Source organism: Chryseomicrobium aureum (genome assembly GCF_016909155.1).
Lineage (GTDB): Bacteria > Bacillota > Bacilli > Bacillales_A > Planococcaceae > Chryseomicrobium > Chryseomicrobium aureum.
In genome coordinates, this window is record NZ_JAFBFG010000023.1 from 1 (window position 1) to 50,385 (window position 50,385).

Annotated in this window: 53 protein-coding genes, 1 pseudogene and 1 riboswitch; of the genes and pseudogenes, 4 read left to right on the forward strand and 50 right to left on the reverse strand. The window is 44.9% G+C overall.

Annotation, left to right across the window (positions count from 1 at the left end):
• Positions 1–126 precede the first annotated feature (126 nt).
• The gene (locus tag JOD03_RS12620; protein WP_204591662.1) at positions 127–855 is read right to left on the reverse strand and encodes an MBL fold metallo-hydrolase; all 729 of its coding nucleotides are present in this window, start codon (positions 853–855) and stop codon (positions 127–129) included.
• Between the two features lie 20 nt (positions 856–875).
• Positions 876–1,529: an ArsR/SmtB family transcription factor gene (locus JOD03_RS12625; protein ID WP_204591663.1), complete on the reverse strand. Its 654-nt coding sequence runs from the start codon at positions 1,527–1,529 to the stop codon at positions 876–878.
• A gap of 157 nt (positions 1,530–1,686) precedes the next feature.
• Here JOD03_RS12625 and JOD03_RS12630 point away from each other — a divergent pair, with 157 nt between their 5' ends.
• Positions 1,687–1,974: a hypothetical protein gene (locus JOD03_RS12630; protein WP_204591664.1), complete on the forward strand. Its 288-nt coding sequence runs from the start codon at positions 1,687–1,689 to the stop codon at positions 1,972–1,974.
• Positions 1,975–2,075: 101 nt separating this feature from the next.
• On the opposite strand, the gene JOD03_RS12635 is transcribed toward JOD03_RS12630, so the two are convergent.
• The 16 genes from JOD03_RS12635 to JOD03_RS12710 form a co-directional block, all read right to left on the reverse strand.
• A complete protein-coding gene (locus JOD03_RS12635) occupies positions 2,076–2,852 on the reverse strand; it encodes a sulfite exporter TauE/SafE family protein (protein WP_204591665.1) in 777 nt (258 codons plus the stop codon).
• 58 nt (positions 2,853–2,910) lie between these two features.
• The gene (locus tag JOD03_RS12640) at positions 2,911–3,138 is read right to left on the reverse strand and encodes a sulfurtransferase TusA family protein (RefSeq protein ID WP_204591666.1); all 228 of its coding nucleotides are present in this window, start codon (positions 3,136–3,138) and stop codon (positions 2,911–2,913) included.
• 56 nt (positions 3,139–3,194) lie between these two features.
• Positions 3,195–4,322 (reverse strand): MBL fold metallo-hydrolase, encoded by a 1,128-nt coding sequence (locus JOD03_RS12645; RefSeq protein ID WP_204591668.1) that lies wholly within the window; start codon positions 4,320–4,322, stop codon positions 3,195–3,197.
• 44 nt (positions 4,323–4,366) lie between these two features.
• Positions 4,367–4,762, reverse strand: a complete 396-nt coding sequence (locus JOD03_RS12650) for a DsrE/DsrF/DrsH-like family protein (protein ID WP_204591670.1) — start codon at positions 4,760–4,762, stop codon at positions 4,367–4,369.
• A gap of 37 nt (positions 4,763–4,799) precedes the next feature.
• Positions 4,800–5,369, reverse strand: coding sequence for a sulfurtransferase TusA family protein (locus tag JOD03_RS12655; RefSeq protein WP_204591672.1), 570 nt, complete (start codon positions 5,367–5,369; stop codon positions 4,800–4,802).
• A gap of 54 nt (positions 5,370–5,423) precedes the next feature.
• Positions 5,424–5,720, reverse strand: a complete 297-nt coding sequence (locus JOD03_RS12660) for a rhodanese-like domain-containing protein (RefSeq protein ID WP_204591674.1) — start codon at positions 5,718–5,720, stop codon at positions 5,424–5,426.
• Between the two features lie 19 nt (positions 5,721–5,739).
• The gene (locus JOD03_RS12665; RefSeq protein WP_204591675.1) at positions 5,740–6,105 is read right to left on the reverse strand and encodes a rhodanese-like domain-containing protein; all 366 of its coding nucleotides are present in this window, start codon (positions 6,103–6,105) and stop codon (positions 5,740–5,742) included.
• A gap of 12 nt (positions 6,106–6,117) precedes the next feature.
• Positions 6,118–6,597 carry a DsrE/DsrF/DrsH-like family protein gene (locus JOD03_RS12670; RefSeq protein ID WP_204591676.1) on the reverse strand — a complete coding sequence of 160 codons (480 nt, stop codon included), beginning with the start codon at positions 6,595–6,597 and terminating at the stop codon, positions 6,118–6,120.
• A gap of 151 nt (positions 6,598–6,748) precedes the next feature.
• Positions 6,749–7,009: a metal-sensitive transcriptional regulator gene (locus JOD03_RS12675; protein ID WP_204591677.1), complete on the reverse strand. Its 261-nt coding sequence runs from the start codon at positions 7,007–7,009 to the stop codon at positions 6,749–6,751.
• 169 nt (positions 7,010–7,178) lie between these two features.
• Positions 7,179–8,297: an MBL fold metallo-hydrolase gene (locus tag JOD03_RS12680; protein WP_204591678.1), complete on the reverse strand. Its 1,119-nt coding sequence runs from the start codon at positions 8,295–8,297 to the stop codon at positions 7,179–7,181.
• 70 nt (positions 8,298–8,367) lie between these two features.
• Positions 8,368–8,751 carry a DUF302 domain-containing protein gene (locus JOD03_RS12685; RefSeq protein WP_204591679.1) on the reverse strand — a complete coding sequence of 128 codons (384 nt, stop codon included), beginning with the start codon at positions 8,749–8,751 and terminating at the stop codon, positions 8,368–8,370.
• Positions 8,752–8,968: 217 nt separating this feature from the next.
• Positions 8,969–10,054, reverse strand: a complete 1,086-nt coding sequence (locus JOD03_RS12690) for a sensor histidine kinase (protein ID WP_204591680.1) — start codon at positions 10,052–10,054, stop codon at positions 8,969–8,971.
• Positions 10,047–10,730, reverse strand: a complete 684-nt coding sequence (locus JOD03_RS12695) for a response regulator transcription factor (protein WP_204591682.1) — start codon at positions 10,728–10,730, stop codon at positions 10,047–10,049. Before JOD03_RS12695 ends, JOD03_RS12690 begins: the two co-directional genes overlap by 8 nt.
• Before the next feature lie 31 nt (positions 10,731–10,761).
• Entirely contained in the window at positions 10,762–11,307 is a 546-nt protein-coding gene (locus JOD03_RS12700; protein WP_204591684.1) for a redoxin domain-containing protein, read from the reverse strand.
• Between the two features lie 18 nt (positions 11,308–11,325).
• Complete coding sequence (locus JOD03_RS12705) at positions 11,326–12,084, reverse strand: cytochrome c biogenesis CcdA family protein (RefSeq protein ID WP_204591686.1); 759 nt, start codon at positions 12,082–12,084, stop codon at positions 11,326–11,328.
• Positions 12,071–12,727 carry a hypothetical protein gene (locus tag JOD03_RS12710; protein ID WP_204591688.1) on the reverse strand — a complete coding sequence of 219 codons (657 nt, stop codon included), beginning with the start codon at positions 12,725–12,727 and terminating at the stop codon, positions 12,071–12,073. Before JOD03_RS12710 ends, JOD03_RS12705 begins: the two co-directional genes overlap by 14 nt.
• Before the next feature lie 169 nt (positions 12,728–12,896).
• Here JOD03_RS12710 and JOD03_RS12715 point away from each other — a divergent pair, with 169 nt between their 5' ends.
• The 3 genes and pseudogenes from JOD03_RS12715 to JOD03_RS12725 all read left to right on the forward strand — a co-directional run bounded on the left by JOD03_RS12715 (position 12,897) and on the right by JOD03_RS12725 (position 15,490).
• Complete coding sequence (locus JOD03_RS12715) at positions 12,897–14,324, forward strand: bifunctional metallophosphatase/5'-nucleotidase (RefSeq protein ID WP_204591690.1); 1,428 nt, start codon at positions 12,897–12,899, stop codon at positions 14,322–14,324.
• Positions 14,325–14,330: 6 nt separating this feature from the next.
• Positions 14,331–14,423: pseudogene (locus JOD03_RS13935) on the forward strand (KGG domain-containing protein); the annotation flags it as partial.
• Positions 14,424–14,623: 200 nt separating this feature from the next.
• Positions 14,624–15,490, forward strand: coding sequence for an STAS domain-containing protein (locus JOD03_RS12725; protein ID WP_239584983.1), 867 nt, complete (start codon positions 14,624–14,626; stop codon positions 15,488–15,490).
• Positions 15,491–16,187: 697 nt separating this feature from the next.
• On the opposite strand, the gene JOD03_RS12730 is transcribed toward JOD03_RS12725, so the two are convergent.
• The 32 genes from JOD03_RS12730 to JOD03_RS12880 form a co-directional block, all read right to left on the reverse strand.
• Positions 16,188–16,508: a hypothetical protein gene (locus JOD03_RS12730; protein WP_204591693.1), complete on the reverse strand. Its 321-nt coding sequence runs from the start codon at positions 16,506–16,508 to the stop codon at positions 16,188–16,190.
• 658 nt (positions 16,509–17,166) lie between these two features.
• Positions 17,167–18,129, reverse strand: coding sequence for a tRNA dihydrouridine synthase (locus tag JOD03_RS12735; RefSeq protein WP_204591750.1), 963 nt, complete (start codon positions 18,127–18,129; stop codon positions 17,167–17,169).
• A 37-nt stretch (positions 18,130–18,166) separates the two neighbouring features.
• Entirely contained in the window at positions 18,167–19,519 is a 1,353-nt protein-coding gene (rlmD, locus tag JOD03_RS12740) for a 23S rRNA (uracil(1939)-C(5))-methyltransferase RlmD (protein ID WP_204591694.1), read from the reverse strand.
• A 76-nt stretch (positions 19,520–19,595) separates the two neighbouring features.
• Positions 19,596–19,703, reverse strand: coding sequence for a cytochrome bd oxidase small subunit CydS family protein (gene cydS, locus JOD03_RS13940; protein WP_392455889.1), 108 nt, complete (start codon positions 19,701–19,703; stop codon positions 19,596–19,598).
• A gap of 12 nt (positions 19,704–19,715) precedes the next feature.
• The gene (locus tag JOD03_RS12745) at positions 19,716–20,744 is read right to left on the reverse strand and encodes a cytochrome d ubiquinol oxidase subunit II (protein WP_204591695.1); all 1,029 of its coding nucleotides are present in this window, start codon (positions 20,742–20,744) and stop codon (positions 19,716–19,718) included.
• Entirely contained in the window at positions 20,741–22,090 is a 1,350-nt protein-coding gene (locus tag JOD03_RS12750; protein WP_204591696.1) for a cytochrome ubiquinol oxidase subunit I, read from the reverse strand. Before JOD03_RS12750 ends, JOD03_RS12745 begins: the two co-directional genes overlap by 4 nt.
• Positions 22,091–22,314: 224 nt before the next feature.
• Entirely contained in the window at positions 22,315–23,235 is a 921-nt protein-coding gene (locus JOD03_RS12755) for a diacylglycerol kinase (protein ID WP_204591697.1), read from the reverse strand.
• Positions 23,236–23,299: 64 nt separating this feature from the next.
• Positions 23,300–23,863, reverse strand: a complete 564-nt coding sequence (locus JOD03_RS12760) for a thioredoxin family protein (protein ID WP_204591698.1) — start codon at positions 23,861–23,863, stop codon at positions 23,300–23,302.
• Between the two features lie 78 nt (positions 23,864–23,941).
• Positions 23,942–25,372, reverse strand: coding sequence for an Asp-tRNA(Asn)/Glu-tRNA(Gln) amidotransferase subunit GatB (gene gatB / locus JOD03_RS12765; protein WP_204591700.1), 1,431 nt, complete (start codon positions 25,370–25,372; stop codon positions 23,942–23,944).
• Positions 25,372–26,841 carry an Asp-tRNA(Asn)/Glu-tRNA(Gln) amidotransferase subunit GatA gene (gatA, locus tag JOD03_RS12770; RefSeq protein ID WP_204591702.1) on the reverse strand — a complete coding sequence of 490 codons (1,470 nt, stop codon included), beginning with the start codon at positions 26,839–26,841 and terminating at the stop codon, positions 25,372–25,374. Before gatA ends, gatB begins: the two co-directional genes overlap by 1 nt.
• Before the next feature lie 15 nt (positions 26,842–26,856).
• Entirely contained in the window at positions 26,857–27,147 is a 291-nt protein-coding gene (gene gatC / locus JOD03_RS12775; protein ID WP_204591704.1) for an Asp-tRNA(Asn)/Glu-tRNA(Gln) amidotransferase subunit GatC, read from the reverse strand.
• Between the two features lie 72 nt (positions 27,148–27,219).
• Positions 27,220–28,341: a CamS family sex pheromone protein gene (locus JOD03_RS12780; protein WP_204591706.1), complete on the reverse strand. Its 1,122-nt coding sequence runs from the start codon at positions 28,339–28,341 to the stop codon at positions 27,220–27,222.
• A gap of 16 nt (positions 28,342–28,357) precedes the next feature.
• Positions 28,358–30,358: an NAD-dependent DNA ligase LigA gene (gene ligA, locus JOD03_RS12785; RefSeq protein WP_204591708.1), complete on the reverse strand. Its 2,001-nt coding sequence runs from the start codon at positions 30,356–30,358 to the stop codon at positions 28,358–28,360.
• An 11-nt stretch (positions 30,359–30,369) separates the two neighbouring features.
• The gene (gene pcrA / locus JOD03_RS12790; RefSeq protein ID WP_204591709.1) at positions 30,370–32,601 is read right to left on the reverse strand and encodes a DNA helicase PcrA; all 2,232 of its coding nucleotides are present in this window, start codon (positions 32,599–32,601) and stop codon (positions 30,370–30,372) included.
• A complete protein-coding gene (pcrB, locus tag JOD03_RS12795) occupies positions 32,598–33,293 on the reverse strand; it encodes a heptaprenylglyceryl phosphate synthase (protein WP_204591711.1) in 696 nt (231 codons plus the stop codon). Before pcrB ends, pcrA begins: the two co-directional genes overlap by 4 nt.
• A 119-nt stretch (positions 33,294–33,412) precedes the next feature.
• The gene (locus tag JOD03_RS12800) at positions 33,413–33,742 is read right to left on the reverse strand and encodes a YerC/YecD family TrpR-related protein (RefSeq protein WP_204591713.1); all 330 of its coding nucleotides are present in this window, start codon (positions 33,740–33,742) and stop codon (positions 33,413–33,415) included.
• A 13-nt stretch (positions 33,743–33,755) separates the two neighbouring features.
• Positions 33,756–34,793 carry a DUF3048 domain-containing protein gene (locus tag JOD03_RS12805; RefSeq protein WP_204591715.1) on the reverse strand — a complete coding sequence of 346 codons (1,038 nt, stop codon included), beginning with the start codon at positions 34,791–34,793 and terminating at the stop codon, positions 33,756–33,758.
• Between the two features lie 12 nt (positions 34,794–34,805).
• Entirely contained in the window at positions 34,806–36,536 is a 1,731-nt protein-coding gene (locus JOD03_RS12810; RefSeq protein WP_204591717.1) for an adenine deaminase C-terminal domain-containing protein, read from the reverse strand.
• A gap of 384 nt (positions 36,537–36,920) precedes the next feature.
• Complete coding sequence (gene purD, locus JOD03_RS12815) at positions 36,921–38,174, reverse strand: phosphoribosylamine--glycine ligase (protein WP_204591719.1); 1,254 nt, start codon at positions 38,172–38,174, stop codon at positions 36,921–36,923.
• 11 nt (positions 38,175–38,185) lie between these two features.
• Entirely contained in the window at positions 38,186–39,718 is a 1,533-nt protein-coding gene (gene purH, locus JOD03_RS12820) for a bifunctional phosphoribosylaminoimidazolecarboxamide formyltransferase/IMP cyclohydrolase (RefSeq protein ID WP_204591721.1), read from the reverse strand.
• On the reverse strand, positions 39,715–40,290 hold the full coding sequence (gene purN / locus JOD03_RS12825) for a phosphoribosylglycinamide formyltransferase (RefSeq protein WP_204591723.1): 576 nt from the start codon (positions 40,288–40,290) through the stop codon (positions 39,715–39,717). The genes purH and purN overlap by 4 nt, the downstream gene beginning before the upstream one ends.
• 1 nt (position 40,291) lies before the next feature.
• Positions 40,292–41,338: a phosphoribosylformylglycinamidine cyclo-ligase gene (purM, locus tag JOD03_RS12830; protein ID WP_204591725.1), complete on the reverse strand. Its 1,047-nt coding sequence runs from the start codon at positions 41,336–41,338 to the stop codon at positions 40,292–40,294.
• Positions 41,339–41,349: 11 nt separating this feature from the next.
• Entirely contained in the window at positions 41,350–42,771 is a 1,422-nt protein-coding gene (gene purF / locus JOD03_RS12835) for an amidophosphoribosyltransferase (protein WP_204591727.1), read from the reverse strand.
• Positions 42,747–44,975 (reverse strand): phosphoribosylformylglycinamidine synthase subunit PurL, encoded by a 2,229-nt coding sequence (gene purL, locus JOD03_RS12840; protein WP_204591729.1) that lies wholly within the window; start codon positions 44,973–44,975, stop codon positions 42,747–42,749. The genes purF and purL overlap by 25 nt, the downstream gene beginning before the upstream one ends.
• The gene (gene purQ / locus JOD03_RS12845; protein ID WP_204591731.1) at positions 44,959–45,645 is read right to left on the reverse strand and encodes a phosphoribosylformylglycinamidine synthase subunit PurQ; all 687 of its coding nucleotides are present in this window, start codon (positions 45,643–45,645) and stop codon (positions 44,959–44,961) included. The genes purL and purQ overlap by 17 nt, the downstream gene beginning before the upstream one ends.
• Positions 45,642–45,896 carry a phosphoribosylformylglycinamidine synthase subunit PurS gene (gene purS, locus JOD03_RS12850; protein WP_204591733.1) on the reverse strand — a complete coding sequence of 85 codons (255 nt, stop codon included), beginning with the start codon at positions 45,894–45,896 and terminating at the stop codon, positions 45,642–45,644. The genes purQ and purS overlap by 4 nt, the downstream gene beginning before the upstream one ends.
• The gene (gene purC / locus JOD03_RS12855) at positions 45,893–46,609 is read right to left on the reverse strand and encodes a phosphoribosylaminoimidazolesuccinocarboxamide synthase (RefSeq protein ID WP_204591735.1); all 717 of its coding nucleotides are present in this window, start codon (positions 46,607–46,609) and stop codon (positions 45,893–45,895) included. The genes purS and purC overlap by 4 nt, the downstream gene beginning before the upstream one ends.
• Before the next feature lie 12 nt (positions 46,610–46,621).
• Positions 46,622–47,920, reverse strand: a complete 1,299-nt coding sequence (gene purB / locus JOD03_RS12860) for an adenylosuccinate lyase (protein ID WP_204591737.1) — start codon at positions 47,918–47,920, stop codon at positions 46,622–46,624.
• 12 nt (positions 47,921–47,932) lie between these two features.
• Positions 47,933–49,051, reverse strand: a complete 1,119-nt coding sequence (gene purK, locus JOD03_RS12865; protein ID WP_204591739.1) for a 5-(carboxyamino)imidazole ribonucleotide synthase — start codon at positions 49,049–49,051, stop codon at positions 47,933–47,935.
• Positions 49,048–49,536 (reverse strand): 5-(carboxyamino)imidazole ribonucleotide mutase, encoded by a 489-nt coding sequence (gene purE, locus JOD03_RS12870; RefSeq protein ID WP_204591741.1) that lies wholly within the window; start codon positions 49,534–49,536, stop codon positions 49,048–49,050. Before purE ends, purK begins: the two co-directional genes overlap by 4 nt.
• 145 nt (positions 49,537–49,681) lie before the next feature.
• Positions 49,682–49,782, reverse strand: a riboswitch (purine riboswitch).
• 68 nt (positions 49,783–49,850) lie between these two features.
• Positions 49,851–50,039 (reverse strand): NETI motif-containing protein, encoded by a 189-nt coding sequence (locus JOD03_RS12875; RefSeq protein WP_204591743.1) that lies wholly within the window; start codon positions 50,037–50,039, stop codon positions 49,851–49,853.
• The coding region (locus tag JOD03_RS12880) for a hypothetical protein (RefSeq protein WP_204591745.1) at positions 50,014–50,385 on the reverse strand (372 nt) is incomplete at its 5' end. The genes JOD03_RS12880 and JOD03_RS12875, both read right to left, overlap by 26 nt.

A 50,385-nucleotide genomic window follows, 5' to 3' on the forward strand; every position in this document is an offset into this window, starting at 1 on the left:
CCTGAAAATATCGTATGATGAGGGGATTTTTTTGTCCATAGCTGAAAGCTCTCAGGAACCCCCTGCATTGCAGGGGGTATTCAGATTACAAAAAAGGGAGAACCAAAAAAGAGGTTCTCCACATTATTATTTTCCTTGATTAGTTTTTCTCATCTCTTTAAAACCTTCTGGCTGTGGTGGTACGTTAGATGTCATAAAATCAACAAATTCCTTCTCGTTATCGAATTTCAATGCTTCATTGTGACGTTTTTCAAATCCAACGGTTGAAGAAGGCTTACCACTTAAACCACGTCCGCAAACTGAGCCTGAAAATGCTCCCGGAAACAATTCAATATGGTCTTCTAATTGAGTAATTTTTTGTATGCTTTGATACAAATCTTTTGCTCCTTCTTCAACAGACACAGCCAATTCAGTTCTACCTGCATCTCCAACCATTAATGTGTGTCCTGTTAAGACAAACCAAGGTTCATCTGCTCTACGTTTATCCGAAACAACGATAGAAATGTGTTCTGGCGTATGACCCGGCGTATGCAAGAATTTTAGTAGTGTATTTCCTGCTAATAGTTCATCCCCATCTTCAACAGGAGTAAATTCATAACTTGTATCCGCTGAAGAATGAAGGACATATTTTGCACCTGTTTTTTCAGCTAATTTTCTTGCACCTGATACATGGTCAGCATGAAGGTGTGTATCAATAACATAAACAATATTCATGCCTAAATCTTGAGCTTCCTTTACATAAAAATCAACTTCATCTTCTAGTGGGTCTACTACTACCCCTTGAGATTGGCTTCCACAACCAAAGAAATATGATGCTGCTACTGGATTAGTGTGTAAATATTGGCGAAATAACATTTTTAAATTCCTCCTTAAAATTAATGAATATATTCAGCTTGTTTCCACTCATGAACACCTTCTTCCATACGATAAGCTTCGTATCCAAGGGAGTTTAATGTTTCAACAGCTTGTGTGGCAAAAGCACAATATGGTCCGCGACAATAAGCAATGATTTTTTTATTTTTTGGAAGAGAAGAAATATGTTCTTCCAAGTCTAGAACAGGCATCGATAGTGCTCCCGTAATATGTTGGCTTTTATATTCATCTTCTGGTCTAACATCGATTAGAACAGCCTCACCATTTTGTATTTCTTCCAACATATCTTTAAGTTGCACTATTTTAATCTTTTCATTTCTTTCTATATAGTCTTTTCTTACGTGTGTAATATCGCTAAACTGCATTTCAGCTAAATTTTTAACTGAACGCAAAAGTTTGACTACGTTATCATCTGCTAAAGAGTAGTAGACAAAGTTTTTGTCCTTGCTAAATTTAACTAATTTAGCTTCTAGCAGTGACTGAAGATGTTTTGACGTATTGGCTACAGACATTTTTGCTTCTTTAGATAATCGCTCCACTGTTTTGGGTCCTTGAGATAAATAATCTAATAACTCAAAGCGCTTTGGACTAGAGAGAGCTTTACTAATTCGAGTGAATTGACTGTATACAAGGTCTTTAAATTCTCTAGACTCCAAATCATCACCTCTAATCTATTCAACTAATTGATTGAATAGTTGAATTGTACAATATATAATTTGATTTGTAAAGTGGTTCGCTAAATTGAAGAATACAGGTGATAAAAATTAGATATATTTTATTATTCACAAAGAGGAGAAAAAAATGAGGTATAGAGTGTCTGATTTACCTAATCAGGGAATGTGGAGTAATTTATTTGACCAAATTTTCATGTTGCAAACATTGGAATTAACGACCGACATTGAAAACTACTTCGATATTAGTTGTGGATATGGAACATTAACAAGCCAAATGAAAAAATCGGTTCCTAAACGTTGTAAGGAACCGATTTTTTCTATACTTTTGCTTAACGTTGTAAATCCGCATTTTCCTGACGGTACCCCTATTAAAAAGGTTAAAGAAACCATTTTTAAGTTCTATATTGCTAATACCCTGTTTGAATAAGCCCAATCTTATTTCTGACCTCTTCTTTCTGAGTATTGCAAGACAATAAAAAGGAAGCAGCGACTAGCTGCCTCCTTGCTGTGTCCAATTTATGATTTTTTTTACAAGATCTCTGTCCAGATTTTGATGGCTGTCCCTAAAATCAACAGCGCTAAAATCCATTGGAGATATTTCGTATTCATCTTTTGACCCAGCTTGGCACCAAGCGGGGCTGCCAAAATACTAGCGACGATCATGACCGCTGCGGGACCGTAAAGAATCTGATCAGTAACAATTTTTCCAACTGTCGAACCGATTGACGAAATGAACGTAATCGCCAGTGAAGTCGCAATGGTCATCCGCGTTGGAATCTTCAAGACGACCAGCATAATTGGCACAAGGATAAAGGCACCTGCTGCACCGACAATACCTGCCGCAATCCCGACGATGAACGCCAGTCCGGCAGCCAGCCATTTATTGAATGTCACTTGGTCGGTCGGAATATCGTCGACTCCTTTTTTTGGAAGGAACATCATAACTACAGCGATTGTTGCCAAAATAGCATAGACGATGTTGATCGCCTGTTCTGACATCAGCGTCGAACCGTAGCCCCCGATAAAACTGCCGACCAGGATGGCACCGCCCATATAAGCGATCAGTGTTTTATTCAGATAGCCGCTGCCGCGGTAGGCCCATACACCTGCGATGGTGGCGAAGAACACCTGAATGGCACTGATGCCGGATACTTCATGAGCGCTGAATGCCGTATAGCCGAGTATGACCGGAATATAAAGCAGCATCGGGTATTTGATGATCGAGCCACCGATTCCGACCATTCCGGAGATGAAGGAACCGATGAAGCCGATCAGGAATATGATGATAATAAAATCAAAACTCATCTTTTGTCACCTCTTCCAAAAGCGAAAAGGGTATCATGGCGATACCCTTTTACAACTCTTAGCCTTTCTTGATCCAGAATTTAAGGACGCCGTCTTCTTCTTGTGTATCCAACAATTCATGGCCGCCTGATTTTGCCCATGCAGTCATATCAGCTTTTGCACCTTTATCTGTCGCAAGAATTTCCAGGATCTGTCCGGATTCAAGCTCTTTCATTTCTTTTCTTGTTTTCACGATCGGCATTGGGCATGCCAGGCCTTTTGCATCTAATACTTTATCTGCGTTCAACAAAATCTCTCCTTTTGGGTTTGTATTGTTTTAATTTCAATAAAAATATCTTTTACTTACCGAACCGCACAACGGTTTGGTCCAATTTCCATTTCACGCTGAACTTCTTCGTCAGGCGTGATTTTGCCCATATTGGTCTTACGGATGTCCTCATAAGCATTCGGCTGCGGCGGCAGGTTTTTCGTTACCATGTCGCGGAACTCCTGCTCATCTTCGATATTCAATCCGTGGTTTTCTTTGAAAAGGTCGCTTAGTTTTTTTGCGACGCTTCCGTCCGTGTTCAGCTCCTCCATGATCATGAAGTGAGCCGGTAAAACAATCAGCTCATCCGCCAATTCTGCATAACGGCTGTAAAGCGATTCACGCAGGTCGCCGACCCAATCTTCTGCAAGGCCTGCAAGGTCAGGACGTCCGATGGAATCGATGAACAGGATATCGCCTGTCATCAAGTACTGATCATCTACGATAAATGATGTCGAACCGATTGTATGCCCCGGCGAGTATAATGCTTCAATTTCAATTTTTGATTCGCCTAATGCCACTTCAAGGCCATTGACCAATTCCGCATAATCGAATACCACTTCTTCAGCGTCAGCCGGCGGCAGGTAATACGTTGCGCCTGTTGCTTCAGCGATTTGGCGTCCTCCGGAAATGTGGTCTGCGTGCAAGTGTGTATCGAATACGTGCTTGATCTTAGCACCTTTTTCCTGCGCGAAATCCAAGAAGATATCAGTCATGCGTGTTGCATCGATAATAGCGGCTTCACCGTCTGAGATGGCCATGTAAGAAAGGCAGCCTTTTCCGATGCGAACAAATTGATACAATTCCCCGCCATTTTTCAAATCGCCGACTTTCACTGGTTCCAGGTGTTCACTCCACGCTTTCATGCCGCCTTCAAGGTACGCCGCGTCGACGCCTTCTTCATCCAGCATTTCAGCTACCATCACAGAAGATCCTTCTTTCGCGCAAACGACAAGAATGTCTCTGTCTTTCGGAAGTTCTGAAACCACTTCTTCGACACCGTCCAATAAATCAAAATAAGGTGTATTCAGATACTGAATGTTACCGCCTTCGATTTTCCAGTCGGCGAAAGCGTCGCCGTTGCGTACATCAAGGATAAATAAAGGCTGGTTATCGATTACTTTACGTGCTACTTCTTTTGCGGTCATTGCTTTTACAGTCAATTTAAATACCTCCATCCGTATATTCTCGTTGAGTTTTTACGAGATTAAAATGTTAATGTAACGTCTGCGTCTTTTGCGAATTCAAGGAATGTGACCGCTCCGCCAACATCAATGCCATCGACGAAAGCTTCTTTCTCAAGGCCGAATAAATCCATTGTCATTTGGCAGCCGATGAATTTCACGTTAAGTTCCTGCGCCATTTCAACCAGTTCCGGGATTGCCGGTACATTTCCTTTTGCGAATCCTTCAGCAATCTGTTCCTTGCCTTCAGGAAGCGGCAATTGGCCATATGCTTCTTTATTGATCAAGTTCAATCCTTCGAATGTAAAGAAGATGGCCACTTCGTGATCACTTGCCGCTGCTGCTGTTGCGATATTATATACTTTATAAGCATCGAATAATGTTCCGTTTGATGCGATAATTGCTGTTTTTCCTGCCACTTGGAATTCCTCCCGGTAATTTGTATTTTAAAATTGCTTACGCGTTGTTTTGTTCAGTTGCGCCGTCCCACTGCGTCATGCCTTCGACAGCATTTTTTACACGTGTGAATCCTTTGTCAGCCAATTGTTTCGCTGCGAAATCACTGCGGTTGCCGGTGCGGCAGATGACGATCACTTCTTTTTCTGCGTCAAGTTCTCCACTGCGTTTTTCCAGTTCGCCAAGCGGAATGGAAACTGCGCCTTCGATGTGGCCAAATGCATATTCCGCCGGTTCGCGGACATCGAGTACGATGACATCCTCACGATTTAACTCCTGTTTCAATTCAGCGTTCGTTACGGTATGCGGGAAACGGATTTCCTCTTTTTCTTCCGACTGGTCCGCTTTGCGCAAATAATGCTTCAGCACATCGCCTTCCTCGGATGAACCAAGATATTGGTTGCCGCTGCTTTTTGCCCAGGCTTTCAGATCAGCAAGCGATCCTTTATCTGTTGCCTGCACTTCGATGACCTGTCCGGGTTCCATCTCATTCATCGCTTTTTTCGTGCGCACGATCGGCATCGGGCAAGCAAGCCCTTTTGCATCCAGTAATTTATCTGTTTGTATCATCAAAATTCCTCCCAATTTACCCTATGGGGTATATTTTCATTTAAAAAAATTTACTTATTCAGTCGGTCCGTCCCAGTCCAGCATGCCGCCTTGCATATTGATAACGTTGTAGCCTTTAGCTGCAAGCAGTTCTGATGCCATTCCGCTACGGCTTCCTGAACGGCATACCATGATGTGTTCTTTCGATTTATCAATATCCTGCAAACGGAACTCGATAAGCCCTAAAGGAATATTTACTGCACCTGGAATTTTACCAGCTTTCACTTCTTCAGTTTCCCGTACATCAATGATTGAAACATCTTTATTGTTATTCATATATTCTTGTACTTCTTGCGCAGTCATTGTTTTCATTCGTTATTCCTCCTTAAAATTAGGCGCGGTAGCTTCCCATGCCGCCTTTTACATTGATTACATCGGTAAAACCATTTTTGTTAAGGATTGAAGCAGCTTTGCTGCTTCGCTTACCGCTTTGGCAAATAACATAGGTTTCTTTGTTTGCGTCGAGTTCACTTACTCGCCCAGGCAATTCATTCAATGGAATGTTCTTGAATTCCTTGATGCGGTTTGCCTTAAACTCTCCAGGCGTCCGTACATCAATGAATTGTTTATCTTTTTTCTTCAATTGAGATTTCAGCTCGTCAGTGGAAATGGATTTTGCACCTTTTGCCGTCGACATGGCGCGGTAACCGATAAATACGATTACTGCTCCGATTAAAACGATTAACCAAGTATCCATGTTTTCCCTCTATTAGATGAACAAGTTTACATTGCCGTCTTCAGCATCCGCCAGATAAGCAGCTACACCTGCGTACGTAACATCTTCTAGCAATTCTTCCTGTTTCAATCCAAGAAGATCCATGGTCATCGTACATGCGACCAGATTAATTTCCTGTTCCTGTGCCATCTCGATCAATTGTGGCATCGTCATAGCATTGTGCTTGTTGATGACTTGTTTGATCATTTTCGGGCCCATACCGCCCATATTCATATTGGATAAGCCCATTTTGTCTGCGCCGCGTGGCATCATTTTGGCAAATTGCCGTTCCAAGAACGTTTTCTTCACTGTCGGCGGATTGTCTTTTCTCAGTGCATTCAATCCCCAAAAGGTGTGGAAAATGGTTACTTTATGATCATAGGCAGCTGCCCCGTTTGCAATGATGTAAGCCGCCATCGCTTTGTCATAATCTCCGCTGAATAAGATGATGTTCGTTGTCTTTGTCTGTTCCATTTGTTTGTTTCCCCCTACAAATATACCCCAGCGGGTATATAAAAGTCAAAATAAAAAATTCACCGGCTTAAGCGACAAGAAAATAAATACCTACAGAGGTATGTTAACATCTGAGAAAAAATTCGTCAACCCTTCCGTTTGACGAATTTTCTTATCGGCTTTTCACAAGCAGACTGACTGCGTCTTTTACAAGATTATCTGTGCTTTCCCCTTTTTCAAGGCTTTCACGTACACATTGCTCCAGGTTTTCGCTGACGATTACGCCGATTGCGCGATCCACTGCACTTCTGACAGCGGACAATTGCGTAACGACATCACGGCAGTCATCGTTTTCATCTACCATACGGATCACACCTTTTAACTGGCCTTCAATTCGCTTTAAGCGATTCTGGACTTGTTTATCGTATTCCATCTTTGCTTGCCTCCTTGTTGAACTCTTTATTAATACTATAACCCTATTATATACCCCTTAGGGTATAATTTCAAGTGATTGAACTGAGGATTAAAAACGGATAATCCGTTGACCTGTGCCTAGTTTAGGACTAAACATTTCCGCGGTCAAGGATTATCCTTTTCTTCTATTATACAGCACAGTTATTCGGACCGGTTTCCATTTCTTTCGCTTCTTCAAGCGGCGGATGGATCTTGCCCATATTCGTCTGCCGAATTTCTTCGTAAGCATTAGGCTGATCTTTCAGACCTTCCGTCACCCGTTTGATGAACTTTTCTTCATCATTAATCTGCAGACCTTCATTGTTCTGATAAAGGATAGACAATTTCTCGGAAACACTGCCGTCTTCATTCAATTCACTGACGTCCGCATAATGGGCTGGAAGCACAAGCAGATCGTCCGCTAATTTCTTGTAGCGGCTGTACAGGGTTTCGTACAGATCACCCGCCCAATCTCCCACTTTTCCGGCAAGGTCCGGGCGTCCGATGGATTCAACAAACAGAATGTCACCCGTCAGCAGATATTTATTGTCGACAACGAATGTGGTGCTGCCGATCGTATGCCCCGGAGAGTATACAGCTTCTATTACCGCGCTGCCAACTTCCAGTTCCATGCCGTCGGTTACCGGTTCAAAAGCAAAAACGACTTCTTCTGCATCGTCCGGCGGCAAATAATAAGTGGCATTTGCCGAGTCCGCCAGTTTTTTACCCCCTGAAATGTGATCGGCATGCAAATGCGTATCGATTACATGCGTGATTTCCAACCCTTTTTCACGCGCAAACTCTTCATAGGTTTCTGTCATTCGGCTGGCGTCGACGATTGCGGCCTCTCCGTCGGATTCGATCAAATAAGACAGGCAGCCTTTGCCCAGGCGCACAAACTGATAAAGCGCCCCGCCGGCCACTTCGCCGATTTTGACAGCTTCAAGCTGTTCACTCCAGGCAGCCATCCCGCCTTCAATCGAAACCACGTTATCGAAACCATTTTCCTGCAAAAAGGCTGCAGCTTTTTGTGAAGTATTTCCTTTTCCGCAAACCGTATACAGCGTCTGGTTTTCCGGCAGCTCTTTCAAGTCAGACGAGTCGGAATTACTCAACTCTTTGAAAGGTATATTGATTAATTGAACATGATCGCCTTCAATTTTCCAGTCTTCCGATTCCTCTTTGCTGCGGACATCCAAAACATAAATCGGTTCATTCTTAAAAACCTGATGAGCCACTTTCTTAGGTGATACGGATTTTACTGTCATATACAATTCCTCCTTGCCAATAATTCTCTGATTACCGCACGGGGTATATAAAATGCTAAAAATTTTTGGCTTAGACTGTCTTGTCGATGCAGCCGATCAATCTCTTCTCAATATCCACTGCGATTTCTTTGATCGAATCGTTATTGACCATCTGGATTAACTCGCTTGGTTTCGGCATGCCGATTTTCGTAGTGCCTTTTTCTTCATAGACAACAATTTTACATGGCAGGAAATAGCCGACCATTAAATCTTCCGACAGCACGCGGTTTGCTTCCTGCGGGTTGCAGACTTCAAGTATCGTATAAGGCGTGCTGAAATCAGTTCCTTTTTCCTGAAGCTTCGCCGTCAAATCGAAATTCCAAAGCACCCCGAATTTCTCGTCTTTCAGGTTCGCTTCCAAATCACGGACTGCTTCGTCCCTGCTCTTGCTTGTTTCTACTGTATAATCAAACATTTGTATTGCTCCTCTCTTTTAAATACTCATTCTTTTGATAAATTTCCCTCATTAAGCCGTGTAAAACATTTTTTATCAAATTAAGCCGTTAGTACTGAGTGAAAATAAGGAAAAACAGAAATGCGATTCCTGCCAGGAACGCAAATTTTTGAGATGGTCACAAGGAATTCCAGGAATTTTTCATAACTGCTCCTTTCTCTGCACAGACACTGCAGTGTTAAACCCCTTTATCAAGAGGCACCGTAAACCAGAATGTGTAACAGTTATTCGATGGATCAAATCCTATTTCGCCTTTATGGCGTTCAATGATTTCTTTTGAAATCGCCAGTCCCAGGCCGCTTCCTCCGGTCTCCCTGTTCCGGGAAGGATCCGTCCGGTAGAACCGTTCAAATATTTTTTCACTGTCCGTTTCCGGAATTTCCTGTCCTTCACTGATAATGGACACCCGGTAATGCGCCTCTTCAATTCTCCCGATCAGCTGAATCGGACTGTCGCCTTCATAATAAAGAATGGCGTTCTCGATGATATTGCTGAGCACCTGCTGGATGCCGCCGTTACAAACCCGCACGTTTCCAGGCTCAGCGTCGATCCGGACAGGAATCTCCTGTTCCTGCAGCTGCCAGTGAAACATATCAGCCGTTTGCCGGATCAGCCGGCCCATTTCTTCCGGCTTTGTTTCGGCATATGTCTGCACAGCGTCAAAATCCCATTCTTTCAACTTTTCCAGTTGCTCGACCATCACTGTCAGCCGCTTCGCTTCACCGTGAAGCGATTTGAACAGTTCCACATTGCCGGCAATGACGCCATTGCTCAAAGCATTCATATAGCCGTTTAAATTTGATAGCGGCGTTCTGAATTCATGGGACAGATCCGACACGATTTTCCGCCTTGATTGTTCATTGGTTTTCAGCTGCTGCATCAGTTCGTTGAAATGGACAATCAATTCCGCCACTTCGCCTTTGGACCGGCTCTGAATGGTTTCCGGATAATGCCCTTCTTTCATGACTTTCGTTGATTCGATTAACGTTTTTAAAGGGCGCATCAATTTTTTTGTCAGATAAAAGTGGATCAGGCTTCCCAGGACGATGGTCGAGACACTGAAAATCCAGAGATATTGCCACAGGGTTGCACTGAACTGCTCCTGCCTGTACGCATCTGTTCCCATCCCGCCAACCAATCCACAGGCTGCATGATAAATCGTGAAACTGCTCAGGATGACAAGGACCGTCAAGGTGAGGATATTCAAAAAGGTCAGCCGCCAAAGAATTTGTTTCGGCCAAAATGACTTGATGGAATCAAACATGGATAAATTTATACCCCATTCCTCTGACTGTCAGGATGCGTTTCGGAGAAGAAGGCTCATCTTCGATTTTTTCCCGCAGATTTTTGATATGGGCATCTATGGTCCGGTCCAGTACCATCTTATCGTTATACGGATACAATTGATGGATCAGATCTTCCCTGCTGAGCACCATATTCGGATTGTCCATGAAGTGAAAAAGGAGATTGAACTCATGCTTGGTCAATGGCAGCGTTTTGCCGTATAACTCCACTTCCCCTTTTCTCGGCATGATGGAAAGGCCGGCGCAAGTGATTTTTTGGCAGAACTGACCGGATCGGCGCAGCACTGCTTCAACATGGGCAACCAGTTCATCGGGATCAAAGGGCTTGATCATGTAATCATCCGCCCCCATTTTTAATCCATTGATCCGGTCACTCGTTTTCGCTTTTGCCGAAAGCATAATAATGGAGACTTCGTTCCGTTTCTGGCTCCTGAACCACCCGCATAATTCCTCGCCGCTTATTTTCGGCAGCATGAGATCCAAAATGACCAAACAGGGCTGAAACGCAAGAAAAGCTTCTTTCGCCTCTTCGCCGTCTGCGGCCGCCTTTACTTCATAACCTTCTTTCCTCATATAAATGGAAACAAGCTCGCGGATCATCGGATCATCTTCGACGACTAATACAGTAGGTTTCAACAACTTCACCTCTTAAAAAATTAATAAAAACTCAGTCCATGTTCTTCACTTCCCGGATCATGATGTCATGGTTCATGGCACCCGGTGCGACAAACGAGATGCGCCCTTTCGAATCGATCAAGTAAGAGGTGGGATAGGCCTGCACTCTATATTTATCAGAGACTTCCGACTCCCGGTCCATTAAAATGGGGAAAGTCAGCCCGTAATCCGCTATGAAATCCACAACATTTCCTTCGTTGCCTTCAGTTTTGGTCAGATTGACGGCCAATATTTCCACCGGCACTTCCTGTTCTGCGTACAGCTTCTGCATATCCGGCATTTCTGCTCTGCAAGGCGGGCACCAGGTAGCCCAGAAATTCACGAAGACGCGTTCGCCGCGGTAATCGGATAAGCGCACCGTCTCCCCGTCCATTGTCACCAATTCAAAATCCGGTGCAAGATCCCCGATCATCAGCCCCGTTTCTGCTGACTCTTCAGCATCCTGCACTTCAGCTGATTCTTTGCCCGAAAAGGCCATATCATAAAAAGCCCAGCCCACCATTGCAGCTATGATAACACCCAATACTATTTTTTTCATGGTTTTCAACCTCCTGTTTTATCCTAAGTTCGCAAGCCACGTATCCTGAATCAGATCCAGCAGGGCTCCGGTTATGGCCGGCATCTGCCCGAAGAACAGGACAAGACCCATCGCGACCATGACGATGCCGCCGGCTTTCATGATGATCTGGCTTTTGCGGACAATCCATTTTGTCGAACCGATGAAGAACGTCAAAATAATGAACGGCAAAGCAAAACCGATGACGTACATCACTGTATAAAAAATCCCCTGGCCCGGATTGCTGACGGCCAGTATCAGAATGGAACCAAATACAGGTCCGATGCACGGCGTCCATCCAGCCGCGAACCCCAGACCGATGATGAACGTTCCAACATAGCCGCTTGGCCGCCTGCTGAATTGAAAACGCTGTTCTTTCATCAAGCCGGTGAGGTTAAGCCAGCCGCCGATGAACAGTCCCATAACTACGATGAATATCCCGGCAATGCGCTGGATGAAAAGACCGGAATCTCCCATCAGCAAATTCTGCACCCATTGGCCGAAAAAGGATGCTCCAGCTCCCAGGCTGATAAATACGAGAGAGACGCCTGCAAGAAATACCAGCGAATGGCTGAACAGCCTGCCCTGTATTTTCCTGTCCCGGTCTCCCTGCAGTTCTTTCACACTGATGCCGGTAATATAGGACAGGTATGCCGGAAATAACGGCAGGACGCATGGTGACAAAAAGGATATCGCCCCTGCTCCGAGAGCCAGGAACATTCCTACCAGCAAAAGCGTATCCGGTTCAATTGTGCTCATCAATAACACTCCTTCTATAAGTTAAAAACATCAAAAACTGCCCGGCTGCAAAAAGAATGACGATAAACCACGGTTCCATCAGATAGCCGAACATGGAAACATGCGGCTGAATCATCAGGAGCAGGAGCATTCCTGCTGTCCAGCCCGACAGGATGGCATTCCCGACAGCAACAGGGGATATCCTGTCATTCAAAGCCAGGAACAGCATCAAAAGAACAGCATGCAGAACAATGCTCTCAAGTGCCGATGACTCATTGTTCCAGGTCCATCCGGCGAACTCGTAAAAGAACGCCGCCGGCAACAGGATATACAATAAGGTTTGGATAAACGCCCATCCCTCAATCCGCTCCTTTTTCATGCCATAACCGATGAGTCCCGCACTGAAGAGGATGGCCAGGTAAAAAGCATTCGATCCGCTTGGATAGGCAAGCACCGCAAGCGGATCGCTTAAAAATAAAGGCAAGTCCAATAAAATTTTGGCGAGCCAGATGAACAGGACAAAATTCATGATCTGAGAAACGGCTTCTTCCGCCAGTTTTTTCCTGCGCTCTTTTTCAAAGCCGCTTATGAGATAAAAAATGACGATTCCTGACACGACACTGATGATCTTGATGGAAATGGAAATTATGGCAGCTGTTTGCATGGTTCCCCTCACTTCTGCTGTATTGCGTTCCTGTCCTACTCTACATGTCGAATATGAAGATTTGATGAAAATCCAGATAATTTCAATCGTAAGTTCAAAGATTAGCCGGTCAATCCGTTTTCATTTACAGTAAAAGTGGTTCAAAATATTTTGAAAGTGGTGGAAAAGCATGAAATTCACTCTGATCCAGCAAAACGATACACATGGGTGCCTGGAATTGCACAATGAACTCTATTGGAGCACCGAAGGGCCGGTGCTAAAAAAAGCGGGAGGATTGGCAAGAATCAGCCGGTACGTCAAAACCCTGAAAAAAGAACAGGAAAATGTCCTGTTCTTTGATGGCGGAGACCTGTTCCACGGGACATTGCCCCTTGTGGCCAGTAAAGGGGAAGCGATTTTGCCGCTCCTGGAGAAGATGGACATCGACGGCTTCGTACCGGGAAACTGGGATTACGCGTACGGCAAAAAACAGCTTCGGAATTTGACAGACAGACTCCCTTTCCCTGCTCTTTCCTGCAATGTGAAAGATGAGGATACAAAGGCAAATTTTTTCATCCCTTATGTCATCAAAGAGTTGAACGGAGTAAAAGTCGGAGTGGTTGGCTTGACTTATCCGTATGTCGATATCACCATGCCTCCTGATTTTTCAAAAGGATTAAGTTTTTCAACCGGGGTTGAAGAAATGCGGCAATGCGTCGCGGAACTGAAGGAAAAGGCTGATGTCATTGTCCTGCTGAGCCATATGGGCCTTCCACTGGATGCCCAACTGGTGTCGCTGGTGAGCGGCATAGACATTGTCCTTTCCGGACACAGCCATGACCGGGTGACAAAACCAATCGTCCGGAATGGCACTTGTATCGTGCAGGCCGGTTCCAGCTCCTCTTTTATCGGGCATCTGGATGTCGAAGTCCAGAACGGCAAAATAACAGACATTCAATACAGGCTCGTCGACATCGATGAACAGTTCGGGGAAGATGAAGAAGTTAAAGAGCTTGTCGAAGAAATTCTCTCCGCTTATACAACAGAAAGAGAGACGGTGGCCGGGGGGACGAAAACGGTCCTTCACCGCATGACTTTGGAAGAAGCGCCTATGGACAAACTGATAACGGATGCGTACCTGGCCGCTTTCGAAAGCGACCTTGCTTTTTCCCACGGCTGGCGGTACGGCCCTCCCATGGATGCGGGTCCGCTTACCCTTTATGATTTGCATACCATCATTCCAACAAATCCCGAACTGTTCACTCTGGAGCTTACCGGGGAAGAGTTGTGGGATGCGCTGGAAAATAACCTGGAAACAGTCCATTCCGCTGATCCCTTTGAACAAAAAGGCGGCTATGTCCTCCGATCGAGCGGCTTGAAAATGACGTATAAACCTTATAATCCAAAAGGGCACCGCATTCAAAGCCTGACAATCGTGGGTGAAGACTGGCAGCCTGCTAAACGGTACCGGGTTGTCGGCGGCGGAAGCCAGACGTTCAAAAAGCACGAAGACAGGAAACAGTACCGCAACATCCACGCGATTGATGTCATCGGGTCATTCCTTCAGGAAAAAGGCCCTTACGAAATGAAAAAAGGCGCGGATGTCGTTACGGTATAAAGTTTTTTCGAACACGAAAAGGAATTCTACGAAGAAATCGGTTCAAAAGGCGGAGAAAACAGCAATAGCGGTGGGAATAACAACGGTGGCAATTCATAATAGAAGACATTTAAAAGGGAGAAGGTTTCTTTACCCACTTTCCTTGCAGCACATAAATAAAGCTCTACTTTTTTCTATAAATGTGGAAGCTTACATGCACGTAATCAATAAGATAGTATAGAACTAAGTCATTTCATAAGGAATTTGTCATTGGTTTCTGTATGGCATGCGAATCAACTGTCAAACAGAAGATACTTAACATGAAGGGAAAGAATGCAATGTTACGCAATAAAGAGCTGCATGATTTTTTATGCGAGCGAAACGCAGGGCTGACCGAGCAATGGTATGAATCACTGGATAAAAACCAAGGGGGCATCTATGGCTCCATAAACCCAAACATCATTGAAAAGCTGAAGCAGCAAAACATTGAATTTCATAACCGGTTTTGTTCGATGTTCATCAAGGAATACGAAGAGTTCCTGGAAGATTTCCAGGACTGGATTGTCCGCACCGCAAGAGATGAAGATCGCTTATCGACACCCACGACAGCCGTGCTGCAAGACTTTTTCCAGACCCAGAAACAATACCTTCAGCTGGTTGAAGAATTTGCTTCCATTCAAGGAGATCGCGTCTCAAAGGAACAGCTGATTGCCTGGAATCAAGGAATTACGGCGACCATCAACGACCTTCTGCTGGAATTCACAACCCAGACGGCCATCGCGGCTGAAAAGAAACTGAACGCCCAGCAAGAATTAATCGTTGAAATGAGTGCGCCGGTTATCCTGCTGACCAAAGACACCGGGTTGCTGCCATTGGTCGGCGAAATCAGTACATACCGGGCGCAGATCATGTTTGAAAAAGCGTTGCAGCAAAGTACCGAATATCACCTCGAACGGTTATTCATTGATTTATCGGGAGTTCCCATCATCGACACGATGGTGGCTCATCAGATTTTCCAACTCATCGATGGATTACGAATCATCGGGGTCAAAACAGCACTTGCGGGCATCAGTCCGGACATTGCACAGACCGCTATCCAGCTAGGCATCAACTTTAGGGAGATTGAGGTCTATAACACATTGGCACAGGCCATGAAGCTGAAAAACCTGGAGATTCAGGGAAGATGAAGTGACACGAGCAAGTGATTGAAAAAACAGTTGTCGAATCAAGTCGATTTTCAGCCTAATTATCTCGTAAAACGCGCTTGAGGAACAATCGACCGTTTGCTGGGCTTATTTCATTCTTGAGTCATTTTCCTCTTTTGATTGGTAAAGGAAAAGGGCATGATATACCGGAATTAAATGGCTAGCCTTAGATTCTCTAGGCTTTTCTTAGTCACTTTCCAAAGCGAAAAGAGAATGCCAAATGAATAAAGAACATATACAAGCGCTACTGGAAACCATCTGTCAATACAACAATGTCCGGATTACCCAAACTTTTGCCAAAGACGACATTGACTAGATTCTGGTCAAATGCGTTCCGCACACAGAGACACTCGAATTAACTTATCTGCAGACGGGAAGTGTCGAATGCTATAAATCGATACAGCAAGCTGTAGAAATCATCTATAACTCTCTTTATTCTCCAGTAGATTTCTGATCGCTTAACAGGATGATGAAAACCAAAAGGAAGACAAGCAGCCGAATTATTAGCTGCTCGTCTTCCCTTTTTTTAATATTCTAACTACATAAAGCACTTCCGATAACCTCATGATATGTAAACTAGTTTCTGTTCAAAATCCCAGTTCTAAATACTATAAATTCTTTTTTGCTTTTTAATCCTTTTTATTATTTTTAAAGTTATCTTTGATTTACTCTCAAAGTGTTACTCCAAACTATTTTTTTTCGAATACTCAACTTGAGTCAATGTTATAGGATTGTCCCCTTCTTTTCCATAAGTTGCAAAATACTTTACTTCTTCCTCTAACAAGTTCCACGCCATGACCTCGTTTACAACAATCTTAAAGGCTTCTTCTTGGGTTTCATTGTTTGGGTCATACGCTTTGATCCAGTATTCTTCAGAATCATTAGAATGACCTTTTTCAATCACAACTAACATTGAAGTAGTAGACGAATATGGACCTCCACAAGCTGTCATTAACGCTACAACGCTTATTAGGATAATCATCCTTAAAATTTTCCCCACAGTCATCCCCCTTTTAAAAAACTATTTTCATTTTGCGAGTGTCGAAAATGCACATAAGTTATATTTGGTCATACTAGTATTGGTTCTAAATTTCTCTTAGAGATTTAATTGAGACTTTTTCTATTCTTATATCTGAAGTATAGAATTAGAACTTATAATTCAAATATACTTAAAATTTAAATTAATATCTAGGTAATTCTGGAAATAAAACCGTTCGTAAAAGTAGACTTTTACGACCAACGATTAGACTTCTCTTTCTAATTCAAATACACGTCCGTAAATATTAGATAATTATTTACGAACGTTTACCTTATTCATATCATTATTACGAACGCCATTGGTTACAGTTACATCAAATTGTAATTTCGAATTATTTAGATACTTTGTCTTTAACAACAGCCTTATTGAAAGTATGGATTAGTAATTTAGTATTCAATATACAGTAAGGGGTTGGGCAGCTAGGGGTTTACGACTTGGTTGCCCGTTTTGTGACCTGCGGACCGTGTTTTGTGACCCGAGCGAGCGTTTCTGTGTCCTCAAAACTCATTTGTGTGCCCTGAGTCATGTTATGGAAACTAAACACCCGGCTCCACTAAAAAATCAGCACCCTCTCTCAATCTAAGTTTGAGAAAAGATACTGATTTATGCGCGCAGCGAGTTATTCCGGATGTACGAAGTTTTCAAGAATTTGTCGCACTTCAGCCGTCGATTTTGTATACATCAACTGGTTGCGCAACTCTCCTGCACCTCGGAAGCCTTTTACATAAATTTTGAAGAAGCGATGCAATCCCGAAATCGAACGTGGCACTTCCTCTGCGTACTTGTCTTGCAAGTCCAACTGATAACGAAGCAAGTCGAGATACTCTTGACTTGTATGTTCCCGTGGCTCTTTTTCGAACGCAAATGGATTTTTGAAAATCCCGCGCCCGATCATGACACCATCAATCCCATACTTCTCTGCAAGCTCAAGACCTTTTGCACGGTCCGGAATGTCTCCATTGATTGTTAGCATCGTGTTCGGCGCAATCTCATCACGTAATGCTTTGATTTCCGGAATGAGCTCCCAGTGCGCATCGACTTGACTCATCTCTTTCCGCGTACGTAAATGAATCGACAAGTTGGCAATATCTTGCTTCAAAATATGCGCGAGCCACTCTTTCCACTCCTCAATCTCCGAATAACCAAGACGCGTCTTCACACTAACAGGAAGACCTCCAGCTTTTGCAGCTTCAATTAGCTCAGCTGCGGTATCTGGACGAAGAATCAAACCGCTTCCTTTTCCACGTGTTGCGACATTTGGTACGGGGCACCCCATATTAATATCAATGCCTTTATAGCCCATCTCGGCCATTCCAATACTCATTTGGCGGAAATAATCCGGATTGTCTCCCCAAATGTGTGCGACCATCGGCTGTTCATCTTCTGTGAACGTCAGACGGCCACGGACGCTCTGGATACCATCTGGGTGGCAATAGCTATCGGAGTTCGTAAATTCTGTAAAGAACACATCAGGACGGCCTGCTTTCGCGACGACATGGCGAAACACAACATCGGTCACATCTTCCATCGGCGCTAATACAAAAAATGGACGCGGCAACTCCTGCCAAAAATTTTCTTTCAACATGTTGTAAATCCTCCTACAAATGAAACCATTGTTTCTAAATCGTTAAATATGTCACGCACTCGACATGCGTTGTATGTGGGAACATATCCACCGGCTGTACTTCGTGCACTTTGTAACCACCATCTTCTAACAGGCGCAAGTCACGAGCGAGCGTTGCTGGGTTACAAGATACATACACAATGCGGCGAGGTTTATGTTCAATCAGTGTGTCAATCAACTTACCATCCAACCCTTTTCGAGGTGGATCGACAACGACGACATCTGGAAGTTTTCCGTCTTCATACCACTGCGTAATCACATCTTCTGCTGCTCCGACTTCAAACTCAGCGTTTGTAAAACCATTCAGTTCTGCATTGCGGCGGGCATCTTCCACTGCTTGTGGTACGATTTCGACACCCAGAACTTGTTTTGCTTGTTGTGCGAGGAACAACGAGATCGTTCCAATTCCGCAATACGCGTCCATCACCGTTTCGTTCCCTGTCAGACCTGCTACTTCAAGTGCTTTTTGGTAGAGCACGTTTGTCTGAAGCGGATTGATTTGATAGAACGAGCGAGCAGATATTTCAAATTGAATATCTCCGATGGAATCGACGATATGCGATTTTCCCCAGTGAACAAATGTCTCTTCTCCAAAAATCACATTTGTACGCGTTGGATTGATGTTTTGAACGATCGACACTGTTGTCGGCTCCACTTCAAGAATGAAGTGAATCAAACGTTCAGGTTGTGAAATCTTTTTCGTTTTCGTCACGAGCACGACCATCGTCTCGCCACTTGTGCGACCTTTACGAACGACTAGGTGACGGAGTTGGCCGCGACCTGTCTTCTCATCATAAGGCTCTAAACCAAATTCTACTGCCTGTTCTTTTAAAGCGAGCATCAAGCGGTCGGCTTCTTCACTTTGAATCAAACACGTCGGTGTGTTGGCGATATCATGAGAGCCAGATTTATAAAATCCTGCCACTACGCGACCTTCGTCAACACCAAATGGAATCTGGGATTTATTTCGGTAGCGCCACGGATTGTCCATACCAAGAACAGGAAGAACGGTTGTATGCACTTTGCCGATTCTCTCCATTGCACTTCGCACCTGTTTCTCTTTCATCATCAGTTGTCCCTCGTAGCTAAGGTGTTGCAACTGACAACCACCGCACGAGTCAAACACCGGACAAGGAGCAGCTACTCGGAACGGAGACGACTCGACAATTTCTACAAGCTTTGCGAAACCATATTTTTTCAATGCTTTCACCACATGAACTTCAACTTTTTCATCCGGTAATGCGCCTTTAATAAATATAGGGTAGCCATCGACTTTTGCGACGCCCTGGCCATCATGTGTTAAATCTTCTACAAAAACCGTCAAACGGTCATTTTTCTTTACAGTCATTCTTTAAACCCCGTTCTTTTTTGCATGATTTCTTCATTATAGCATGAAAAAACTCCTGCCGCGGCAGGAGCTGATTCTACTTTTCTTTTCGAATGATTCCGTCTTTAGGCGCCCACCAGAAGACCGCTGCGATGGCACCAAACAGTACAATGAACGGAGCGTAAAAGATAAAAAAGTTTGTCATGATGATATCCTCCTAAGCGTGATTGTCTTCTTTTTTGCCAGCGACATAATCTTTGTTGAATAAGAATAGGCGCAGGAGCAAGTACAGTGACGGTAATAACAAACATAGTCCTGCAATGAACGCAATGATCAGTGCAATCGCCATCGTTTCATTTGTAAACCCATCATAAATCGTTAAATACGGATACAACAAGTACGGTCTGTGCGACCAGCCGTATGCGAAAAAGGCGATAAAGAACTGCCCGACGAGCAACAAGAAAGCCCATCCGTAATTTCGTTTTGTCCACAATAGATACACCGTTCCGAAGAACAGTAATCCAGAAATCAAGAATGCCCACCAGACATCCAAGATATTCGCGTAATGCTCTGGGTTATGTGCACGAAGTTCTACAATGATTCCTGTTGCTGTAATCATCGTCGGCAATGCCCAGATCAATGCGTATTTACGTAGTAACTTCGTAGCACCAGCGTCCTCTGCTTTACTTGCGTACCATGTTAAAAACACAGCCGAAATATAAAGTGTGGCGGCAATGGCTAATACAACGATACTCCATGTTAACGGACTCAAGAACAGGCGGCTATAATCTAGTACCGGTTGGCCATCCACCATATCGATGAATCCACCTTCAGAAATCGTTAATACAACGGAAAGCGACGCAGGGATTAAAATCCCCGCTGCCCCGTACATAAACGAGTAGCCTTTGTGCCCGCGTGAACCGTATGTCTCAAACGCATAGTACGATCCCCGTATCGCGAGCAAGATGATAGCAATACTCGCTGGAACAAGAAGTGTTGTTCCGTAATAAAAGGCGGTCTTCGGGAAGAACCCGATGATTCCTACGAAGAAAAATACGAGGAATACGTTCGTAACTTCCCAAACGGGCGACAAATACCTTTGAATAATATTCGTTAAAATATGTTGGCGATTGGTCAGCAAACTATAGGCGTTGAAGAACCCCGCGCCAAAGTCGATAGACCCAACGATGACATATCCAAATAGGAAGAACCAAAGGACCGTGATCCCTATGATTTCTAATGTCATTTCGTATCACCTTCCAATCGCTCTTGATCTAGTTTGTCTAGCTCTTTTTCAACTGGATTGTTACGGAACATTCTGCGCAAGACGACGACAGAACCAATTCCTAAAATCAAGTACAAGATTGCAAATGCGACGACCATGATATCCACACTTCCACTGGATGTTGCACCTTGTTCAACAGTCATGATTTGATACAAAATCCACGGTTGTCGGCCGACTTCGGTCATCCACCAACCTGCTTGAATCGCAATCATGGAAAGTGGTCCACCTGCCACGATCAACCAGAGAATAAAGCGCGAGTTCGCAAATTTCCATTTACGCCATTTCGCGACAACATAAAAGGCTGATAACATCACCATGAACATTCCGATTGTAATCATGATGTTAAAGAAGTAGTGGATATAGAGCGGTGGTATCTCATCCTCTGGGAATTGATCTAGTCCAATCACTTCTGCATTGGGATCATTGTGTGCAAGAATACTTAATGCGAATGGAATCTTAATCGCATATTTCACTTCTTCTCCGTCTAAAATACCGTAAAGAATAAGTGGCGCAGCTTCAGATGTTTCAAAATGCCATTCAGCAGCCGCTAATTTTTCCGGCTGGTACTCAGCAAGGTATTTACCTGAGAAGTCTCCAATGATTGCAGTGGCTATGGAGAACACAAGTCCAACTTTGACCATTAAGTACACAGCTTTTTTATGATAAATATGGTTCGAGCCTTTTAACAATCGGAAAGCCCCGATTGATGCTAGTACGAAAGCGCTCGTCATCAAGGCGGTCGAGACAACGTGCGCCACTTTCGTCGGCATGGCCGGATTAAACATTGCAAGGAGTGGACTGATGTTGACCAGTTCACCGTCGACCATGTCAAAACCTTGTGGTGCGTTCATAAAAGCGTTCACCATTGTGATGAATACTGCAGACATCGCGGCACCAAACGCAACTGGAACAAGTAACAATAGGTGTTTCTTTTGGTTTTCAAAACGGTCCCACGTATACAAATAGATTCCTAAGAAAATTGCTTCAAAGAAGAAAGCAAATGCTTCTAAAAACAGTGGCAGGGCAATCACTTGGCCGGCAAGCTCCATAAAGTTTGGCCAAAGTAGTGACAACTGGAGTCCGATGGCGGTCCCCGTTACAACTCCGACAGCTACTGTGATTACGAACCCTCGTGCCCAGCGACGGGCAAGTAAAATATAGTGTTCGTCGTTTTTCTTGATTCCCACGTATTGTGCCAGCATGATCATCAGTGGCACCCCTACACCGATTGTGGCGTAGATAATATGGAACGAGAGTGTCATTTCTGTAAGTAGCCGACTAAAAAATACAGCTTCTTCATTTCCCATTTCGTTCACCTCATATAGAGTATTGGCTAACGGTCATTCAACGAGCTTCATGCCTTTATTCTACCCTAGTTGAAGGGGTTTAATCTAATCAGCCGAACTTGTTTTCAGGCAAGTTGTTACAAGGTTATGACGGGTTGTGAAAAGTTCGAAAATTGAGAACAACAGAGGAGAATGGAAACAAAAAAACTAGCCACTCTAAAAAGCTAGAGTAGCTAGTTTAGTTATTAGTCTCTTTCAACGAGATCTTGCTCCGGTAATAAATCTACTGGTGCCATGATTTCAATATGGCGTGCCCAGTTCTCAAAAACTGCAGGCAATGTTCCACCGTATTCTCCGTCGAGATTTAAGGAGACAGTCTCTTCCGACAGGACACGAATCTTTGAAGCTTTGCGGTAAATGACGTGTGGATCATTCAAATGCTCCCCACGAATTGCAAGCGTGGCAAGTCGAATAAACTCTGCCATGTTCACTTTTTTCAAGATGAGCAGAGTAAATTTACCATCGTTGATAATAGCGTCTGGAGCAAGCTTCTCGAAGCCACCGACTGAATTCGTCAAGCCAATTAAGAACATCATGGCTTCTTCTTCAAATACTTCATCATCAAATTCGATGCGTAGTTTCGTTGCGCGAATAGACGGTAACATCTCAATTCCCTTTAAATAATACGCAAGTTGGCCAAGCACCGTCTTTAAACGACTTGGGACTTCATATGTAAGTTCCGTGATGCGTCCCCCACCAGCAATATTGATAAAAAATGTATCGTTCACGTGCCCTACGTCTACCGGTACATACTTACCATCTGTAATAATCTTTACAGCTTGTTGAATGTCACGCGGAATGTGCAAGGCACGTGCAAAGTCATTGGTTGTTCCCATTGGAATCAAACCAAGTTTCGGACGCTCATCAAATAGACTGACGCCTGCTACGACTTCGTTTAGTGTACCATCGCCCCCTGCTGCCACAATCAAATCAAAGCCGTTTTCAACAGCTCGCTTTGCAGCTTCTGTTGCATCACCAGCACCTGTTGTCGCGTGACACGATGTTTCGTAGCCTGCTAGTTCCATTGCTTCTAAAACTTCCGGTAAGTGACGCTTAAACAATTCTCGCCCGGAAGTTGGATTATATATAATTCGTGCACGTTGCATGTACAGAACCTTCTTTCTTCACAACTCTCTCTGCTATAGACAGTATAATACTTTAGCAGGTTCCTTATGAAGGCAATTTTGTGAACCATGCTTCGCGGATGCTGCTATATGTTGCCAAATGAAAGTCTTTGTTTGTCTCTAATTGTGTAGTCAATTCTTCAAAAATGGCACGCTGCGCCTCTTCAAAGCCTTCGCTACCGGCTTCTGGAAGTTTTGCTTTTTCACCCATCACGTACTCTTGCACTAAATCTGCACGAGGCCCCCATGTGGCGATCACTTGTCCTTGTGCATCTAGTAAAAGATATTTTGGAATCGAGCGGCCCCCATTTGTGAGATAGCGATCAATTAATTCTGTATCCGCATCACGTAGCACGACACGTACCTCGACTCCTGCTGCTTCAGTAATTTTACGCAAAATAGCATTGTTCATCATCGCATCTCCGCACCAGTCCTCGGTGATTCCTAAAATGTGGACATTGGATTCAGACAAACGTGTGATAAACTCATCGTCCGCAGGAACTGTGAAGCTTTCGTAGACGTGAAAGGATTGCTCTTTTTTTGTTGTCATTTCGTCCATATAGACTGCAAGTGGACGGCCTTCTTCAAAATACTGTTGTTCTGTTTTCATCAAAAAACCCCTCCTTGACACTAGCATAGCATGAATTCCCAAAAGAAGGCTCGCCCCAAGTCAGGGCGAGCCAGTTTGTTAGCGTTTTTGAATTTCTTCGTTTAGTAATTTGTTGACCATCGGCGGGTTTGCTTGACCTTTTGTTGCTTTCATAATTTGACCGACTAAGAACCCAATTGCACGGTCTTTCCCGTTCTTGAAGTCTTCAATCGACTGTGGATTTGCATCCAATGTTTGAGTCACGATGTCACGCAGTGCACCTTCATCTGAAATCTGTACTAAGCCTTTTGCTTTGACGATTTCATCTGCAGTTCCACCGTTTTCCACCATCTCTTTGAATACTTTTTTGGCGATTTTTGAACTGATTGTTCCATCTTCGATCAACTTCACCATACCTGCAAGACCTTGTGGTGTAAGTTTCGTGTCTTTCAATTCTTTTTGCTCCGCATTCAAGTAGGCTGATACATCCCCCATCAACCAGTTCGTTGATAGTTTCGTGTCTGCTCCTAGTGAAATCGTTTCTTCAAAGAAATCGGACATTTCCTTTGTCAATGTCATTACGCGCGCATCGTATTCTGTCAAGCCAAGTTCGTTCACATAACGCGCTTGGCGAGCATCCGGAAGTTCCGGTAATTCGGAACGAACACGGTCCATCCAAGCATCGTCAATCACAATTTTCACAAGATCTGGCTCTGGGAAGTAGCGGTAGTCATCCGCGCCTTCTTTCACACGCATTAAAATCGTCTTACCAGTAGACTCATCATAACGACGCGTCTCTTGAAGGATTTCCCCTCCATTTTTCAACACTTCCGCTTGGCGAATCTGCTCGTGCTCAAGACCTTTTTTCACGTAGCTAAAGGAGTTCAAGTTCTTCAGTTCTGCTTTTGTTCCAAACTTTTCTTGCCCGTAGGGACGAAGTGAGATGTTCGCGTCACAACGAAGAGATCCTTCTTCCATCTTACAGTCCGAAACACCAGTGAACTGAATGATTGATTTCAGTTTCTCTAAATAGGCGTATGCTTCTTCTGGTGTGCGAATGTCTGGTTCCGATACGATTTCAACAAGAGGCGTTCCTTGACGGTTGAAGTCAACAAGCGAGTAGCCTTTGTCTGTATGCGACAGTTTCCCAGCATCTTCTTCTAAGTGAAGACGAGTGATCCCGATACGCTTTGTTTTGCCATCTACTTCAATTTCAATCCAGCCGTTTTCACCAATTGGCTTATCAAATTGCGAGATTTGATACGCTTTTGGATTGTCTGGGTAGAAGTAGTTTTTACGATCAAATTTTGTGACAGGTGCAATATCCATGTTCAGTGCCATTGCAGCACGCATTCCCCATTCAACAGCCGTTTTGTTAACGACTGGAAGAACACCTGGATACCCAAGGTCGATCACGTGTGTATTTGTGTTTGGTTCTGCTCCAAAGTGCGCTGGAGAGGGAGAGAACATCTTCGATTCAGTTTTCAATTCTACGTGGACTTCAAGTCCGATAATTGTTTCAAAATTCATTATGCCTTTACCTCCCATAAAGCCGGAGTCTGTTTGTGAAACTCAGTTGTCGACTCGTAGGCAGATGCCACTTGATAAATTGTCGCTTCATCGAAATGCTTTCCGATGATTTGAAGACCGAGTGGTAACCCGTCTGCAGCAAAGCCACAAGGAATCGAGATTCCAGGGACGCCTGCAAGGTTGACAGGGATTGTTAAAATATCATTTGCATACATTGTTAATGGATCGTCGACATTTTCGCCTACTTTAAACGCAGGTGTTGGTGTCGTAGGTCCTACAATGACGTCGTAGTTTTCAAATACGTTTTCGAAGTCTTGCTTGATCAATGTGCGGACTTTTTGTGCTTTCAAGTAGTATGCATCATACGAACCGGCACTTAGTGAATACGTACCTAACATAATACGACGCTTCACTTCATCACCAAATCCTTGTGCACGCGTCATTTTATAAAGCTCTAACAAGTTCTTCGCTTCTTCTGCACGGTAGCCGTAACGGATGCCGTCAAAACGCGCTAAGTTTGAGGATGCTTCAGATGAAGACAATAGATAGTAAGTCGCTAACGCATACTCAGAGTGAGGAAGAGATACTTCTTCCCAAACCGCTCCTTGCGCTTCTAGCACTTTCAAGGCTTCTAAGACAGATGCGCGTACTTCTTCACTGACACCTTCGCCCATATATTCTTTAGGCACGCCGATGCGTAATCCTTTGATCGATTTGCCGATTGCTTCTGAGAATTTTGGAACCTCAACGTTTGCTGATGTTGAGTCCATTTCGTCCACACCAGAAATCGCTTCAAGAAGTAGAGCATTGTCTTCAACAGTACGTGTGATGGGTCCGATTTGGTCTAAAGAAGACGCAAACGCAATCAATCCAAAACGAGACACGCGACCGTACGTTGGTTTCATTCCAACAACCCCACAGAATGCTGCCGGTTGACGGATTGAACCACCTGTATCAGACCCTAATGCAAATGGTACTTCGCCTGCTGCTACTGCAGCTGCAGAGCCACCCGATGAACCACCCGGAACATGTGCTAAATTCCAAGGGTTTTTCGTTTTTTTGTATGCTGAGTTTTCATTCGATGAACCCATAGCGAATTCATCCATGTTGATTTTCCCAACGGTGATCATACCCGCTTCGCGAAGTTTGCGTACTACAGTCGCATCGTAGATTGGATTGAAACCTTCTAGAATTTTACTAGAAGCTGTTGTTTCGATTCCTTCAGTCACGATGTTGTCTTTCAAACCGATAGGCAAACCAAACAGTGGCCCACGCTCTTCAAACGGCGTTGTTTCCAGTTCATCTGCTTGCTTCAGTGCGTTTTCTTTATTTAATACAAGGAACGCCTGAACCTCTGCGTCCACTGCTTCAATTTGTTCAAAAGCATGTTCTGTTACTTGACGAACAGAAACTTCTTTTGCTGCAAGTTTTTGTTGCAGCTCTTTTGCTGTATGTGTAAAATAAGCCAATTTCAGTCCGCCTCTCTAGTCCATAATTGCAGGAACTTTCACTTGACCTGCTTCTTGGTCTTTCACATTTTTCATCATGACTTCACGGTCTAACCCTGCAATTGACTTATCCTCACGAAGTACATTTTCAAGCGGTAAGACATGTGTTGTAGGTTCAACATTCGTCGTATCCAACTCATTTAATTTATCCGCAAATTGAACAATCTTTGCCAGTTGTTCTGTAAAGTGTTCAACTTCCTCATCCGTAATCGCCAAACGTGCCAAATGCGCGACGTGACGCACTTCTTCTTTTGTGATTGTTGCCACTATGGACACCTCCAGTAAATTCAATCATACAAGCCATCATATCATTTTTCGCTTTACTTGAACAGAGTACCGTTATTCGTAGATATGTACGAAAGGTGTCTCCTGGTTTGCTTCTCGTTTGATTAGCGCCTGCTCGCCTTCTATTGACGTGATGTTGATCTCAACAGGAAGATCCGCCACAAAATGCGTATTGATCAGGCCTGAAATGTATTGTGTAAAGCCGATAATTTCCGCTTTCCCGAAAAATTGAATCGGGATATCAATTTTTAACTCTTGTAGAAAATCATCTTTATAAAACCCTGTACCAATGACACTCGTGTAATTCGGGAAGTACGTCTCGACATCTTGTTTGAAATTACGGAATGCCGTATCTGTATCTCGGAACTGTTCACTAGAGTCCGAAGTAGGAAACGTTACGTAGCGTTCATTGAGTGACGTCCAGTCTCCGATTTCATTCCCACTTGAGGAAACGCCGTAACTGAAATACGTACCTGGAACAATGGCGTTCCGGCTATTTTGTTTGAACAGACCGATTGTAATCGGAATGTTTTCGAGACCCGGCATCGCGCGCATCCGACTTACAATTTCTTGCGCAATACGTCGTCCATTTTCCGTGATTTGCTCGTCAGTCAATTGTTGTTCAAACACTGGCCCATAATCCACTTCGGTGTAGTAGTAGATGGAATTCAGAGCAAGTCCAATGGAAATGCCTGCAAGTTTCATCGTATTTTCATCAAGTTCTAAATAGTTCTGCTCCACGATATGTGTCAAATAAACAGGTGCTTTCTCCGCTTTTTCACGGCCTACTAGCCCCTCGTCATCTGGATTTAGCCCTTGCTCTGTTTGATTGCTTCGCGCTAACCATGAACTGATTGTTGAACGGTCCAAGTACTGGCCTTCTTGAAAGAAATAACGGTCAGTCGGAAATTCATTTTGAGACAAGCGCATGAGTCCTTTTTCAACTTCTACGATGTCATATTTTGTAGCCATATTGGACACGACCAAGCCACGGCTTTTGCTTTCTGCGTACGGCAAGATCGTAGAGTAATAATTATCATCTAAACGAACAGAGGGAAGTACAACCGTCCGTGCTTCCGATTCTGCTGGGTCTTGTACGACTTCAGTTTCTTGGCTTGGCGTACATGCTGAAAGTACAAGCATTGTCGCGAGCAGTCCTCCAAGTAGTTTTTTCATGTGTTGTTCTTCCTTCCTAGTTTGCCAGGGCATCCATCATCTGTTGCTCAGTCCAAACTTCAATCCCAAGTTCCGTGGCTTTCTCTAACTTCGAACCGGCATCTTCTCCAGCAATGACAAGATCCGTCTTTTTGCTGACACTGCCTGCAACTTTTGCACCTTTTTCAAGGAGCTTTTCTTTCGCCTCGTTTCGGCCCATCTGCTCAAGTTTTCCAGTCAAGACAACGGTCTTCCCGAAAAGAGGATTGTCCGCTAGCGCTTCCTTGTCAATTCTACGACCTAAATACTGGAGTACCAGGCCTGCGTCTTTTAATTTTGTAACTAGTTGCTGAGACTCAGGTTGCTCAAAATACGTGACCAAAGAGTCCGCCATTTTATCCCCTATTTCATGAACGGCAGTCAATTGCTCGCGTGTTGCTAGCATCAGTTGATCAATATCACCAAATTCTTCAGCAAGTAGACGCGCTGCCTTTTCTCCAATATGACGAATCCCAAGACCGAAAAGTACTTTTTCAAGCGAATTTTCTTTTGTCACAGCAATTGCACGCACTAAATTCTCTGCAGATTTCGTTCCCATACGTTCGAGTTCAATTAGTTGCTCTACTGTTAGTGAATATAAGTCCGCTACGTCGTGAATCAACTGGTTTTGGAACAGTTGCTCGACCACTTTTTCCCCTAAGCCATCAATGTTCATCGCATTGCGAGAAGCAAAGTGTCGAATGCCTTCTGTGATTTGAGCAGGGCAGGCCGGGTTCACACAACGAAGTGCCACTTCCTCCTCGATGCGGACTAATTCGCTCTCACACACCGGACAATTTGTTGGCATTTCATACGGCACAGCGGATTCTTTTCGTTCGTTTTCAAGGACTGCGACTACTTCTGGAATAATGTCTCCCGCTTTGCGGACAATCACTTTATCTCCGATACGGACATCTTTTTGCTGAATCAAATCAACGTTATGAAGGGATGCTCGGCGAACTGTCGTCCCTGCCACTTGCACAGCTTGTAAAATAGCAGTGGGTGTTACAACGCCCGTTCGGCCGACTGTCCATTCAATATCCAAAAGTTCCGTGACCACTTCTTCAGCCGGAAACTTATAGGCTGTCGCAAAACGTGGGCTCTTCGCCGTAAATCCTAGTTCTTCTTGTTGGTCATAGCGGTCGACTTTGATGACGATCCCGTCGATTTCATACGGCAAGTCATTTCGTTTTGCTGTCCATTCTTCTATGAACGCCTGAACGTCTTCAATTGTTTCACATACTTTTGTCTCACGGTTCATAGAGAAGCCCAGTTTGTTTAAGTAATCAAGTGCTTCAGAGTGTGATTGAATCCCTAACTCTTCGGGGTTTCCTAACCCATAAATGAATACAGAGAGTTGGCGACTCGCTGCAATTTTTGGGTCAAGCTGACGCAAGCTTCCCGCTGCTGCATTTCGTGGATTTGCGAACAGTTCAAGTTCTTGTTCTTGGCGCAGTCCATTCAATGCTTGGAAAGAAGCTTTTGGCATGTACGCTTCACCACGCACTTCTAGCGTGACAGATTCCTTCAAGCGAAGCGGCACTGCACGAATCGTTCGGATATTAGCAGTAATGTCTTCTCCGGTCGTACCGTCTCCGCGCGTTGCCCCGCGTACAAGTTTTCCATCCTCATATAACAAACTGACAGCCAGCCCATCAATTTTCAGTTCACATACATAGCGGTAGTCGCTATCCACAAGTTCTTTGATGCGTCGGTCAAACTCACGTAAGTCTTGTTCTGAAAAGGCGTTTGAAAGACTAAGCATCGGTGTGCGGTGGCGTACTTTTTGAAATCCTTCTAAAGGTTTGCCGCCAACTCGTTGCGTAGGAGAATCCGGAAGTATAAGAGAAGGATGTTGTTCTTCAAGTTCCATCAACTCGCGCATGTATTGATCATAAATCGCATCGGAAACGAGCGGTTCATCTAACACATAATAGGCATGGCCGTAATCATGCAACAGCTCATGCAGTTCTTTCATTCGCGCTTCAACATGTTCCATAAGTGAGCCTCCTACTGTTTTTCGATTGGAGCAAATTTAGCTAAGAGTCGCTTAATGCCCGTTGGTTTTGGGAATGCGATATCAAGTTCGCGATTTTCGCCTTCTCCACGAACACTGACTACCGTTCCTACTCCCCACTTTTTGTGGGCTGCTTTGTCGCCGATGTTCCACGTCAGTTTGTCCCCGCCTGACTCTGTATAAACCGGATGACTCGGTGCAACTTTTCGTGGTTTGATGTAGCGATTGCCAGCAACGGACGGATGCACTTGTCTTGCTCGCTCTCCGCCTACTGGTTCAATCACATCTCCAGAAATCTCTCCGATAAAACGAGAGGGTTGATTCATGCTCGTCCGACCGAAAATCATACGTGTCTGGGCGCAACTTAAATAAAGGCGCTGTTCTGCGCGGGTCAAGCCAACGTAAGCCAGACGGCGTTCTTCCTCCATCTCCTCTTCGTCACCGATTGACCGGCTATGTGGAAAGATATTTTCTTCCATCCCGATTAAAAATACGACTGGGAATTCAAGGCCTTTTGCAGCGTGCAACGTCATCAAGGTCACAGTACCTTGGTCTTCATTCGGCACTTGATCCAAAGCATCGATATCAGAGATCAGAGCTAGGTCCGTCAAGAAAGCTACGAGCGTCTTGTCTTCGCTACGCTCTTCAAATGCTTTTGTCACCGTCACAAATTCTCCGATGTTCTCTAGTCGACTTTCTGACTCAATACTGTTTTCACGTTGGAGCATCTCTTTATATCCTGTACGGTCAATAACTTCTTGAACGATTTCACTGACAGATAAATACTCCTGCATAGCAGACAATTGATCAATTAATGTAAAGAATTCAGAAACAGATTTTAAGGCCCGTCCTGTCATACCAGGAATCAACGTAGCATTTTCAAGTGCTTCAAGCACCGTCATATCGTGCATCAAAGCATACGTAACAATTCGTTCAAACGATGTTGCGCCAATATTGCGCTTTGGTTCATTGATAATACGAGCTAGTGAAATATCGTCGTCATTGTTCGCGATAAGTCGCAAGTAAGCAAGTAGATCTTTAATTTCTTTACGGTCATAGAACTTGGTTCCGCCGACGATTTTGTAGTTCATATTGGATTTGACTAATGTCTCCTCCATTGCACGAGACTGCGCATTCGTGCGGTATAAAACAGCAAAGTCTTGGTAGCGAAGCCCATCATCTTGCATCAGTTGTTGAATTTTACCGACTACAAACTGCGCTTCTTCTTGTTCGTTGTACGCACGGTACAGTTGAACCTTTTCACCCTCCGAATTATCAGTTCGAAGTATTTTTGGATAGCGGCTCTTATTGTTCCCGATGATTTCATTGGCCGCCTGTAAAATGCGCTTTGTAGAACGATAATTTTGCTCAAGCATAATCACTTTTGCGTTCGGATAATCTTTTTCAAATGACAAGATATTTCCGATATCCGCCCCACGCCAGCGATAGATCGATTGGTCCGAGTCTCCAACAACACAAATGTTATGGAATTTTTCAGCAAGCATCTCAACCAGTTGATACTGCGCTTTATTTGTATCTTGGTATTCATCTACATGGATGTAGTGAAATTTATTTTGATAAAAGTCGAGCACTTCCGGAACACGTTTAAACAAATCAATCGTGCGCATGATCAAATCATCAAAGTCCATCGACTGATTCTTTTTCAAACGACGCTCATACGACTTGTACACCTGTCCTGCAATTTTCTCGTACGGATTCATCGGATTCATTTCCGCTAAAAAGTCATCCGCTGTCTTCAGCTGATTCTTTGCACTGCTGATGATGCCGAGCAAAGCGCGTGGCTCATACTTTTTCGGGTCGATATTATCTTGCTTTAAAATTCCTTTGATGACACTGAGTTGGTCTGTGCTATCAAGAATCGAAAAGTTTTTTGAGTACCCAATGCGATCGGCATCCCGACGTAAGATTCTTACGCACATTGAGTGGAAAGTGGAGACCCACATCTGGTCGCCAAATCCTTCGCCTAAAATACCATCGATTCGCTGCTTCATTTCTTTGGCTGCTTTATTTGTGAAGGTAATCGCTAAAATCTTTGACGGGTACACTTGTTTTTCTACGATTAAGTAGGCGATGCGGTGCGTCAACACGCGCGTTTTCCCAGATCCTGCTCCCGCCATGATGAGAAGCGGTCCTTCTGTATGTTTAACAGCTTCTTCCTGTTTTGGATTCATGCCGTTTAAAAGTTGGTTTGCAATTCGCTTCATAGTTCCTCCTTAACGGCTTTTACCGTTTTGAGTGCTTGTTTTAAGTCGGTGTAGAGACTGTTGCCGACGACAATTGTGTCTGCATACTGGGCCATTTCTCGGGCTTGTTCAGTTGTCTCGATTCCGCCACCGTAAAATAATCGTGTCGTTGTCAGAACGTCTTTACTTGCTTTTACGACTTCTGGATTTCCATATGTCCCACTGTATTCCAAATAAAAAATCGGCAGATGGAACAAATTTTGTGCAAGTCGGGCGTAGGCTACAACTTCTTCTTCAGTCAGCGCTGTATTCGCTTCTGTCAACTCCGCAACTTTAGCAGCTGGGTTCAATACACAATAGCCTTCTGTAAACACTTCATCCCAGTTCATGAAGTCGCCATGCGCGACAAGGGCTTGATGATGCAAGTCTTTTACCCAAGCAGTGTTCGGGCTGTTTAAAACGGAAGGGATAAAATAATAATCAAAACCTGGTGTGATCATTTCGAGGGTCGACAGTTCGAGGCAGACGGGAAGCGCAAATCGGCGGATTTTCATCAGAAGTTCAAGCACATCATCTAGCTCAACATTGTCAGATCCACCAACAATGATGGCATCTGTGCCAGATTCACAAATGAGTTCAAGATCGTCATCAGATAATGGCTTCGCCGGGTCAAGTTTACATACATGTTTCCACTCTCTATAGTCCGTAAGCATTAAGGCACCTTCTTCAATCAGACACACTGAAATCGACCCGGGACGAGTCGATTTCGTGTCTAGTAAGTTATGTAGTGTCAGTATACCAAAAAAACAGGCTTCCCTAAAGGGGAAACCTGTTAGCGACGACCTTTCGTCGTGGGCTTGAAGGAAGGCTCATCTGGATATAGTCTTCCGAGCATTTCATCATACGTATCATTGCCGTAATCAAAGCAGCGACGCACGCGAGAGATTGTCGCTGTACTTGCACCCGTTTGATCTTTAATTGTTTCATACGTTTTTTGTAGGCGTAGCAAGTGGGCTACTTCAAAGCGTTGTGCGAGGGATTGAATCTCGCTAATTGTACATAAGTCATCAAAGAAGGCATAGGCCTCTTCGATATTCTTTAGTTCGAGTACGGCTTTAAACAATTGGTCCGTTTGATGACCACGAATTTTATCGACTTGCATCGAATCACTTCCTTTATTCTGAATAGGTGACCATTTGGTCGAAACCGCGAGCGGTTGGAATCAAAGACATCCATGTTTGACCTGGTGCGAACTCCACTTCGGACGTTCCGTTGTAAAGTCGGAGCATCCCAGAATCCTCGCGCCAAGTTACTTCAAGTACAGTTCCATCTCGGTACAGCCACGCTCTTCCACCAGCTGCGAAGTCTAGTGCTTGACGCCCTTCTGCATCGATTGTTTGATGAGGAACTTCTACGATGACAACATTAGCGAGTTGCAGGGCATCTCCTGACTCCGCATCCGTTGTCTCTATTCCTCCAGATGACCTTGTATAGAAACCAGATGTAGTATCGTACGAATAGCTAGTAACAAAATTTTGGTCCCCACTATAGCTAATGGTGAGGTCTGTGACAGTCTCTCCACTCATTGCTTCCTTTGAAAAAACATAGGTTGGCATTTGAGATTCCGAAAGTGTCATCGAGGCACCTACTTGTTCAGCAGCATCGAGAATTTCAGGACCTGTACTGTACGAGTTATGTGGAGCTTTCCGGTCCGAGGAACGGTGAAAATAAGTTCCGTCGTACATCATACCATTGATATGGTCGATGTCACCGCGGTCGAGCATCGCTTTCGCGTCCGGGCTGTAGCCATGCGCCACATAAAACGCATTGTAGCCATTGGCTAGATCAATGAAGTAGTCACGTGCACTTCGGATCGGTCCAACTCGTTCTGGCATTTCACTTTCGTACACGGCTAAAAAACGCGTGATGTTGCTTTCTGCAATTAATTCAATAATGACATCTGCTTCTGCAAGGCCCGACTGTGGCCGAGCAAGTGGATGATTGTTAATGGTGACGACTACTGGTCGCGCCGTCATTTTTTGAGAGACGGGTTCCCCAGATAGTGGCGTGATAAAGTTTAAGGTTTCGGTTACTTCTTGTTCATTTTCTTCTACTTCATTTACAATCGGCTCTTCCATGGCTGTCTCTTCTTTATCTTTGCAGCCTGTCAGGATAAGCACTGAACACACTACAACAATTCCCCATTTTTTCATTGTAGTTCCCCCTTAACGCATGACAGACGGGAATAGGACTTGCTTCTTTAAGACATCGACGATTCCTCGTTGTGTCACGCGGACATATGGTAAATGCGTGGCCTGAAGGAACAATAGTGTATAAATAGCATCTCCATGGTGAAACCCGTGAGCAGCCAATTCATCCTTGAGAACTTTCTCTATTTCTATAAGTTCTGAAACAGGATGTGTGGAGAGGCCGCCACCAATCGGCAAATCAATTTTCGCTGTGATTTTTCCGTCTTGGCTGACAGCGATACCTCCGCCTTGGGTTTTAATAGCTTCATACGCTTTTTTCATTTCATTTTTGTCTTTCCCGATCAATAGTATATCGCCCATATTGGAATACGATGACGCAAATCCTTGCAGAGTTGTCGCGAACCCTTTGAGTAGCGTATTGACTTTCCATTTCCCATTCCGGTCAATCAATACTAGAAAACTTTCATCATGATCATCCTTCAAGCGGTCATGTGTTGTATCCACACGTACGCGATAGGGTTTGATGATGACGTCATTGACCATTTCAAGTCCAAATGGCATCGAAAATTGGAAGTCTGTATCGGCAAGCTCCACTTGAAGTGGTCCGTTTGAGAACATGGAAAAATCTGTTCCACTAAACGTCACTTGGCGTTCGCCATCTCGTTTGATCCAAACACCTTTTGATAAGACGCTGATCGGCGTCGGCGAATGGTCGTCCGTTAAGAAATTCAGCGACGCCAAACGACCTGTCGCAATGACTCCGTGAAGGTTCGACAAGTTGTAATACTTCGCTGGGTTGAACGTGGCCATCAAGTACGCATCTACTGGATCTACTCCTGCATCAAGTGCGACTTGAATACATTTGTCCATCACGCCGTCTTTATGGAAGCCTGGTGTACTGCCATCTGTTGTCATCATGAGATGATCAAAAATCTTCCAACCTTTATCGACGATTTCCTTTAACAAATTCGGCAAGTCCGGACGAATCGAAGAATGACGAAGCGTGACCGCGTACCCGTGTAAAATACGTTTTTCGACTTCCTCGATCGTCATGGCCTCATGGTCACCATCTGTTCCGAGCAGACGCATCTTCGTCAATGTTCGCTCCGATGCACCTGGGAAATGCCCTTCTATTTTCATTCCGCTTGCTTTTGCTTTTTGCATCCAGTACAGCATTTGATCGTCGCCATTTAACAGACGTGGCCATCCGGTGAGTTCTCCTCCCATGATGACATCAGGTCGTTCAATCCATTCAGTGATCGCTTTTGTCGTAAACAATTCCTCTTCGTGCTCGAGTTCTGTTTGGGAATCAAAACGTGCCCACCAGTAAAATGAAAACGGCAACTCGCGTAAACTGTCCATAAATGAAAACGCTTTCTTGTTTTCCATTGTCAAAAACAACGGTAAGTTGTCCGACACCAACATCGTTGTTCCGGTTTGTGCAGCATAGTCACTAAATGTTTCCGGGTTATAGAGTTGGAACGGATGACTGTGGGCTTCGATATAACCAGGGACAATTTTTAGTCCTGTTGCATCAATCACTTCAGTTCCTTCAGTGGAGGCAGGAAGTTCTTTACCCGCGTATACGATGCGGTCTCCGACAATCCAGATGTTGCCGTCCACCCACGTTTTAAGGTGACTGTGGAGGTAAGTCGCATTTGTGATCAATTTATCAGGTTCACCCTGTCCATTCACAACTTCGAGTTGATGACGAATCTCTTCAATTTTCCAAATCGGGTATTGCATATGGAAACACCCTCTCTTTACACAATTCTTTTCCAGTTTAGCATAACGCTTTAGTAAAGTGAAGCGTGAAAGTGACAGAATTGTTTCAGGTGATAAGGTTTTCGAGGTAGTAGGAGGGGAAAAGGAGGCGGACTTGTTTTTAGAATAGTTTCCATAATATGACTGAGGGCACAAACGGAGTTGTCGAGGGCACAATACGCTCTATTCGGGTCACAAAACGAGCTTCGCAGGGCACAAAGAAAGCCGCTCAGGGCACAAACCCCGAGCGACCTAAGATCTTACTAGAAAGAACTTGAGAAATCCTTCCCAGGGAGTTTCTCATAAAAAGACTTAACTTATTATTGAAATCTTCCCTGGGAAGAAATAGACCAGTCGGCTCCACATCTAAGATAGTGTTCGCCACCCAATATCCTTTCGGTAATAACAAGATGGCCAGTCGACCGAGTCGAGTGCAGCGTAGACTTTGCTCGCTGCTTCGGCTGGTGTTTCAGCTGCAGCCGATACCAACAGCAGTCGCCCACCTGATCCACGGAAACGGTCTTGTTGCAGCGTGGTTCCGGCGTGGAATACCTGCACGTCCTTTAGCTTGTGAAGCTCTGGTAGCAATTGCCCCTTCACCGGCTCATCCGGGTACCCTTCTGCTGCAACGACAACACCAAGATGCTGTAAATCGTCCCATTCTGCAGTCGGCGCTTGCCCCTCAAGTAAATCAACAAGTAACTTCCCAGAATCGGTTTTAAGTTTCGGCAACACGACTTGTGTTTCTGGGTCGCCAAAACGTGTGTTGAACTCGATTACTTTTGGTCCTTCAGTCGTCGCAATCAATCCCGCATATAAGACGCCTGTAAACGAGCGACCTTCTGCATCCATGGCATCAACCGTTTTTCGGACAATTGTTTCAAGCGCCTGTTCGGCAAGACCTTCTGGCAAATGAGGGACTGGACAATACGCACCCATTCCTCCAGTGTTCGGTCCTCTGTCACCGTCATACGCACGTTTGTGATCTTGTGCAATTGGCATCGGAATAATGTGGCCACCATGGACGAATGCGAGAAGGGAAAATTCTTCCCCTTCCAAAAACTCTTCGATGACAATTCGAGAAGACGCGTCTCCAAAGCGCTGATCATCTAACATTGAGACAACTGCTTGTTCCGCCTCTTCTTCCGTCATCGCCACAACGACACCTTTTCCTGCTGCGAGACCATCTGCTTTGATGACGATCGGCGCACCCTGCTTTTTCACATAGGCAAGAGCCGGCTCGACCTCTTCAAACACTTCATAAAATGCAGTCGGAATTGCATAGCGGTCCATCACATCTTTTGCATACGCCTTACTTCCTTCAAGTTCAGCTGCTGCTTGCGTTGGTCCAAAAATCGTCAACCCTTCCGAATGAAAATAATCTACGATCCCTTCAGACAACGGTTGTTCGGGTCCGACGAATGTCAGCGTGATTTTCTCACGGCGAACGACTTCAGCAATTGCTGGAAAGTCCAGTTGTGAGATGGCTATACACGTTGCTTCGTCTTTCATGCCATCGTTTCCTGGAATGGCAAAGACTTCGGTTACACTGGGTGAAGTTTTAAACTGACGGACGATAGCGTGTTCGCGACCGCCACTTCCAATCACAAGTACTTTCATTCGATTTCCTCCTAGTGTTTGAAGTGACGAATTCCTGTGAAGACCATGGCAATGCCTAACTCGTTTGCTTTATCAATGGAATCTTGGTCTTTGACAGATCCGCCTGGTTGAATAATTGCAGTGATACCAGCAGCTGCTGCAGTCTCGACTGTGTCGGACATCGGGAAGAATGCATCTGATGCTAGTGCTGCTCCGCGTGCTTTGTCTCCTGCTTGTTCAAGTGCAATTTTCGCTGCACCGACACGGTTCATCTGCCCCGCTCCGACACCAAGTGTCATTTGCGCATCTGACACAACGATGGCATTTGATTTCACGTGTTTGACAACATTCCAGCCAAGTTCAAGTGCTGCCCACTCTTCATCTGTTGGAGCGCGGTCTGTTACGATTTCAACGTTTGCATGGGCAAGAGATGCAGTGTCTGGAGACTGGACGAGGAGTCCGCCTTCAATTGACACGACATTGAACGCTTCTTGTGAACCATCTTCAAATGGAATTGTTAACAGACGAATATTCTTCTTTGCCGTCAACATCGCTAAAGCTTGTTCTGAGAATGACGGAGCGATAATAATCTCTAAGAAAATCCCACCAAGCACTTTCGCAGTTGCCGCATCGACTTCGCGATTAAGTGCAATGATGCCACCGAAGATGCTTGTTTCGTCCGACTCATACGCTTTTTGGAACGCTTCTGCAATCGTCTTTCCAACACCAACGCCACAAGGATTCATATGCTTCACTGCAACTGCAGCAGGACCATCGAATTCTTTCACCAGTTGAATCGCAGCGTTTGCATCCTGGATGTTGTTGTACGAAAGTTCTTTGCCGTGTACTTGGGTCGCTGCAGCAATGGAGAAAGCAGAACCCATCTTATTTTGATAGAATGCAGCTAGCTGATGTGGGTTTTCCCCATACCGTAAATCTTGTTTCTTTTCATACGTCAATGTCAGTGACTCTGGGAACTCGTCGCCTGCCATGTCGCTTAAATATGCCGCAATCCAAGCGTCATATGCAGCTGTGTGGCGGAACACTTTTGCAGCAAGTCGTTGACGCGTCGTAAGTTTTGTTTCACCTGACGTGCGCAGTTCATCTAGTACACTTGCATAATCAGCAGGATCTGTGACGACCGTGACATACTGATGATTTTTTGCGGACGCACGAAGCATACTCGGGCCGCCGATATCAATATTTTCAATTGCTAGTTCTGGTGTTACGTCTGGACGCTGAATCGTCGATTGGAACGGGTAGAGATTCACACAAACTACTTGAATAGGCTGAATCGCATGCTCCTCTAGTTGTGCAAGGTGAGCGGGATCATCGTGTTTTGACAACAATCCCCCATGAATTTTAGGGTGCAGCGTTTTGACACGCCCTTCTAAAATTTCCGGGAAACCGGTCACGTCGCCAACAGCGGTTACGGGAATTCCTGCTTCTTGAAGAGCCGCTTTCGTCCCTCCCGTAGATAACAATTCGTACCCAAGTTCCACTAATTGTTGTGCGAAGTCTACGATGCCCAATTTGTCGGACACACTGAGTAATGCTCGTTTCATTTCATTCTCTCCTCATTCCATAGCTGGTCTAGTGCTTCTCTATAAAGTTCATGTTCTACTGCATGAATGCATGCCTCTGTCTGCTCTACTGTTGCCTGAACTTTCACCGCACGTTGGGCTAAAATCGGACCTGTATCCATACCCGCATCGACTAAATGGACCGTTACACCTGTCACCTGTACGCCATATGCAAGTGCCTGACCGATTGCGTCTTTTCCAGGAAACGCAGGAAGAAGAGACGGATGGATATTGACGATTTTATTCGGATACGCGTTTAGTAAAGTTGGGCCAATTAACCGCATGTATCCGGCAAGTACTAAAAAGTCTACCTGCCAACTGCGCAGCTGGTCAAGAACAGCTTGTTCATAATCCACTTTAGATGCAAACGCTTTTGGTGACAACTGCGCGGTAGGAACGCCCCACTTTGCTGCACGGTCTAAGACGAATGCCTCTTCTTTGTCACTGAACACACCGACGACTTTGCCGTGGAGATGACCCTCTTTTGTTGCTTGGTAAAGCGCTTCTGCATTCGAGCCATTGCCCGACGCAAAAATTGCAAAACGAATGGTCATGTTAGAGACTCCCATCCTGGTCGCCAGTAAACGCAACGCCTGCCGTCTCGGTGACAGTTCCAATCACATACGCTGTCTCTCCAGCTTCGCGTAAAGCTTTGAGTGCGCGCTCTTGATCTTTTTCGTCGACTGCGACAACAAATCCAATCCCCATATTGAACACGCCATAAAGGTCCCGGTCTTCTAAAGACCCAAGTTCTTTCAGATGGGTGAAAATTTCTGGAACTGGCCAGTTGCCAAGAGAAATCGATACGCCCAGTGCTTCCGGTAACATCCGTGGTAAATTTTCGAAGAACCCACCACCCGTCACGTGCGCCATCCCTTTGATCGAAACAGCCTTTTTAAGTGCTGCAATTTGTTTTGAATAGATTCTTGTTGGTGCAAGGAGTACGTCTGCATAGGTTTTGTCAGCAAATGGCACCGCATCGGAAAGGTTGATGTCATGCTGCGAGAACAAAATATAACGTACTAAAGAATAGCCATTGGAGTGAATGCCACTAGAAGACAAACCGATCAACACTTGGCCAGCTGCGATCTCTTCACCTGTAATGACGTCCGCTTTTTCACAAGCCCCGACCGCAAAACCTGCTAAGTCATATTCGTCTTCTTCGTAAAGTCCTGGCATTTCAGCTGTTTCACCACCGATAAGTGCTGCTCCAGCTTCCACACAACCGTCTGCTACGCCTTTGACGATTTGCTCGATTTTTTCAGGAACTGCTTTTCCAAGCGCTACATAATCCAGGAAAAACAAAGGTTCTGCACCTTGCGCAACGATGTCATTTACACACATTGCGACACAGTCGATACCGATTGTGTCATGACGGTCTGCCATAAACGCAAGTTTCAGCTTCGTTCCGACACCGTCCGTTCCAGAAATCAAGACCGGTTGTTTCAGTCCAAGTGCGGATAAATCGAACTGGCCACCGAAGCCACCAAATGTTCCTTGTACACCGAGACGTGTCGTACGTTCGACGTGGCTCTTCATTCGGTTGACCGCTTCATACCCCGCCTCAATATTCACTCCTGCTTGTTCATATGCTTTTGACATTGTACAGCCTCCTAGCGCACCAATTCTTTTTCATGCGGCAATTTAGTATCGGAATAGATCGATGTTGGGTACTCTCCTGTAAAACATGCGAGACACTGACCGCAGTTTTTCGCTTCAGGTGAACGACCGATTGCACCTAACAGACCGTCTACTGATAAGAAAGACAACGAGTCTGCTCCAATGATTTCACGCATCTCTTCAACTGAGTTGTTCGCAGCAATCAACTCCGAATCTGAGCTGATATCGATTCCGTAAAAACATGGATTCTTCAGTGGTGGCGAACTAATGACCACATGCACTTCACTTGCTCCTGCTTCTTTTAACATGTTGACGATGCGTCGAGACGTTGTACCGCGCACAATCGAGTCATCCACCATGACGACCCGTTTGCCATTCACTACTTGACGAACCGGAGATAATTTCATTTTCACACCGCGCTCGCGCAGTTCTTGGGACGGTTGAATGAACGTACGCCCTACGTACCTGTTTTTAATCAAGCCCATCTCATAAGGAATTCCGGACTGTTCAGAAAAGCCAATTGCCGCTGAAATACTCGAGTCAGGAACACCTGTCACGATATCCGCTTCAATTTGCACCTCTTTCGCCAGTTGAATTCCAAGGCGTTTACGCGCTGAATGGATGTTGATCCCATCGATGTCTGAGTCGGGACGCGAGAAATAAATGTATTCCATTGAACAGATTGCACGTCCACGGTCTTCTGTGTAATACGAAGAGCGAACCCCTTTGTCATCGATAATCAACATCTCACCAGGCTCTACAGAACGAATGACTTCTGCACCGATCAAGTCAAACGCACTCGTTTCAGAGGCGACGACAAACCCACCGTTCAAACGACCAAGAGAAAGTGGACGCATGCCATTCGGATCTTGTGCAACCATTAAGAAGTCTTCTGTTAATATCAAAAATGCAAATGCACCCTTTAGTAGGCGCAGCGCTTGTTTTGCACGCTCTTCAAACGATTGCAGGTGACTGCGCTTAATTAAATGTGCCAGCACTTCCGTGTCAGAAGTCGTCTGGAAGATGCTTCCCTGACGTTCTAGACTACGTTTCAAGTCCGTTGCGTTGACGATATTTCCGTTATGGGCAATCGCTAGTGCACCAGTCGTAGAGTTAAAAAGGAGCGGCTGAACGTTTGCGAGTCCAGAGCCACCAGCTGTCGCATAGCGAACGTGTGAGATAGCAGCCTTGCCTTGTAGTGCTTTTAACTTTGTCTCATCAAATACGTCGTTGACAAGCCCTTCCCCGCGAACGGCACGTAAGAACTCTCCGTCTGTAGCGACAATTCCAGCTCCTTCTTGGCCACGGTGTTGAAGCGCATGAAGCCCGTAATAGCACATGGGTGCAGGATCATGATGACCCCACACGCCAAATACGCCACACTCTTCATTTAGTCCTCGGATTTCAGTAAGCATGGAATAGCTCCTTTCCAGGCAGCGAATAATTCCGCTACCGGTAACTGGATCCACGTATCACCAGTTGTCGAATGAATTTTGAATTCATCTTGCTCTGTGATTTCACCGATTGCTTGTGCATCCGGTACAGCTTGTTCGAACTTTTCAGCATGTTGTTTTGCAACCGTTACGATAAAGCGAGATTGTGATTCACTATAAAGAGCTGTTACTGCAGATCCTTCAAGTGTTACGTCGACACCAAACTTTGTGCCAAAGACGACTTCTGCTAAAGCTACTGCCACGCCACCTTCTGCTACATCGTGTGCAGATGCGACAAGGCCAGAGCGAATCGCTGTCAATAATGCTTTTTGACGACGCGTCTCAATTTCTAAATCTAGTGCCGGCGCTTTTCCGGAAATTGAACCTTCTACAAGTTTTTGAAGTTCCGAACCTCCGAACTCCGTTGTCGTTTCACCAATCAAATAGACACTATCACCTGCTGCTTTTGCATGTTGTGTTGTCACATGTGCAAGGTCATCGATCAATCCGACCATACCAATTGTCGGTGTTGGATACACTGCCGCACCACTGCGCTCGTTGTATAATGAAACATTCCCACCGATAACCGGTGCATCTAGCGCAAGACATGCTGCAGAAATACCATCTGCAGACTGGTCAAGTTGCCAGAAGATTTCTGGGTTTTCAGGACTGCCGAAGTTCAAGCAATCTGTGATAGCAAGTGGCTTTCCACCCGAACACACAATATTACGAGCTGCTTCTGCAACCGCAATCTTGCCCCCTGTTACAGGATCAAGATAGATATAGCGTGAGTTACAGTCTGTCGTCATTGCGAGCGCTTTATTGGTGCCACGAACGCGAACGACCGCTGCATCCGAACCAGGCGTTACAACTGTGGATGTGCGCACTTGGTAGTCATACTGGTCATACACCCATTCTTTCGAGGCAATCGTCGGTTGAGAAAGGAGCGATACGAGTGTCTTTTGAACATCTTCCACTTGAGGCTCTGTATTTTCTTGTGCTTGGAATTCTCTGAAATAAGCAGGTTCTTGCTTTGGTTTGTTATAAACGGGTGCTTCTTCAGCTAATGCATCCGCAGGAACTTCTGCGACCACTTCACCGTGATGGATCAAACGAAGCATTTTATCGTTTGTCACTTCTCCGACAGCTACACAGTCGAGGTCGTACTTTTCAAAAATCTCGACGATTTCTTGTTCGCGGCCTTTTTTGACGACCAGAAGCATACGCTCTTGCGACTCGGATAACATCATTTCATACGCTGTCATCCCAGTTTCACGTTGTGGCACGCGGTCTAGGTGCATCTCGATACCGAAACCAGCTTTTGAAGCCATTTCAGCAGACGAGGATGTCAGACCCGCGGCTCCCATATCTTGTATCCCGATCAATGCATCAGATTTGATAACTTCTAAACAGGCTTCAAGTAAAAGCTTTTCCATAAATGGATCGCCAACTTGTACAGCTGGACGTTTTTTCTCTGATTCTTCGTTTAATTCCTCAGAAGCAAATGTTGCTCCGTGAATTCCGTCGCGGCCAGTTTTTGCACCAGCATAAAGAACAGTATTGCCGACACCCGCTGCGATTCCGCGCTGGATGTCTTCGTGATTGATGAGTCCCACTGCCATCGCGTTGACGAGTGGATTTCCTTCATAACACGGATCAAACTGGATTTCTCCACCGACCGTTGGAATGCCGATACAGTTTCCGTACCCTGCAATTCCAGCGACGACTTCTTCAAACAAATACTTCACACGTGGTGTCTCAAGTTCCCCAAAGCGAAGGGAGTTTAATAGAGCAATTGGGCGCGCACCCATTGAAAATACATCGCGAATGATTCCACCGACACCCGTTGCAGCGCCTTGATACGGTTCAATAGCAGATGGGTGGTTGTGCGATTCCATTTTGAAAACAACGGCTTGCCCGTCTCCAATATCTACAATTCCGGCACCTTCCCCAGGACCTTGTAATACTTGTGGGCCTGTCGTTGGGAACTTGCGAAGAACAGGTTTCGAGTTTTTATACGAACAGTGTTCGGACCACATGACAGAAAACAAGCCCGTTTCCGTGTAGTTCGGCGTACGTCCAAGAATGGAAGTTGCTAGTTCAAACTCTTCATCCGACATCCCCATTTGGGCGTACAACTTCATTTCTTTCACTTGTTCAGCTGTTGGTTCAAGCATGACTGACATGGGATTCCCTCCACTGTTTTAAGATTGATCGGAATAAAGGCAAACCGTCTGTTCCACCCATCACTTCGTGTACAGCACGCTCAGGGTGCGGCATCATGCCCAGTACGTTTCCTTGTTCGTTGATGATGCCAGCGATGTTGGATAACGAACCGTTTGGCCCTTCGCCAACGTATTTAAACACAATTTGATTGTTGGCTTCGAGTTGTTTTGCTGTCTCTTCGTCGCAGAAGTAATTTCCTTCGCCGTGTGCGATTGGAATTTGAATCGTTTGGCCTTGTTCGTATTCACCTGTGAATAGCGTGTCCGCATTGACGACTTCTAATGCCACTGTGCGGCAAATGAATTTCAAGTTTTTGTTGCGGAGGAGTGCCCCAGGAAGCAAACGCGCTTCTGTTAGTACTTGGAATCCATTACAAACGCCTAAAATTGGTTTACCTTGTTCTGCTGCTTTTTTCACTTCACTCATGATGTTGGAGAACTGAGCGATAGCGCCGCAACGAAGGTAATCTCCGTATGAGAAGCCACCTGGCAATAAAATGGCGTCGTAGCCACTGAGATCGGCTTTGTCATGCCAGACGTACTCGACATCTTGTCCGAGTTCATCTTGAATGGCATGAAACATATCCAAATCACAGTTCGAGCCAGGAAACTGGATCACTGCGAATTTCATTGCGAGACCGCCTCCTCAATCTCGTAGCGGTAATCTTCAATGACTGTATTTGTCAAAAGACGTTCACACATCTCTTTAATGACCGTGTCTAAATCACGTGTCCCTTCTTCGATTTGAAGTTCGAGAAATTTCCCGATACGGACATCTTGCACTTCTTTATAATCCATAGCATGAAGCGCACCTTTGACTGCAGAACCTTGTGGATCTAAAACACTTTCACGTAACGTGACATAGACATTTACTTTTTTCATTGAGATTTGCCTCCTAAGCGAGAAAGAATAATGGAATAGCCATCTGTAAGATTTCCTAAGTTGCGTCTGAATACATCTTTATCTAGTTTTTGCTTTGTCTCTTTGTCCCAGAGACGGCACGTATCAGGTGAAATCTCATCTGCCAACAAAATTTCACCGTCTGCTGTGCGTCCAAATTCAACCTTGAAATCAACTAGTGTTACGCCGATTTCATCGAAAATGGAAAGAAGCGCTGTATTGATTTCACGTCCAAGGTGCTCGAGTGTTTGTTTTTCACTGTCTGTCACAAGCTCAAGTAACGCAATATGTGCATCTGTCAGAAGTGGATCACCTAGCGCATCGTCTTTGTAGTAGAATTCTACAAGCGGCCGCTTTAGTGGAGTTCCTTCTTCAAAGCCAAGGCGTTTTGCCAAGCTCCCAGCTGCGATGTTGCGAACGACAACTTCTAGTGGAATGATGTCGACTTTTTTCACAAGTTGCTCCGTTTCCGAGAGCTGTTCGATAAAGTGAGAGGGAATGCCTTTCGCATGAAGTTTTTCAAAAAGGACGGCGGTGATCTGATTGTTTAAACGCGCTTTGCCGTCGATTTCTTCCTTCTTCTCTCCATTGAAAGCCGTTGCGCTGTTTTTATACTGCACATACAACACGTCCGGTTTGTCCGTTGTAAACAGTTGTTTCGCTTTCCCTTCATACACAAGAGCACCTTTTTGCACGTAAAACGCCTCCTAGTTGTTTAAGCCAACGCGATCAAAGATCGCATCTACTTGCTGGATGTGGTAGTTGTAATCGAAACATTCTTCAATTTCCGCTGCTGAAAGCTTCTCTGAAACCGTCTTGTCTGCTTCTACAAGTGGCTTGAAGTGAGACTGTGTCTCCCAAGCGTTCATGGCAAGTGGTTGTACTGTGTCATAGGCCGCTTCACGAGACATGCCTTTGTCGATCAACGCAAGTAGTACACGTTGTGAATAAATAAGACCTAATGTCGAGTCCATGTTGCGCTTCATGTTTTCTGGGAATACCGTCAAGTTTTTCACGATGTTGCCGAAACGGTTCAACATGTAGTTCAATGTGATTGTCGCATCCGGCAAGATCACACGCTCTGCTGACGAGTGCGAGATATCACGTTCGTGCCACAGTGCAACGTTTTCCATTGCCGTTACCATATGTCCACGAAGTAATCGTGCAAGACCTGTCATGTTCTCAGAACCAATTGGATTGCGCTTGTGTGGCATTGCAGAAGATCCTTTTTGCCCTTTTGCAAAGAACTCTTCCACTTCACGTGTCTCTGATTTTTGAAGACCACGAATTTCAGTAGCAAACTTTTCAATCGAAGCACCTATCAAAGCAATTGTGCTGATGTACTGAGCGTGACGGTCACGTTGCAGTGTTTGTGTAGAGATTGGCGCTGCCGCAAGACCAAGATTGTCACATACATACTTTTCAACAAACGGATCGATATTTGCGTATGTTCCAACGGCACCCGAAAGCTTACCAGTCTCAATCACTTTCGCAGCTGCTTCAAAACGCTCAAGGTTTCGTTTCATTTCCTCGCGCCATAGTGCTAGCTTAAGACCAAACGTTGTCGGTTCTGCGTGCACTCCGTGTGTGCGTCCCATCATGACCGTGTATTTGTGTTCTTTCGCTTTGACACCTAAGATTTCAATGAAGTTTTCAATGTCACGGCGTAAAATAACGTTTGCTTGTTTGATTAAATACGAAAGCGCCGTATCGACAACATCCGTAGACGTCAGGCCGTAATGCACCCACTTCTTCTCTTCACCAAGTGTTTCAGAGACAGCACGTGTGAATGCCACCACGTCATGACGTGTCTCTTCTTCAATTTCTAAAATACGGTCAACAGAAAACGTTGCGTTTTCACGTAATACTTTCACGTCTTCTTTTGGAATCTCGCCAAGCTCAGCCCATGCTTCACACGCTAAGATTTCGACTTCCAACCATGCTTCGTATTTGTTTTGTTCTGTCCAGATAGCGCCCATTTCGGGACGTGTATAACGTTCAATCATTGTTAGTTCCTCCTATGACCAAATGCCGGTCTCTTCTAATTCAAACAATGTTCGTTCCAAGTCATCGGTCATCACTGTGATATGCCCCATTTTGCGGTCATGCTTTGCCTCTTTTTTTCCGTATAAGTGAAGTGACCATTCCGGGTGCTTCGTCAATTGGTTGGCAGCAGGTGCAACATGTTGACCTAGTAAGTTCACCATGATAGAAGACTCCCACAGAATCGGCTTTCGTAATGGCCATCCACAAACAGCGCGAATGTGTTGTTGAAACTGGGAGACGTTGCAGGCTTCAATAGAATAGTGACCTGAGTTATGCGGCCGTGGTGCCAATTCGTTGATAATCAAGTCGTCTTCGATGACGAACATCTCGACAGCGAGTGTTCCGACAAGAGAAAGGTGCTCTGCAATTTGCTTTGCAGCTTGCTCTGCTTTTTTTTCAATCGTATGTGTGACACGTGCTGGAACGATACTTTGATGCAAAATATGATTGACATGAATATTTTCAGCGATTGGCAGGATGTGACACTCTCCTGCTGCATTTCGGTGAATGATGGTTGAAATTTCTTTCGTGAATGGGATCACTTTTTCAAGTACACATGGTGTGTTGCGAATCAGTTCGGCCGCTTCAGAAAGATCTTCAGGTGATGTGAGCTTTACTTGACCTTTGCCGTCATATCCTCCGCGTGCAGTTTTCAGAATGGAAGGGTAGCCGATTTTCCCGACCTGCTCTTCCAAGTCCTCTACAGACTCGATAATGACAAACGGTGCAACTGGCACGCCTGCTTTTTCAAGTTCCATCTTCTCTATGCGACGGTCTTGCGTGATGCGAATCAGCTCTGCCCCTTGAGGAACGTATGCATAATCCATCACTTTTTTCAGGCCTTCGTAATCAATGTTTTCAAACTCATACGTGATGACGTCACTTGCTTCTGCAAGCTCTGCAAGCGCCTGTTCGTCATCATAAGCAGCGACGATCCGTATATCTGCCACCTGCCCGCATGGCGAATCCATAGCAGGATCAAGTACAGCGACGCGAAAGCCTGCTTCTTTAGCAGCAAGAGCCATCATTCGTCCTAATTGCCCGCCGCCAATAATCCCAATCGTTTGACCCGGATAAATCACTTTCGTCATACAAGGTCACCTGAACTTTCTTCAACAGCCTGGCGTGTCTTTTCGCGTCTCGCTTCTAAACGTTCTGCAACTGCAGCATCTGTCATACCGAGCATTTGCGCTGCTAGTAAACCAGCATTCGTTGCGCCAGCTTTTCCGATTGCAACAGTTGCTACCGGAACACCGCCTGGCATCTGTACGATAGAAAGTAGCGAATCTAAACCGTTCAGTGCTTTTGATTGCACAGGGACACCGATTACTGGAAGCGTCGTTTTCGCTGCTACCATTCCCGGGAGGTGCGCAGCCCCTCCAGCACCTGCGATGATCACTTGGATGCCGCGGCCACGTGCTTGCTCCGCATAAGTAAACATAGCATCTGGTGTTCGGTGTGCTGATACGACTTTCTTTTCATAAGCTATCTCAAGTTCCTCTAAGACCTCACAGGCATGTTGCATCGTTTCCCAATCACTTGTGCTGCCCATGATGACGCCAACTTTTGCTGTCATAGTGAAATCCCGCCTTTATCCGTTTATAAAACAAAAATTCCCCAAATAATCTGCTTCGGACATACGCACGAAAGCAGACTATTTGAGGAATTCATGAGGAGCCACGCATTTACCCATTCGTAAACACACCTTTCCTGCCGAAACATCAAAAGCCGCTTTCCCGCATAGTCCTGTCATTTACGGTGACATGGTAGAAACACTTAAGCCAATCCTTAAGCATATATGGGGAAATCTATTCATCAATCTATCGCTAGTTTAGCAGGCTATCAAGGCAACGTCAACCCAATAACCGAACATTAAATTTTTCTGACAATTCATCGTTCGTCTTTTAGAGGGGTGACACAAAATTCAATTTGCTGTCGTATGGGTACGGGTTGTCCGTCTTTTTCTTCGAATATGGGCACTTCACGTCTCCCAATGATTTGATAGCCTTGCTGCTGCAAGCGATCATACGCGCTTGCTACGGTTTCATTTTCGTCAATTGCGACCCACTGTTTTTTCATTCAACCACCTCACTTGTCGAGTATACCAAAATTGGGTGGTATGTGTGGGTGCAGAATCACCTTGTGCTCTAGAGCTACTTATACTCTCTGCAATTAGTTTCCATAACATGACTTCGGTAGAATAAATTTCGATTTCGGTAGAATAAATTTCGATTTCGGTAGAATAAAATCCGATTTCGGTAGAATAAAATCCGATTTCAGTAGAAGAACGTTCGCTCACCCAAGCGGCTCGACCTTCTCCCCATCTCAAACAAAAAGAGGCTGGGACAAAACTCGGCCGATAATATAAAAAATGGTCATCGCGATTGAGTGATGACCATTTTTTATGGGTAATTTCAAATATGCG

What these genes read in the sequence shown, in the direction of transcription:
- pcrA (WP_204591709.1), bottom strand. Translation starts at nt 32,601, where the DNA reads ATGAAGCGAATTGCAAACCAACTTTTAAACGGCATGAATCCAAAACAG.
- rlmD (WP_204591694.1), bottom strand. Translation starts at nt 19,519, where the DNA reads ATGACTGTAAAGAAAAATGACCGTTTGACGGTTTTTGTAGAAGATTTA.
- JOD03_RS12675 (WP_204591677.1), bottom strand. Translation starts at nt 7,009, where the DNA reads ATGGAATACGATAAACAAGTCCAGAATCGCTTAAAGCGAATTGAAGGC.
- cydS (WP_392455889.1), bottom strand. Translation starts at nt 19,703, where the DNA reads ATGACAAACTTTTTTATCTTTTACGCTCCGTTCATTGTACTGTTTGGT.
- purD (WP_204591719.1), bottom strand. Translation starts at nt 38,174, where the DNA reads ATGAAAGTACTTGTGATTGGAAGTGGCGGTCGCGAACACGCTATCGTC.
- JOD03_RS12715 (WP_204591690.1), top strand. Translation starts at nt 12,897, where the DNA reads ATGAAATTCACTCTGATCCAGCAAAACGATACACATGGGTGCCTGGAA.
- JOD03_RS12680 (WP_204591678.1), bottom strand. Translation starts at nt 8,297, where the DNA reads ATGACAGTAAAATCCGTATCACCTAAGAAAGTGGCTCATCAGGTTTTT.
- purL (WP_204591729.1), bottom strand. Translation starts at nt 44,975, where the DNA reads ATGTCAGTCATGCTTGAACCAACAGCTGAACAAGTGAAAGAAATGAAG.
- purB (WP_204591737.1), bottom strand. Translation starts at nt 47,920, where the DNA reads ATGATTGAACGTTATACACGTCCCGAAATGGGCGCTATCTGGACAGAA.
- JOD03_RS12810 (WP_204591717.1), bottom strand. Translation starts at nt 36,536, where the DNA reads ATGCAATACCCGATTTGGAAAATTGAAGAGATTCGTCATCAACTCGAA.
- JOD03_RS12635 (WP_204591665.1), bottom strand. Translation starts at nt 2,852, where the DNA reads ATGAGTTTTGATTTTATTATCATCATATTCCTGATCGGCTTCATCGGT.
- JOD03_RS12805 (WP_204591715.1), bottom strand. Translation starts at nt 34,793, where the DNA reads ATGAAAAAATGGGGAATTGTTGTAGTGTGTTCAGTGCTTATCCTGACA.
- JOD03_RS12800 (WP_204591713.1), bottom strand. Translation starts at nt 33,742, where the DNA reads ATGCAAGTCGATAAAATTCGTGGTCATCAAACGGACCAATTGTTTAAA.
- purK (WP_204591739.1), bottom strand. Translation starts at nt 49,051, where the DNA reads ATGACGAAAGTGATTTATCCGGGTCAAACGATTGGGATTATTGGCGGC.
- JOD03_RS12750 (WP_204591696.1), bottom strand. Translation starts at nt 22,090, where the DNA reads ATGGGAAATGAAGAAGCTGTATTTTTTAGTCGGCTACTTACAGAAATG.
- JOD03_RS12700 (WP_204591684.1), bottom strand. Translation starts at nt 11,307, where the DNA reads ATGAAAAAAATAGTATTGGGTGTTATCATAGCTGCAATGGTGGGCTGG.
- purF (WP_204591727.1), bottom strand. Translation starts at nt 42,771, where the DNA reads ATGCTTACTGAAATCCGAGGACTAAATGAAGAGTGTGGCGTATTTGGC.
- JOD03_RS12655 (WP_204591672.1), bottom strand. Translation starts at nt 5,369, where the DNA reads ATGATACAAACAGATAAATTACTGGATGCAAAAGGGCTTGCTTGCCCG.
- JOD03_RS12745 (WP_204591695.1), bottom strand. Translation starts at nt 20,744, where the DNA reads ATGACATTAGAAATCATAGGGATCACGGTCCTTTGGTTCTTCCTATTT.
- JOD03_RS12685 (WP_204591679.1), bottom strand. Translation starts at nt 8,751, where the DNA reads ATGTTTGATTATACAGTAGAAACAAGCAAGAGCAGGGACGAAGCAGTC.
- ligA (WP_204591708.1), bottom strand. Translation starts at nt 30,358, where the DNA reads ATGGAACATGTTGAAGCGCGAATGAAAGAACTGCATGAGCTGTTGCAT.
- purN (WP_204591723.1), bottom strand. Translation starts at nt 40,290, where the DNA reads ATGACCATTCGTTTTGCAATTTTTGCGTCGGGCAATGGCTCGAATGCA.
- JOD03_RS12660 (WP_204591674.1), bottom strand. Translation starts at nt 5,720, where the DNA reads ATGAAAACAATGACTGCGCAAGAAGTACAAGAATATATGAATAACAAT.
- JOD03_RS12690 (WP_204591680.1), bottom strand. Translation starts at nt 10,054, where the DNA reads ATGTTTGATTCCATCAAGTCATTTTGGCCGAAACAAATTCTTTGGCGG.
- JOD03_RS12705 (WP_204591686.1), bottom strand. Translation starts at nt 12,084, where the DNA reads ATGAGCACAATTGAACCGGATACGCTTTTGCTGGTAGGAATGTTCCTG.
- JOD03_RS12665 (WP_204591675.1), bottom strand. Translation starts at nt 6,105, where the DNA reads ATGGATACTTGGTTAATCGTTTTAATCGGAGCAGTAATCGTATTTATC.
- gatB (WP_204591700.1), bottom strand. Translation starts at nt 25,372, where the DNA reads ATGAATTTTGAAACAATTATCGGACTTGAAGTCCACGTAGAATTGAAA.
- JOD03_RS12875 (WP_204591743.1), bottom strand. Translation starts at nt 50,039, where the DNA reads ATGAAAAAACAGTGGGTCGCAATTGACGAAAATGAAACCGTAGCAAGC.
- JOD03_RS12710 (WP_204591688.1), bottom strand. Translation starts at nt 12,727, where the DNA reads ATGCAAACAGCTGCCATAATTTCCATTTCCATCAAGATCATCAGTGTC.
- purM (WP_204591725.1), bottom strand. Translation starts at nt 41,338, where the DNA reads ATGTCAAAAGCATATGAACAAGCAGGAGTGAATATTGAGGCGGGGTAT.
- pcrB (WP_204591711.1), bottom strand. Translation starts at nt 33,293, where the DNA reads ATGCTTACGGACTATAGAGAGTGGAAACATGTATGTAAACTTGACCCG.
- JOD03_RS12755 (WP_204591697.1), bottom strand. Translation starts at nt 23,235, where the DNA reads ATGCAACGTGCACGAATTATATATAATCCAACTTCCGGGCGAGAATTG.
- JOD03_RS12780 (WP_204591706.1), bottom strand. Translation starts at nt 28,341, where the DNA reads ATGAAAAAACTACTTGGAGGACTGCTCGCGACAATGCTTGTACTTTCA.
- purH (WP_204591721.1), bottom strand. Translation starts at nt 39,718, where the DNA reads ATGAAACGAGCATTACTCAGTGTGTCCGACAAATTGGGCATCGTAGAC.
- JOD03_RS12670 (WP_204591676.1), bottom strand. Translation starts at nt 6,597, where the DNA reads ATGGAACAGACAAAGACAACGAACATCATCTTATTCAGCGGAGATTAT.
- purQ (WP_204591731.1), bottom strand. Translation starts at nt 45,645, where the DNA reads ATGAAATTCGCAGTGATCCAGTTTCCTGGCTCGAACTGTGATTTGGAT.
- JOD03_RS12725 (WP_239584983.1), top strand. Translation starts at nt 14,624, where the DNA reads ATGAAGGGAAAGAATGCAATGTTACGCAATAAAGAGCTGCATGATTTT.
- purS (WP_204591733.1), bottom strand. Translation starts at nt 45,896, where the DNA reads ATGAAAAAAGTAAATGTCTATGTCACGTTACGTGAAAGTGTTTTAGAT.
- purE (WP_204591741.1), bottom strand. Translation starts at nt 49,536, where the DNA reads ATGACAGCAAAAGTTGGCGTCATCATGGGCAGCACAAGTGATTGGGAA.
- JOD03_RS12760 (WP_204591698.1), bottom strand. Translation starts at nt 23,863, where the DNA reads ATGAAAACAGAACAACAGTATTTTGAAGAAGGCCGTCCACTTGCAGTC.
- JOD03_RS12620 (WP_204591662.1), bottom strand. Translation starts at nt 855, where the DNA reads ATGTTATTTCGCCAATATTTACACACTAATCCAGTAGCAGCATCATAT.